49 protein-coding genes and 1 pseudogene are annotated in these 57,671 nt (G+C 72.1%); 7 read left to right on the plus strand and 43 right to left on the minus strand.

What is annotated here, in order from left to right:
* Positions 1-175 precede the first annotated feature (175 nt).
* From ACZ34W_RS27805 to ACZ34W_RS27845, 9 genes are all read right to left on the minus strand, one after another.
* A complete protein-coding gene (locus ACZ34W_RS27805) occupies positions 176-1,699 on the minus strand; it encodes a CoA-acylating methylmalonate-semialdehyde dehydrogenase (RefSeq protein WP_329489800.1) in 1,524 nt (507 codons plus the stop codon).
* Positions 1,700-1,909: 210 nt separating this feature from the next.
* Complete coding sequence (locus tag ACZ34W_RS27810; RefSeq protein ID WP_465607994.1) at positions 1,910-2,797, minus strand: hypothetical protein; 888 nt, start codon at positions 2,795-2,797, stop codon at positions 1,910-1,912.
* An 80-nt stretch (positions 2,798-2,877) separates the two neighbouring features.
* Complete coding sequence (locus tag ACZ34W_RS27815; protein ID WP_465607996.1) at positions 2,878-3,309, minus strand: hypothetical protein; 432 nt, start codon at positions 3,307-3,309, stop codon at positions 2,878-2,880.
* A 230-nt stretch (positions 3,310-3,539) separates the two neighbouring features.
* Positions 3,540-4,934 carry an NAD(P)/FAD-dependent oxidoreductase gene (locus ACZ34W_RS27820; protein ID WP_329489797.1) on the minus strand — a complete coding sequence of 465 codons (1,395 nt, stop codon included), beginning with the start codon at positions 4,932-4,934 and terminating at the stop codon, positions 3,540-3,542.
* An 80-nt stretch (positions 4,935-5,014) separates the two neighbouring features.
* A complete protein-coding gene (locus tag ACZ34W_RS27825; protein WP_329489796.1) occupies positions 5,015-5,818 on the minus strand; it encodes an ABC transporter permease in 804 nt (267 codons plus the stop codon).
* Positions 5,818-6,762 carry an ABC transporter permease gene (locus ACZ34W_RS27830; RefSeq protein WP_329489795.1) on the minus strand — a complete coding sequence of 315 codons (945 nt, stop codon included), beginning with the start codon at positions 6,760-6,762 and terminating at the stop codon, positions 5,818-5,820. Before ACZ34W_RS27830 ends, ACZ34W_RS27825 begins: the two co-directional genes overlap by 1 nt.
* Entirely contained in the window at positions 6,759-7,901 is a 1,143-nt protein-coding gene (locus tag ACZ34W_RS27835) for an ABC transporter ATP-binding protein (RefSeq protein ID WP_465607999.1), read from the minus strand. Before ACZ34W_RS27835 ends, ACZ34W_RS27830 begins: the two co-directional genes overlap by 4 nt.
* A 35-nt stretch (positions 7,902-7,936) precedes the next feature.
* Entirely contained in the window at positions 7,937-9,190 is a 1,254-nt protein-coding gene (locus tag ACZ34W_RS27840) for a polyamine ABC transporter substrate-binding protein (protein ID WP_465608001.1), read from the minus strand.
* A 62-nt stretch (positions 9,191-9,252) separates the two neighbouring features.
* On the minus strand, positions 9,253-10,767 hold the full coding sequence (locus ACZ34W_RS27845; RefSeq protein ID WP_329489792.1) for a gamma-aminobutyraldehyde dehydrogenase: 1,515 nt from the start codon (positions 10,765-10,767) through the stop codon (positions 9,253-9,255).
* 422 nt (positions 10,768-11,189) lie between these two features.
* Here ACZ34W_RS27845 and ACZ34W_RS27850 point away from each other — a divergent pair, with 422 nt between their 5' ends.
* The gene (locus tag ACZ34W_RS27850; protein WP_329489791.1) at positions 11,190-12,842 is read left to right on the plus strand and encodes a PucR family transcriptional regulator; all 1,653 of its coding nucleotides are present in this window, start codon (positions 11,190-11,192) and stop codon (positions 12,840-12,842) included.
* A 30-nt stretch (positions 12,843-12,872) separates the two neighbouring features.
* Here ACZ34W_RS27850 and ACZ34W_RS27855 read toward each other — a convergent pair whose 3' ends face one another.
* The 3 genes from ACZ34W_RS27855 to ACZ34W_RS27865 all read right to left on the minus strand — a co-directional run bounded on the left by ACZ34W_RS27855 (position 12,873) and on the right by ACZ34W_RS27865 (position 17,290).
* Positions 12,873-14,042 carry a polyamine ABC transporter substrate-binding protein gene (locus ACZ34W_RS27855; protein ID WP_329489790.1) on the minus strand — a complete coding sequence of 390 codons (1,170 nt, stop codon included), beginning with the start codon at positions 14,040-14,042 and terminating at the stop codon, positions 12,873-12,875.
* A 140-nt stretch (positions 14,043-14,182) separates the two neighbouring features.
* Complete coding sequence (locus ACZ34W_RS27860; protein ID WP_329489789.1) at positions 14,183-15,541, minus strand: aspartate aminotransferase family protein; 1,359 nt, start codon at positions 15,539-15,541, stop codon at positions 14,183-14,185.
* Positions 15,542-15,814: 273 nt separating this feature from the next.
* On the minus strand, positions 15,815-17,290 hold the full coding sequence (locus ACZ34W_RS27865) for a gamma-aminobutyraldehyde dehydrogenase (protein ID WP_352291673.1): 1,476 nt from the start codon (positions 17,288-17,290) through the stop codon (positions 15,815-15,817).
* 269 nt (positions 17,291-17,559) lie between these two features.
* Between ACZ34W_RS27865 and ACZ34W_RS27870 the strand changes: the two genes are divergently transcribed.
* The 4 genes from ACZ34W_RS27870 to ACZ34W_RS27885 all read left to right on the plus strand — a co-directional run bounded on the left by ACZ34W_RS27870 (position 17,560) and on the right by ACZ34W_RS27885 (position 21,601).
* Positions 17,560-18,033 carry an Lrp/AsnC family transcriptional regulator gene (locus ACZ34W_RS27870; RefSeq protein ID WP_030306695.1) on the plus strand — a complete coding sequence of 158 codons (474 nt, stop codon included), beginning with the start codon at positions 17,560-17,562 and terminating at the stop codon, positions 18,031-18,033.
* Entirely contained in the window at positions 18,030-19,424 is a 1,395-nt protein-coding gene (locus ACZ34W_RS27875) for an aspartate aminotransferase family protein (RefSeq protein ID WP_329489787.1), read from the plus strand. Before ACZ34W_RS27870 ends, ACZ34W_RS27875 begins: the two co-directional genes overlap by 4 nt.
* Before the next feature lie 212 nt (positions 19,425-19,636).
* A complete protein-coding gene (locus ACZ34W_RS27880) occupies positions 19,637-20,422 on the plus strand; it encodes an ABC transporter ATP-binding protein (RefSeq protein ID WP_465608006.1) in 786 nt (261 codons plus the stop codon).
* 27 nt (positions 20,423-20,449) lie between these two features.
* Entirely contained in the window at positions 20,450-21,601 is a 1,152-nt protein-coding gene (locus ACZ34W_RS27885; protein WP_352291669.1) for a hypothetical protein, read from the plus strand.
* Positions 21,602-21,646: 45 nt separating this feature from the next.
* Here the strand turns inward: ACZ34W_RS27885 and rlmN are convergent, their stop codons facing one another.
* From rlmN to rpsB, 6 genes are all read right to left on the minus strand, one after another.
* Positions 21,647-22,747 carry a dual-specificity RNA methyltransferase RlmN gene (rlmN, locus tag ACZ34W_RS27890; RefSeq protein WP_465608008.1) on the minus strand — a complete coding sequence of 367 codons (1,101 nt, stop codon included), beginning with the start codon at positions 22,745-22,747 and terminating at the stop codon, positions 21,647-21,649.
* A gap of 112 nt (positions 22,748-22,859) precedes the next feature.
* Positions 22,860-23,996, minus strand: a complete 1,137-nt coding sequence (locus ACZ34W_RS27895) for a phosphatidate cytidylyltransferase (protein WP_442906860.1) — start codon at positions 23,994-23,996, stop codon at positions 22,860-22,862.
* A gap of 191 nt (positions 23,997-24,187) precedes the next feature.
* The gene (frr, locus tag ACZ34W_RS27900; protein WP_329489782.1) at positions 24,188-24,745 is read right to left on the minus strand and encodes a ribosome recycling factor; all 558 of its coding nucleotides are present in this window, start codon (positions 24,743-24,745) and stop codon (positions 24,188-24,190) included.
* 127 nt (positions 24,746-24,872) lie between these two features.
* On the minus strand, positions 24,873-25,637 hold the full coding sequence (pyrH, locus tag ACZ34W_RS27905; protein ID WP_329489781.1) for a UMP kinase: 765 nt from the start codon (positions 25,635-25,637) through the stop codon (positions 24,873-24,875).
* Positions 25,638-25,899: 262 nt separating this feature from the next.
* Positions 25,900-26,739, minus strand: a complete 840-nt coding sequence (tsf, locus tag ACZ34W_RS27910) for a translation elongation factor Ts (RefSeq protein WP_465608011.1) — start codon at positions 26,737-26,739, stop codon at positions 25,900-25,902.
* A gap of 129 nt (positions 26,740-26,868) precedes the next feature.
* Positions 26,869-27,777, minus strand: a complete 909-nt coding sequence (rpsB, locus tag ACZ34W_RS27915; protein ID WP_465608013.1) for a 30S ribosomal protein S2 — start codon at positions 27,775-27,777, stop codon at positions 26,869-26,871.
* Between the two features lie 675 nt (positions 27,778-28,452).
* Here rpsB and ACZ34W_RS27920 point away from each other — a divergent pair.
* Complete coding sequence (locus ACZ34W_RS27920; protein WP_465608015.1) at positions 28,453-29,205, plus strand: M23 family metallopeptidase; 753 nt, start codon at positions 28,453-28,455, stop codon at positions 29,203-29,205.
* Positions 29,206-29,242: 37 nt separating this feature from the next.
* Here the strand turns inward: ACZ34W_RS27920 and ACZ34W_RS27925 are convergent, their stop codons facing one another.
* The 18 genes from ACZ34W_RS27925 to proS all read right to left on the minus strand — a co-directional run bounded on the left by ACZ34W_RS27925 (position 29,243) and on the right by proS (position 46,564).
* The gene (locus ACZ34W_RS27925) at positions 29,243-29,815 is read right to left on the minus strand and encodes a TetR/AcrR family transcriptional regulator (RefSeq protein ID WP_465608076.1); all 573 of its coding nucleotides are present in this window, start codon (positions 29,813-29,815) and stop codon (positions 29,243-29,245) included.
* Positions 29,816-29,987: 172 nt separating this feature from the next.
* Positions 29,988-30,878: an RNA polymerase sigma factor WhiG gene (gene whiG, locus ACZ34W_RS27930; RefSeq protein ID WP_465608078.1), complete on the minus strand. Its 891-nt coding sequence runs from the start codon at positions 30,876-30,878 to the stop codon at positions 29,988-29,990.
* Between the two features lie 478 nt (positions 30,879-31,356).
* Positions 31,357-32,526: a DNA-processing protein DprA gene (gene dprA, locus ACZ34W_RS27935; RefSeq protein WP_465608017.1), complete on the minus strand. Its 1,170-nt coding sequence runs from the start codon at positions 32,524-32,526 to the stop codon at positions 31,357-31,359.
* Positions 32,527-32,528: 2 nt separating this feature from the next.
* Positions 32,529-34,250: a YifB family Mg chelatase-like AAA ATPase gene (locus ACZ34W_RS27940; protein ID WP_465608019.1), complete on the minus strand. Its 1,722-nt coding sequence runs from the start codon at positions 34,248-34,250 to the stop codon at positions 32,529-32,531.
* 1 nt (position 34,251) lies between these two features.
* Complete coding sequence (locus ACZ34W_RS27945) at positions 34,252-34,686, minus strand: YraN family protein (protein ID WP_359807895.1); 435 nt, start codon at positions 34,684-34,686, stop codon at positions 34,252-34,254.
* 402 nt (positions 34,687-35,088) lie between these two features.
* Positions 35,089-35,415: a DUF2469 domain-containing protein gene (locus ACZ34W_RS27950; RefSeq protein ID WP_030056781.1), complete on the minus strand. Its 327-nt coding sequence runs from the start codon at positions 35,413-35,415 to the stop codon at positions 35,089-35,091.
* A 55-nt stretch (positions 35,416-35,470) separates the two neighbouring features.
* A complete protein-coding gene (locus tag ACZ34W_RS27955; protein WP_465608022.1) occupies positions 35,471-35,944 on the minus strand; it encodes an NUDIX hydrolase in 474 nt (157 codons plus the stop codon).
* Between the two features lie 199 nt (positions 35,945-36,143).
* On the minus strand, positions 36,144-36,899 hold the full coding sequence (gene lepB / locus ACZ34W_RS27960; RefSeq protein WP_465608024.1) for a signal peptidase I: 756 nt from the start codon (positions 36,897-36,899) through the stop codon (positions 36,144-36,146).
* A gap of 145 nt (positions 36,900-37,044) precedes the next feature.
* On the minus strand, positions 37,045-38,049 hold the full coding sequence (gene lepB, locus ACZ34W_RS27965; protein WP_465608026.1) for a signal peptidase I: 1,005 nt from the start codon (positions 38,047-38,049) through the stop codon (positions 37,045-37,047).
* 246 nt (positions 38,050-38,295) lie between these two features.
* Entirely contained in the window at positions 38,296-39,024 is a 729-nt protein-coding gene (gene lepB / locus ACZ34W_RS27970) for a signal peptidase I (RefSeq protein ID WP_465608028.1), read from the minus strand.
* 187 nt (positions 39,025-39,211) lie between these two features.
* Complete coding sequence (gene lepB, locus ACZ34W_RS27975; protein WP_465608029.1) at positions 39,212-40,048, minus strand: signal peptidase I; 837 nt, start codon at positions 40,046-40,048, stop codon at positions 39,212-39,214.
* A gap of 218 nt (positions 40,049-40,266) precedes the next feature.
* Positions 40,267-40,617, minus strand: a complete 351-nt coding sequence (gene rplS / locus ACZ34W_RS27980; protein ID WP_063347674.1) for a 50S ribosomal protein L19 — start codon at positions 40,615-40,617, stop codon at positions 40,267-40,269.
* Positions 40,618-40,771: 154 nt separating this feature from the next.
* Complete coding sequence (trmD, locus tag ACZ34W_RS27985) at positions 40,772-41,590, minus strand: tRNA (guanosine(37)-N1)-methyltransferase TrmD (RefSeq protein WP_465608080.1); 819 nt, start codon at positions 41,588-41,590, stop codon at positions 40,772-40,774.
* Positions 41,591-41,646: 56 nt separating this feature from the next.
* The gene (gene rimM, locus ACZ34W_RS27990) at positions 41,647-42,279 is read right to left on the minus strand and encodes a ribosome maturation factor RimM (protein ID WP_465608031.1); all 633 of its coding nucleotides are present in this window, start codon (positions 42,277-42,279) and stop codon (positions 41,647-41,649) included.
* Positions 42,280-42,513: 234 nt separating this feature from the next.
* Entirely contained in the window at positions 42,514-42,753 is a 240-nt protein-coding gene (locus tag ACZ34W_RS27995) for an RNA-binding protein (protein WP_030306741.1), read from the minus strand.
* Between the two features lie 2 nt (positions 42,754-42,755).
* Positions 42,756-43,184: a 30S ribosomal protein S16 gene (gene rpsP / locus ACZ34W_RS28000; RefSeq protein WP_329489770.1), complete on the minus strand. Its 429-nt coding sequence runs from the start codon at positions 43,182-43,184 to the stop codon at positions 42,756-42,758.
* A 614-nt stretch (positions 43,185-43,798) separates the two neighbouring features.
* Positions 43,799-44,377 (minus strand): hypothetical protein, encoded by a 579-nt coding sequence (locus ACZ34W_RS28005; RefSeq protein ID WP_329489769.1) that lies wholly within the window; start codon positions 44,375-44,377, stop codon positions 43,799-43,801.
* A gap of 774 nt (positions 44,378-45,151) precedes the next feature.
* A complete protein-coding gene (gene proS, locus ACZ34W_RS28010; RefSeq protein WP_329489768.1) occupies positions 45,152-46,564 on the minus strand; it encodes a proline--tRNA ligase in 1,413 nt (470 codons plus the stop codon).
* 276 nt (positions 46,565-46,840) lie between these two features.
* Here proS and ACZ34W_RS28015 point away from each other — a divergent pair, with 276 nt between their 5' ends.
* Complete coding sequence (locus tag ACZ34W_RS28015; protein WP_465608034.1) at positions 46,841-47,665, plus strand: class I SAM-dependent methyltransferase; 825 nt, start codon at positions 46,841-46,843, stop codon at positions 47,663-47,665.
* A gap of 232 nt (positions 47,666-47,897) precedes the next feature.
* Here ACZ34W_RS28015 and ACZ34W_RS28020 read toward each other — a convergent pair.
* From ACZ34W_RS28020 to nsdA, 7 genes and pseudogenes are all read right to left on the minus strand, one after another.
* Positions 47,898-48,911, minus strand: a pseudogene (locus tag ACZ34W_RS28020) (AAA family ATPase); the annotation flags it as partial.
* A 4-nt stretch (positions 48,912-48,915) separates the two neighbouring features.
* The gene (locus ACZ34W_RS28025) at positions 48,916-49,458 is read right to left on the minus strand and encodes a GNAT family N-acetyltransferase (RefSeq protein ID WP_329489765.1); all 543 of its coding nucleotides are present in this window, start codon (positions 49,456-49,458) and stop codon (positions 48,916-48,918) included.
* Positions 49,459-49,577: 119 nt separating this feature from the next.
* Complete coding sequence (ffh, locus tag ACZ34W_RS28030; protein ID WP_329492257.1) at positions 49,578-51,143, minus strand: signal recognition particle protein; 1,566 nt, start codon at positions 51,141-51,143, stop codon at positions 49,578-49,580.
* Between the two features lie 197 nt (positions 51,144-51,340).
* Positions 51,341-53,857 (minus strand): [protein-PII] uridylyltransferase, encoded by a 2,517-nt coding sequence (locus ACZ34W_RS28035; RefSeq protein ID WP_465608037.1) that lies wholly within the window; start codon positions 53,855-53,857, stop codon positions 51,341-51,343.
* A gap of 196 nt (positions 53,858-54,053) precedes the next feature.
* Positions 54,054-54,392: a P-II family nitrogen regulator gene (locus ACZ34W_RS28040; RefSeq protein WP_329489763.1), complete on the minus strand. Its 339-nt coding sequence runs from the start codon at positions 54,390-54,392 to the stop codon at positions 54,054-54,056.
* Positions 54,392-55,747, minus strand: a complete 1,356-nt coding sequence (locus ACZ34W_RS28045) for an ammonium transporter (protein ID WP_465608039.1) — start codon at positions 55,745-55,747, stop codon at positions 54,392-54,394. The genes ACZ34W_RS28040 and ACZ34W_RS28045 overlap by 1 nt, the downstream gene beginning before the upstream one ends.
* Positions 55,748-56,076: 329 nt before the next feature.
* A complete protein-coding gene (gene nsdA / locus ACZ34W_RS28050) occupies positions 56,077-57,531 on the minus strand; it encodes a transcriptional repressor NsdA (RefSeq protein ID WP_329489761.1) in 1,455 nt (484 codons plus the stop codon).
* Positions 57,532-57,671: the final 140 nt, after the last annotated feature.

The following is a 57,671-nucleotide window of genomic DNA, read 5'->3' on the forward strand; positions in this document are numbered from 1 at the left end:
CGGGAAGTGATGTTTCAAGGGATTGGCCGCTCCGGGACCGTCCGCGTAGACACGTGTCCGGTGCTCCCAGCCGAGCGACTAGAGAACACTACGCCGCCGGGCCGGGCGATGCAAACAGCCGTCGGCCGGACCCCGGGGAGAGGGGTCCGGCCGGCGGCGGCAGTGCGGCGGGGGCTCAGCTGTTGGTCGGGAACCCGAGGTTGATGCCGCCGTGCGAGGGGTCCAGCCAGCGCTGGGTGACGGCCTTGCCGCGGGTGAAGAACTGCACGCCGTCCGGGCCGTACGCGTGGGCGTCGCCGAAGAGCGAGGACTTCCAGCCGCCGAAGGAGTAGTAGGCGACCGGCACCGGGATCGGCACGTTGATGCCGACCATGCCGACCTCCACCTCGTACTGGAAGCGCCGGGCCGCGCCACCGTCGTTGGTGAAGATGGCGGTGCCGTTGCCGTAGGGGTTGGCGTTGATGAGCGCCACGCCCTCCTCGTAGGAGGAGACCCGCACGACCGACAGCACCGGGCCGAAGATCTCGTCGTTGTAGACGGACATGCCGGGCTTGACGTGGTCGAACAGGGTGGGGCCGAGCCAGAAGCCGTCCGAGGTCGGCGCGCCGTTGCGGTCCTCGGCGGTGATCGGGTGCTTGCGGCCGTCGACCGCGAGCTCGGCGCCGTCGGCGACACCGGACTCGACGTAGGAGGTGACCTTGTCCCGGTGCTGGCCGGTGACCAGCGGGCCCATCTCGGAGTCGCCGTTGCAGCCCGGGCCGACCTTCAGGTTGGCGATCCGCTGCTTGATCTTGTCGACCAGCTCGTCGCCGATCGGGTCGACGGCGACCAGCACCGAGATGGCCATGCAGCGCTCGCCGGCCGCACCGAAGCCGGCGTTGATGGCCGCGTCGGCGCTGAGGTCCAGGTCGGCGTCCGGCAGGACGAGCATGTGGTTCTTGGCGCCGCCGAGCGCCTGCACGCGCTTGCCGTAGCGGGTGCCGGTCTCGTAGACGTAGCGGGCGATCGGGGTGGAGCCGACGAAGCTGACCGACTTGATGTCGGGGTGCTCCAGTAGGCGGTCGACCGAGACCTTGTCACCGTGCACGACGTTGAACACGCCGTCCGGCAGCCCGGCCTCCTTCCACAGCTCGGCCAGGAAGTTGGCGGCGGACGGGTCCTTCTCGGACGGCTTCAGGACGACGGTGTTGCCGGCCGCGATCGCGATCGGGAAGAACCACATCGGCACCATCGCCGGGAAGTTGAACGGCGAGATGACGGCCACCGGGCCGAGCGGCTGGCGGATCGAGTAGACGTCGATGCCGGTGGACGCCTGCTCGGTGAAGCCGCCCTTGACGAGCTGCGGGATGCCGCAGGCGTACTCGACGACCTCCAGGCCGCGGGCGATCTCGCCGAGCGCGTCGGAGTGCACCTTGCCGTGCTCGGCGACGATGATCGCGGCCAGCTCGTCCCGGCGGGCGTTGAGCAGCTCGCGGAAGTTGAAGAGCACCGTGGTGCGCTTGGCGATCGAGGCGTTGCGCCACTCGACGAAGGCCGAGGCGGCGGCGGCCACCGCCTGGTCGACCTCGTCGATCCCGGCGAAGTCGACGTGACCCGAGACCTGGCCGGTGGCCGGGTCGAAGAGGTCACCGCGGCGGGGTGCGGCGCCGGCGGTGGCGACCGGCCGGCCACCGATCCAGTGAATGATGTGCTTGCTCATGGTCCGTCTGCCTCCGAAGTCCCGGGCGGCGTCCTGCCGCCGGTCCCTTGTGTGGCGCCGCCCGCGAGAGGGCCGGGCGACGGGATCACGGGGCTACCGCGCTCGTCACCCAGTCTGCTGGCCGTCATCGCCCGCCTCAACGAACAGGCTGACGGGGATCCGGGATTCAGCCTTACAGGTCGTCGGCCGTATCGGCCGGACGGGCGAAGCTCAGACCCCACCGGACCCCGTCGCCCCGTCCGCCTCCTCCCGGGCACCGGCCGACCGCGCGCCCGCCGCGTCCTCGACCGGTGCCGCCTCGCCGGTGTCCTCCACGAGCTCCCGGTCCTCTAGGGCCTCGACGTCCTCCAGGTACGGATCGTGCAATCCGTCCGCGGCCTCCTGGGTCTCCAGCAGGTCGAGGCGGAGGTCCTGCGACCACGCCAGCGCCCACCGCTTCAGCCCGGCCACCGCGCCGACCGCCGCTCCCCGGGCCCGGAACCGTCCGTCAGCGGCGTCGGCCAGCGTCTCCAACCGGTCGGCGAGGACGGCGGGCTGGAAGTTCGCGTCCAGCGCGGTGGCCAGTGCGAGCAGCTCCCCCTCCCGGTACCAGGCGGTCAGGGCGTGCACGTCGAGCAGGTCCCGGGGCAGGCCCCGGTCGGCGAGCAGCGCGGTGGCGAGTCCGGCCGCGTCCTCCAGGGCGACGACGGTCATCGTCAGCGGGGGCTCGCCGGCCGCCGGCGCGCCGAGGTCGAGGCGGACCGGGCGGTGGCCCAGTGGCTCCTTGCGCAGCTCCACCGTGTGCGACCGCCCACCGAGCGTCAGCCGGACGGACAGCTGTTCCAGGCGCGGGGTGCCCGGGCGCTCGGCCACCCCGCCGCCCGCCGCCCGGTAGGCGGCGGCCAGCTCGGCGGCGGCCTGCGGCAGATCGGTGCCGCCGTCGGCCACCAGGGTCAGCCCGTCCTGGGCGCAGGCCGGCACCCCGTGGGCGCGCAGCGCGTGCCCACCGGCGAGCGCGAGCCCGAGCCGGTCGCAGACGGGCCGGGCCGGCTCGGCGAGCCGCAACTGCGCCCGGCCGGGGCGGAGGAAGGGGTCGACGGCGTCCGGGGCGGTGGTCATCCTCCCAGTCTGGCGCGGCCGCCCGGGCCGTGCGCCGGGCCGCGTCCGGTCGGCGCCCCGGCTCCGGCGCCGCGGCGGCGTCACCAGTCGCTGAGCCGGGCGGCGGCCTCGTGCAGGGCGAGTTCCAGCACGACCGGGTCGTTGAGCCGTCCGGAGCCGTCGGGCGGGACGAGCCAGCGCACGCCGCGGTTGCGCCGTTCGGGGTGCGGTACGACGATCCAGGTGCCTTCGCCGGCGCACCGGACGCCCGTCCCGACCCAGCGCGCGGCCGTGCCGACGGGGACGAGGAAGCCGACGCTCTCGCCGGCGGAGTCGCCGAGGACCGGCCCGCAGGAGCGGGAGTCGAGGATGTCGATGACGGGACGGCCGAGCCGGCCGGGTACCGAGAGGACGTCCCAGCGCCGGCCGGCCGGCAGCAGCATCAGGCCCAGCCCGCTGCGTTCCCACTGTTCCCGGAAGGCTTCCGGGTCCGGTGCCGCCTGGGCGAGCCAGTGCAGTCCGGTGCTCTCCATGTCCTGTCCCCGTTTCTCAGCGCGCTGCTGATCGTGGCGCGGCGGGAAACCGAGACCCGCCGTCACCAACGAGAGGCGGACGGCGGGTCTCTCTTACACGGATAGCGCGATCACCTCGCCGAACGGATGGATCGGCTCGGATCAGCTCGGATCAGCTCGGCTCGGCGGATTCTCCGCGCCGATCACCGGATCAGCCGGTGATCGGCGCGGAAGGCCGTCGGGGCGGCCGCTCAGCTGTCGAAGCCCAGCCCCATCCGGTCGAGGGTGCGCAGCCAGAGGTTACGGTGCCCACCGGTCCGGTCGGCGCGCTCCAGCGAGCGGGTGGTGAGCTCGATGCCGGCCCAGCGCACCGGCTCGGGCGGGAACGGCAGCGGCTTGGAGCGGACCATCTCCAGCGAGGTGCGCTCGGTGCGCTCCCCGGCCAGCAGGTCGAGCATCACCTCGGCGCCGAACCGGGTGGCGCCCACCCCCAGCCCGGTATAACCGGCGGCGTAGGCGACCCGGCCGCGGTGGGCGGTGTCGAAGAACGCCGAGAACCGGCTGCAGGTGTCGATCGCGCCGCCCCAGGCGTGGGTGAAGCGCAGCCCCTCCAGCTGCGGGAAGCAGCGGAAGAAGTTGTGCGCCAGGGTTCGGAAGGTCTCCGGCCGCTGGTCGTACTCGTGCCGGACGTGTCCGCCGTAGTGGTAGACGGCGTCATAGCCGCCCCAGAGGATGCGGTTGTCGGCGGAGAGCCGGAAGTAGTGGAACTTGTTGGCGCTGTCGCCGAGCCCCTGCCGCCCCTTCCAGCCGATCGCGGCGAGCTGCTCGGCGCTGAGCGGCTCGGTCATCAGCGCGTAGTCGTACACCGGGACGACGAACGGGCGGACCCGCTTGACCAGCGACGGGAAGACGTTGGTGCCGAGCGCGACCCGGCGGGCGAAGACCCGTCCGTACGGTGTGCGGACGGCCATACCGCCGCCGTGCTCCCTGAGGTCCGTCGCCCGGGTGTGCTCGAAGATCCGCACGCCCTGGGAGAGGCAGGCGTCCTTGAGGCCCCAGGCGAGTTTGGCGGGGTGGACCATCGCCACGCCCTCCTTGTCCCAGAGCCCGCCGAGGAAGGTCGGCGAGTCGACCTCGGCCCGCAGCTCGTCGCGGTCGAGCACGGTGATGTCGAGTCCGTACTCGGCGACCGCCTCGGCGACCTCCTGCAGCTCGGCGAGCTGGTGGGGCTGGGTGGCGACGTCGATCTCGCCGGTGCGCTCCCACTCGGCGTCGATCCCGTAGCGCGCGATGGTCGCCTCGATGCCGTCCAGGTTGGCCGCGCCGAGGCGTTCGAGCTGGGCGAGTTCGGCGGGCCAGCGCTGCAGACCGTTGCCGAAACCGTGGGTCAGGCTGGCCGCGCAGAATCCGCCGTTGCGCCCGGACGCGGCCCACCCCACCTCGTTGCCCTCGACCAGGACGACGTCCAGGGAGGGGTCGCGCTCCTTGGCGACGAGGGCGGTCCAGAGGCCGGAGTATCCGCCGCCGACGACCAGCAGGTCGCAGGTGGTGTCGCCGACGAGGGCGGGCAGCGCCGCCGGCCGGCCCGGGTCCTCCAGCCAGAAGGGGGTGGGCCTGGCGTCACTGAGCGCGCGGGCGGAGTCCATGCATTATCAGCCACTTTCTGCACATCGATGATGGTTGTCGGCCGCTCCCGACGCTACGTCGGGGGCGCCGGCGGTGCCGGTCAGGCGGTGGCCTTCCGGCGGTTCCCGAGCCACTGGCCGGCGACGGTCAGCACCACCGCGGCGATGAACATCGCGGTGCCGATGACGTTCACCTGCACCGGGATGCCGCGCTGCGAGGCGCCCCAGACGAACATCGGGAAGGTGACCGTGGTCGGGCCCGAGTTGAACTGGGTGATGATGAAGTCGTCGAAGGAGAGCGCGAAGCTGAGCAGCGCGCCGGCGGCGATGCCGGGGGCGACCAGCGGCAGGGTGACCCGCAGGAAGGTCTGGGTCGGGGTCGCGTAGAGGTCCTGGGCGGCCTGTTCGAGCCTCGGGTCCATGCTCATCACCCGCGCCTTGACCGCCGTCACCACGAAGCTCAGGCAGAACATGATGTGCGCGATGAGGATCGTGGTGAAGCCGAACGGGATCCGCATGTTGAGGAAGAGCGTGCCGAGCGAGGCGGCCATCACCACCTCCGGCATGGCCATCGGCAGGAAGATCATCGCGGTGGTGGCGGAGCGGCCGCGGAAGCGGTAGCGGGCCAGCGCGAAGGCGACCATGGTGCCGAGCACGGTGGCGCCGACGGTCGCGAGCACCGCCACCTCCAGGCTCAGCGACAGCGACTGGCACATGTCGGCCACACCGCAGGGATCGGTCCAGGCGTCGGTGGAGAACTCGGACCACTCGTAGTTGAACTTGCCGACCGGCTTGTTGAACGAGAAGGCCAGGACCACCAGGTTGGGCAGCACCAGGTAGGCCAGGGCCAGAAGGCCGGCCAGCACCACCAGGTGGGCCCGGATCCACTTGATCACTCGGGACATCAGACCAGTTCCTCCGTCCCGGCCTTGCGCATGTAGACCGTCACCATCCCCAGGATCAGGGCCATCAGGATGAAGCTCAGCGCTGCCGCGGTGGGGTAGTCGAGCACGTTGAGGAACTGCTTCTGGATGCCGTTGCCGACCATCTGCTCGCTCGGCGAGCCCAGCAGCTGGGCGTTGATGTAGTCGCCGGAGGCCGGGATGAAGGTGAGCAGAGTGCCCGCGACCACGCCGGGCAGCGAGATCGGGAAGGTCACCTTGCGGAAGGTCGTGAACGGGCGGGCGTACAGGTCTCCGGCCGCCTCGTGCAGGCGCGGGTCGATCCGCTCCAGCGAGGTGTACAGCGGCAGGATCATGAACGGGAGGAAGTTGTAGGTCAGGCCGCACACCACCGCGAGCGGCGTGGCCAGCACCCGGTCGCCGGAGGTGAGGCCGACGGCGCTGGTGAGGTCCAGGACGTGCAGCGCGTTGAGCGCGCCGACCACCGGGCCGCCGTCCGAGAGGATCGTCTTCCAGGCCAGCGTGCGGATCAGGAAGCTGGTGAAGAACGGCGCGATCACCAGGATCAGGATGACGTTGCGCCAGCGCTTGCTCGCCTTGAAGGCGATCGTGTAGGCGAGCGGGTAGCCGATGGCCAGGCAGAACAGCGTGGCGGTGGCCGCGTAGCCGAACGAGCGGACGAAGTGCCAGCGGTACTCGACCAGGGCGTCCCAGTAGGTGGCGACGTGCCAGGTGACCTTGAAGCCGCTCTCCAGCGAGCCGGTCTGCAGCGAGGTGGAGGCCTGGTAGACCATCGGCACCGCGAAGAAGACGACCAGCCAGGCTATGCCCGGCAGCAGCAGCCAGTACGGGGTGAGCTTTCGCCTGGGCCGCGCGGCCGGTCCGGGCAGCGGGCTGCCGTCGGGGGGTACGGCCTGCGGCGGCGCCACGGCGGTGGTGGTGGTCATGCCGCCTCCTCCCCGGTGCCCGCGTCGATCGCCTGGGCGGCGTCCAGGGCGAAGGAGTGCGCCGGGTTCCAGTGCAGGACGACCGGCGCACCGGGGACGATCCGGGTGTCGCGCTCCATGTTCTGCTCGAAGACGGTCACCTCCTGGCCGCCGTCGGTGCGCACCAGGTACTGGGTGGAGACGCCGATGAAGCTGGAGTCGACCACGGTGCCGCCCAGCCGGTTGCGGCCGCCGGCGACCTCGGCGGAGGAGTGCTCGATGGTGATCTTCTCCGGCCGGACGCCGAGGTGGACCTTCCTCGCGTCGGCGGCGCACCGGGCCTTCGGCACGGAGAGCCGGGCGCCGGCGGCGCTGAGCAGGAGGTCGCCGCCCTGCTGCCCGGTCACGTCGGCGGGCAGCAGGTTGGACTGGCCGAGGAAGTTGGCCACGAAGGTGGTGGCGGGGTTCTCGTAGAGCTCGGCGGGGGCGCCGAGCTGCTCGACCCGGCCGCCGTTCATCACCGCGATGGTGTCGGCCATCGTCATGGCCTCCTCCTGGTCGTGGGTGACGTGGACGAAGGTGATGCCGACCTCGGTCTGGATCCGCTTGAGCTCCAGTTGCATCTGGCGGCGGAGCTTGAGGTCGAGGGCGCCGAGCGGTTCGTCGAGGAGGAGCACCTGGGGGTGGTTGATCAGGGCCCGGGCGACGGCGACGCGCTGCTGCTGGCCGCCGGAGAGCTGGTGCGGCTTGCGGCGGGCGTACTGGCCGAGCTCCACCAGCTCCAGCATGTCGTCGACCTGCTTCTTGACGTCCTTCTTGCCGCGCCGGCGCAGGCCGAAGGCGACGTTCTCGAAGATGTCGAGGTGCGGGAAGAGCGCGTAGCTCTGGAAGACGGTGTTCACCGGGCGCTTGTACGGGGGCAGGGCGGTGACGTCCTGGCCGCCGATCAGGACGTCACCGCTGGTGGGTTCCTCCAGCCCGGCGATCATGCGCAGGGTGGTGGTCTTGCCGCAGCCGGAGGCGCCGAGCAGGGCGAAGAAGGAGCCCTGCGGGACGGTCAGGTCGAGCGGGTGGACGGCGGTGAAGGCGCCGTAGGTCTTGCCGATGCCGGTGAGGCGGACGTCGCCACCGGTGGCCGCGGAGCGCAGCTGCTCTGTCATGGGTGGTGTCTCTCTGGTTCTCTGCCGTCAGGGGGTCAGGCGCCGATGAGCTTGGAGAACTTCTCCTCGAAGGAGCTCTCCTCGGCCTCGGTCAGGCTGCGGAACACGTGCGCCTTCGCCGCCATCTCGGGGGTGGGGACGACCAGCGGGTTGGCCGCGGTGTCCGGGGCGATGGCCGCGAGCTCCTTCTCCATCCCGGTGACGGCGGAGACGTAGCCGATGCCCGCGGCCAGCTGCGCCGCGATCTTGGGCTGATAGTAGAAGTCGATCAACTTCTCGGCGTTGGCCTTGTGCCGGGCCTTGGCCGGGACGAGCATGTTGTCGGTCCCGTAGACGAAGCCCTGCTCCGGGACGACGAACTCGATGTCCGGGTTGTCGGCGCGGAGTTGGATCAGGTCGCCGCCCCAGGCGACGCAGGCCGCGATGTCCCCGGAGGAGAGCTCCTGGCCGTAGTCGTTGCCGGTGAAGCGGCGGATCTGCTTGCTGTCCACCGCCTTCTGCAGCCGGGCGATCGCCGCGTCGTAGTCGTCGGCGGTGAACTTCGCCGGGTCCTTGCCCATGTCCAGCAGGGTCATCCCGACGCTGTCGCGCATCTCGGAGAGGAAGGTGACCCGGCCCTTGAGGTCCTGGTCCTCCAGCAGCTGGGCGACGCTGGTGACCTCCTTGCCCCTGGTCGCCTTCCGGTTGTACGCGATCACGACCTGGATGCCGGCCCACGGGTAGGAGTAGAGCCGGCCCGGGTCCCAGTCGGGGGCGCGGAAGCGGGAGTCCACGTTGGTGATCGCGGTGGTGACGTTGGCCGGGGTGAGCTTCTGCGCCCAGCCGAGCCGGATCAGCCGGGCGGCCATCCAGTCGGTGAGCACCATCAGGTCGCGGCCGGTGTCCTGGCCGGCCGCGAGCTGTGGCTTGACCTTGCCGAAGAACTCGACGTTGTCGTTGATGTCCTCGGCGTACTTGACCCTGATCCCGGTGGCCGCGGTGAAGGCCTCCAGCGAGCCGTGCTTCTCCTGGTCGTTCTCGTCGGTGTCGATGTACAGCGGCCAGTTGGAGAAGCTCACCTCCCGCTCGCCCTCCTTCAGGTCGGGGGCGGCGTTCGCGGTGGAGTCCCCGGTACCGGCGGTGCCCGCCGCCGGGATGCCGCAGGCGGCCAGCGTGCCCGCACCGGCGGTGAGGGCGGCGGCGCGCAGCAGGGTCCGCCTGCCGACGGCGGCCCGGCCACTGGTCAGACTGCGTTCCCAGGCCCTGCGGACCGGTTCGGGCAGACCGTCGGTGAGCTCGTTGAACACCATGGAACGGGCCTCCTGGGGGGAGAGGTCGGGTCGGGGCGGTGGGGGAACGCCCCTGGGAGGGGTTATCTGTCTCCGAAGACGGTGCGGTGCCAGTCCTTGCGGGCCACCGCCGTGGTGTCGAACATGACGTGCTTGACCTGCGTGTACTCGTCCAGCGAGTACTGCGACATGTCCTTGCCGTAGCCGGAGGACTTGTAGCCGCCGTGCGGCATCTCGCTGATGATCGGGATGTGGTCGTTGACCCAGACGCAGCCCGCCGCGATCTCCCGGGTGGCGCGCAGCGAACGGTGCACGTTGCTCGTCCACGCCGAGGCGGCCAGGCCGTACGGGGTGTCGTTGGCCAGCCGCAGCCCCTCGTCGTCGCCGTCGAAGGGCAGGACGACCAGGACGGGGCCGAAGATCTCGCCCTGGACGATCTCGCTGTCCTGCGCCGCGTCGGTGACGAGGGTCGGCAGGTAGTAGGCGCCGCGGGTGAGGTCGGTGCCGTCGTGGCCCTTCTCGGGGGCGTGTCCGCCGGTGACGACGGTGGCGCCGTACCCGCGGGCCCGCTCGACGAAGCCGGCCACCCGGTCGCGGTGGGTGTGGGAGACCAGCGGGCCGAGGTCGGTCCGCGGGTCCAGCGGGTCGCCGAGCCGGATCGTGCGGTAGAGGTCGGCGACGCCCGCCACGAAGGCGTCGTAGAGCGGCCGCTGCACGTACGCGCGGGTGGCGGCGGTGCAGTCCTGGCCACTGTTGATCAGCGAGGCGGCGACCGCTCCGTGCACGGCGGCGTCCAGGTCGGCGTCGTCGAAGACCACGAACGGGGCCTTGCCGCCCAGCTCCAGGTGGGTGCGCTTGACGGTCGCGGTGGCGAGTTCGGCGACCCGTCGGCCGACCGGGGTGGAGCCGGTGAAGGAGACCATCGCGACGTCCGGGTGCGCGACCAGGCGCTCGCCAGCGGTGCGCCCGGCGCCGGTGACCACGTTGACCACGCCGTCCGGGATGCCGGCCGCGGTGCAGGCCCGGGCGAACATCACCGAGGTCAGCGGGGTCAGCTCGGCCGGCTTGAGGACGATGGTGTTGCCCGCCGCGATCGCCGGGAGGATCTTCCAGGCGGCCATCTGGAGCGGGTAGTTCCACGGCGAGATCGAGCCGACCACGCCGATCGGCTCGCGCCGCACGTACGAGGTGTGGTCCCCCGAGTACTCGCCGGCCGCCTTGCCCTCCAGGTTGCGGGCGGCGCCCGCGAAGAAGGCGGCGTTGTCGATCGTGCCGGGGACGTCGAACTCGGTGGAGAGCTTGACCGGCTTGCCGGTCTGCGCGGACTCCACCCGGGCGAGGTCGGCGCCGGCCTCGGTGAGCACGGCGGCGAGCCTGGTCAGCGCCTCCGAGCGGGCGCCCGGGGTGGCGCCGGCCCACTCGGGTAGCGCGGCGCGGGCGGCGGCCACGGCGGCGTCGACCTGCTCGGTGGAGGCGAGGGAGATCTGCTCGACCACGCTGCCGTCCGCCGGGTTGACGACCTGGAAGGGCTCGCCGCTCCCCCGGCTCTGCCGGCCGGCGATGTACTGCGCGCCCGCGCCGAAGTCGGTCAGGTCCATCTGTTCCTCCAAGTGCCGGTGGTTCGACTGCCCGCAAGGCGAAAGACCGCCTGATCCGCCATGGTGCAGGTGCCGGCGGGCGGGGGACCGCACCGGCGTCGTACGACTGGTCGAGTCGCCGCGTCCTCGGTGCGGGGGAAACCGGCCCGGTCGGTCACCGGGATGCGCGATCCTGACAGCCGGGCGTGACCCCGGCAAGGGATTCCGGTGTTGCTTTCCGGTCACGCGACGGATTCCCGCGGTTGTGTCGTCTTTCGCCACAGCCGACCCGCTGACCATGCCCGGTGCCGCCGGGGCGTGACAAGGGTCACCCCGGAAAGCTAGCCGCGCAGGGCCTTACAGGGTGCAAGGGTTCCGGCAGGGCGACAGTTCGTCGCCGCGAGCGATGATTTACCTGACACTCTGAACCCTGGAGGCCCGCGATGCTCCCCACCGTCGCCCGTGTGCTCGACCTGGAGGTGATGCGGCGCGGCCTCCCCCAGGTCGTCGCCGGCACCGACCACCTGGAGCGCCCGGTCCGCTGGGTCCACGTCAGCGAACTGCCCGACGTCGCCGGGGTGCTCCAGGGCGGCGAGCTGGTGCTGACCACCGGCATCGCGCTGCCCGAGGACCGCGAGGGACTGGCCAGGTACGTGCGCGAGCTGGACGAGGTCGGCGTGGCCGGCCTGGTCATCGAGTTCGGCCGGCGCTACTTCGACTCACTGCCCCGCGCCCTGGTGCACGCCGCCGAGCAGCGCGGTCTCCCGCTGATCGCGCTCCGCCGCGAGCTGCGCTTCGTCGCCGTCACCGAGGCCGTGCACGCCCTGGTGGTGAACGCCCAGCTGGAGCAGCTGCGCACCTCGGAGGCGGTCCACCAGGTCTTCAACGAGCTGGTGGTGGAGGGCGCCGAGCCGGCCGAGGTGGTCCGTCAGGTGGCCCGGATGGCGGGCGGGCCGGTGGTGCTGGAGAACCTCGCCCACCAGGTGCTGGCGCACGACACCGCCGGCCGGCCCGAGACCGAACTGCTGGAGGACTGGGAACGCCGCTCGCGCGGGGTCCGCCCGCCCGGCCGTACCGGTCACGACCCGCGCAGCGGCTGGCTGGTCACCACGGTCGGCGCCCGCGGCCAGGACTGGGGCCGGCTCGTCCTGGTCGCCGACCCGGGGCCGCTGCCCGAGGGCACCGCGCACCCGCACACCATGCTGCTGGAGCGCGGCGCCTCCGCGCTCGCCCTCAACCGGCTGGTGGTGCGCGACCGCGAGAGCCTGGAGCGGCAGACCCACCGCACACTGCTCTCCGGCATCCTCACCCATGCCCTGACCGTCTCCGAGGTGGCGCTGCGCGCCCAGGCCCTCGGCGTGCCGCTGGAGGGCCGCCGGCTGGTCGGGGTGGTCCTGCGGCAGCGGCGCGGACCCATCCCGGCCGCCCTGGAGGCCCAGGCCAGGCTGCGCGACTTCACCGAGCTGGCGGCCACCGCGATCCGGAGTTGCCGGCTCTCCGCGCTCGTCGGCGCGCTGGACGACGAGGGCGTCGGCGTGCTGATCGCCCTCGCCGCCCAGCAGGACGAGCACGCCGCGCTCGACGCCTTCGCCGCGGCGCTGCGCCGGCTGACGGCGGAGGCCGACCGGGAGGCCGCCCCCGCGCCGGCGCCGGTGGTCGCCGCCGGCTCCTCGGTCGGCTCGGTGCGCGACGCCCGGCGCACCCTGCTGGAGGCCACCCAGGTCGCCGACGCCGCACTGCACGACGCCCCCGGCGGCCGGGCGGCCGCGTACTACCGGCTGCCCGACGTCCGGCTCCGCGGCCTGCTGCACCTGCTGCGCGACGACGCCCGGCTGCAGACCTACGTCGAGCGCGAGCTGGGCCCGCTGCTCGCCTACGACGCCGAGCACAACGCCCAGTTGGTGCAGATGCTGCGGATCTACCTGGAGCAGGGCCGGAACAAGTCGGCGGCGGCCGACGCCGCGCACCTGTCCCGGCCGTCCTTCTACGACCGGCTGCACAAGGTCGAACGGATCCTCGGCGTCGACCTCGACCAGGTGGAGTCCTGCCTCTCGCTGCACGTCGCGCTGCTCGGGCTGGACGCGGTGCGCCGCTGAGCCGCGGCCCCCTCGGCCGGCCCCCTGCGGCTAGACCCCGGTGATGCGGCCCCAGACCTTGTGCAGGCCTGGACGCTCGGCCGAGGTGACGTCGCGCATGGTGTGCAGCCGTGCCCGCATCTCGTCGGTCGGGAACAGCAGCGGGTGCTCCGCCAGCTCGGCCTTCTCCTTGTCCCCGCTGTCCGCCAGCACCTCGCGGGCGGCCGGCACCGGGCAGATGTACTGCACGGCGGCGGCCAGCTCGGCGGCCACCTCGGGTCGGTAGTAGTGGTCGATGAGCAGCTCGGCGTTGGTCTTGTGGTCGGCCCGGTTGGGTATCAGCAGGCTCTCCGCCCAGAGCTCGCCGCCCTCCTCGGGCACCACGAAGGCGATGTCCGGGTTCTCGGCGGTGAGCTGGACGGCGTCACCGGAGTAGGCCTGGCAGGCCAGCGCGGCCCCCGAGGCCAGGTCGCTGGTGTAGTCGTTGCCCGTGAAGCGGCGGATGTGCCGGCCGTCGACCATCTTCTGGACCAGGTCCATCGCCCGGTGCGCGTCGTCCTCGGTGAAGGCCCCGATGTCGGCGCCGTACCCGAGCATCAGCAGGCCGAGCGCCTCGTCCAGCCCGGCGAACAGGGTGACCCGGCCCTTGAGGTCGGGGGCCCAGAGGTCGGCGGTCGACCTGATTTCGCGGCCCAGCTCCTTGCGGTTGTAGGCGATGCCGGTGATCCCGGACTGCCACGGCACGCTGCGCCGGCGCCCGGGGTCGAAGGCCGGGTTCGCCAGCTGCGGATCCAGCTGGGCGGTGACGTTGGGCAGGTTGGCGCGGTCCATCGCCTGTACCCAGCCGAGCGAGACGTACCGCCCGGCCATCCAGTCGCTGACCACCATGAGGTCCCGGCCGGGGTCGCTGCCCTGGGTGAGGACCGGGCCGATCTTCCCGAAGAACTCGTCGTTGTCGTTGATGTCCTCGGTGTAGGTGACCTTGATCCCGGTCCGCTCGGTGAAGGCGTCCAGGGTCGGCCGGTTGCCGTCGTCGTCGACGTCGATGTACTGCGTCCAGTTGGAGAACGCCAGCCGCTTCTCGCTCCCCGAGCGGTCGGGCGCGGAGCGGTGGTCCTCGGCCACGTAGGCGGACGGGATGCCGCAGCCGGTCAGGGCGCCGGCGCCGATCAGCCCGGCGGTGCCGAGCACGCCGCGGCGGGTGAGGGTGGTGCGGGACAAGGTGGGCCTCCGGGGCGTGGGACGGCCCCGGGCGCACGCGGGCACCCGGGGCCGTCCTGTCGGGTCTGGTACGTCGTCGGGCCACGTGCACGCCGGACTGTGTGCTGGTCGGACTGCCTGCTGGTCGGACGGTCCGCCGATCAGACGGTGTGCTCGTCGGTCAGCGACAACACCTCGTCGAGCACGGCGAGACCGGCCTTGGCCTCCTCCTCCGTGACGGTGCACGGCGGGACGACGTGGAAGCGGTTCATGTTGACGAACGGCCAGAGCCCGCGCTTCTTGCAGGCGGCGGCCAGCTCGGCCATCGGCGCGTTGGCGGGGCCGGCCGCGTTGTACGGCACCAGCGGCTCGCGGGTGGCGCGGTCCTTGACCAGGTCCAGCGCCCAGAACACGCCGAGGCCGCGGACCTCGCCGATCGAGGGGTGCCGCTCGGCCAGCTCGCGCAGACCGGGGCCGATCACGTCCTCGCCGATCCGTGCGGCGTTCTCGACGATGCCCTCCTCCGCCATCGTGTTGATGGTGGCGACGGCCGAGGCGCAGGCCAGCGGGTGGCCCGAGTAGGTGAGACCGCCGGGGAACGGCCGCTCGGCGAAGGTCGCGGCGATCTCCGCGCTGATCGCCACCCCGCCGAGCGGGACGTACCCGGAGTTGACGCCCTTGGCGAAGGTCAGCAGGTCCGGGGTGACGCCCCAGTGGTCGGCGGCGAACCAGGCGCCGGTGCGGCCGAAGCCGGCCATCACCTCGTCCAGGATGAGGACGATGCCGTAGCGGTCGCAGATCTCGCGCACCCCGGCCAGGTAGCCCGGCGGCGGGATCAGGATGCCGGCGGTGCCGACCACGGTCTCCAGGATGATCGCCGCGACCGTGCCCGGGCCCTCGAACGCGATCACCTGCTCCAGGTGCTCCAGCGCGCGCTCGCACTCCTGCGCCTCGTTCTCGGCGTGGAAGTTGGAGCGGTAGGCGTACGGGCCCCAGAAGTGCACGACACCGGAGACGCCGGTCTCGTTGGCCCAGCGGCGCGGGTCGCCGGTGAGGGCGATCGCGTTGGCGGTGGCGCCGTGGTACGAGCGGTAGGTCGCCATGACCTTCTGCCGCCCGGTGTGCAGCCGGGCCAGCCGGATGGCGTTCTCGTTGGCCTCGGCGCCGCCGTTGGTGAAGAAGATCTTGTCGAGGTCCCCGGGGGTGCGCTCGGCGATCAGCCGGGCGGCCTCGCTGCGCGACTCGACGGCGAAGCCGGGGGCGATGGTGCAGAGCTTCGCGGCCTGCTCCTGGATCGCGGCGACCACCTTCGGGTGCTGGTGCCCGATGTTGGTGTTCACCAGCTGCGAGGAGAAGTCGAGGTAGCGATTGCCGTCGTAGTCCCAGAAGTACGAGCCCTCGGCGCCGGCCACCGCGAGGGGGTCGATCAGCGCCTGGGCGGACCACGAGTGGAAGACGTGCGCGCGGTCGGCGGCCTTGACGGCCTGGCCGGCAGCTGAGTCAGCGGTGGGGATGCTCATGCGGCAAGGCTAGGGAGTCGCGGTGCCGAAGTGCAGGTTCATCCTGTCAGGCGGTCACCCGAACGGCCGACAGGATGGCAAGGCGAAGGGCCCGGGTCGTTCCCGACCCGGGCCCTTCGCCAGACCTGTGACCGCGACTGGATCACAGCGAACCGACTGGATCGCCGTCATACCCCGCCCGACGGTCACGACCTGCTAGATCGCAGTCATACCCCGCCCGACGGTCACGACCTGCTAGATCGCAGTCATACCCCGCCCGACGGTCACGACCTGCTAGATCGCAGTCATGACGTGCTTCACCCGGGTGTAGTCCTCGAACCCGTAGGAGGAGAGGTCCTTGCCGTAGCCCGACTTCTTGAAGCCGCCGTGCGGCATCTCGGCGACCAGCGGGATGTGGGTGTTGATCCAGACGCAGCCGAAGTCCAGGCGGCGAGACATCCGCATGGCGCGGGCGTGGTCCTTGGTCCAGACCGAGGAGGCCAGCGCGTACTCGACGCCGTTGGCGTAGCCGACCGCCTGGTCCTCGTCGGAGAACTTCTGCACGGTGATGACCGGGCCGAAGACCTCGTTCTGGATGATCTCGTCGTCCTGGTTCAGCCCGGAGACGACGGTCGGGGCGTAGAAGTAGCCCTTGTCGCCGACCCGGTGGCCGCCGGCCTCGACCTTGGCGTGCGTCGGCAGGCGGTCGATGAAACCGGTGACCTGCTTCAGCTGGTTGGCGTTGTTCAGCGGGCCGTACAGCACGTCCTCGTCGTCCACGCCACCGGTCTTGGTCTCGGCCGCGGCCTTGGCCAGCGCCTCGACGAAGGCGTCGTGGATCGACTCGTGCACCAGCACGCGGGTGGCGGCCGTACAGTCCTGGCCGGCGTTGAAGAAGCCCGCGACCGAGATGCCCTCGACGGCCTCGGCGATGTCCGCGTCCTCGAAGACCACGACCGGGGCCTTGCCGCCCAGCTCCAGGTGGACGCGCTTGACGTCCTTGGCCGCCGACTCGGCGACCGAGATGCCGGCGCGCACCGAGCCGGTGATGGAAGCCATCGCCGGGGTGGGGTGCTCGACCATGGCCTGGCCGGTCTCGCGGTCGCCGCAGATCACGTTGAAGACGCCGGCCGGCAGCTCCATGTCCTTGAGGATGCCGCCGATGATCTCGGCCAGCAGCACGGTGGAGGCCGGGGTGGTGTCCGAGGGCTTCAGCACCACGGTGTTGCCCGCGGCGATGGCCGGGGCGAACTTCCAGACGGCCATCATCATCGGGTAGTTCCACGGCGCGACCTGGGCGCAGACGCCGACCGGCTCGCGGCGGACGATCGAGGTCATCCCGTCCATGTACTCGCCCGCGGCCTTGCCCTCCAGCAGGCGGGCGGCGCCGGCGAAGAAGCGGATCTGGTCCACCATCGGGCCGATCTCCTCGGAGAGGGTCAGCGCGCGGGGCTTGCCGGTGTTGCGGACCTCGGCGTCCACGATCTCGTCGGCACGGGACTCGACCGCGTCGGCGATCTTGAGGAGCAGCTTCTGGCGGGTGCTCGGGGTGGCGTCGCGCCAGACCGGGAAAGCGGCGTCGGCGGAGGCCATCGCAGCGTCGACATCGGCGGCGCCGGACAGCGGGGACGTCGCGTAGACCTCGCCGGTGGTGGGGTCCACGATGTCGAGCGTGCGGCCGTCCGCCGCATCGACGAACTCACCGTTGATGTAGTTGCGCAGCGTGCGAAGGTCGCTCACGGGTCTCTCCTCGGTCTGGGCCTGCGGCATTGCAGATTCCGGCGCCATGGTACGTCGGCGGATCCGCCGGGCGAAGGGCGCCGAGTGGCCGCGCCGGGCGCGGCGCGGTCCACTGTTCGGGGGGACGCGCGCTGCGCTGCGAAGCCGCGCGCGTACCGGACCAGGGTAGCCGTACGACAGCCGGTATCGACAGGACAACTTCGACACGGCAGTGAAATCCGTACATGATTTCCAAGATCACGACGAAATCAGCAGATCCCGCGCTTGCGAACAGAGGGCCGATCAGGCACAGTGGCGGCGTGGCCAACCGCGACCGGAACGCCAGCGTTCCCCTCGACGCCGCCTCCAAGGCGATCATCGAGCAGCTCCAGGAGGACGGGCGCCGCCCGTACGCCGCCATCGGCAAGGCCGTCGGCCTGTCCGAGGCAGCCGTACGGCAACGCGTCCAGAAGCTGCTCGACCAAGGCGTGATGCAGATCGTCGCCGTCACGGACCCGCTCACCGTCGGCTTCACCCGCCAGGCGATGGTCGGGATCCGGGTCGAGGGCGACATCGAGCCCGTCGCCGACGCGTTGGCCGCCCTCGACGAGGTCGACTACGTCGTCTGCACCGCAGGCTCGTTCGATCTCCTGGCCGAGCTGGTCTGCGAGGACGACGAGCACCTGCTCGAAATGATCAACAAGCGCATCCGCGCGCTTCCCGGCGTGCGGAGCACCGAGAGCTTCGTTTACCTGAAGCTCCGGAAACAGACCTACACCTGGGGCACCCGATGACAGCCGACCCGGCGCAGAAGGACCTTTCCAAGACCGCCTACGACCACCTGTGGATGCACTTCACCCGCATGTCGTCGTACGAGAACTCCCCCGTGCCGACGATCGCCAGGGGCGAGGGCACCTACATCTGGGACGACAAGGGCCGGAAGTACATCGACGGCCTCTCCGGCCTGTTCGTGGTGCAGGCCGGCCACGGCCGCGTCGAGCTCGCCGAGGCCGCTGCCAAGCAGGCCAAGGAGCTCGCCTTCTTCCCGGTGTGGAGCTACGCCCACCCGAAGGCCGTCGAGCTGGCCGAGCGCCTGGCCAACTACGCCCCGGGCGACCTGAACAAGGTGTTCTTCTCCACCGGTGGCGGCGAGGCCGTCGAGACCGCGTGGAAGCTGGCCAAGCAGTACTTCAAGCTGACCGGCAAGCCCACCAAGTACAAGGTCATCTCGCGTGCGGTCGCCTACCACGGCACCCCGCAGGGCGCCCTGTCGATCACCGGCCTGCCGGGCCTGAAGGCCCCGTTCGAGCCGCTGGTGCCGGGCACCCACAAGGCCCCGAACACCAACATCTACCGTGCCCCGGCCTTCCTCGAAGGCCCGGACGGCACCGTCGACCCCGAGGCCTACGGCCGCTGGTGCGCCGACGAGATCGAGGTGGCGATCCTCAACGAGGGCGCCGAGACCGTCGCCGCCGTCTTCGTCGAGCCGGTGCAGAACGCCGGTGGCTGCTTCCCGCCGCCGCCCGGGTACTTCCAGCGCCTGCGCGAGATCTGCGACCGCCACGACGTGCTGCTGGTCTCGGACGAGGTCATCTGCGCCTTCGGCCGCCTGGGCACCATGTTCGGCGCCGACAAGTTCGGCTACCAGCCCGACATGATCACCTGCGCCAAGGGCATGACCTCGGGCTACTCCCCGATCGGCGCCACGATCATCTCGGACCGCCTGGCCGAGCCGTTCTACAAGGGTGACAACACCTTCCTGCACGGCTACACCTTCGGTGGCCACCCGGTCTCCTCCGCGGTGGCGCTCGCCAACCTCGACATCTTCGAGCGCGAGGGCCTGAACCAGCACGTGCTGGACAACGAGGCGAACTTCCTCGGCACCCTGAACAAGCTGCGCGACCTGCCGATCGTCGGCGACGTCCGCGGCAACGGGTACTTCTACGGCATCGAGCTCGTGAAGGACAAGGTCACCAAGGAGTCGTTCAACGACGACGAGGTCGAGCGCGTGCTCTACGGCTTCCTGTCGAAGGCGCTCTTCGACAACGGCCTGTACTGCCGCGCCGACGACCGTGGCGACCCGGTCGTCCAGCTGGCCCCGCCGCTGATCTCCGACCAGTCGACCTTCGACGAGATCGAGCAGATCCTGCGGACCAGCCTCACCGACGCGTGGGCCAAGATCTGACGACCTGATCTTCCTTCCCCACCCTCCGCCGCAGGGCGGTCCCGCTCCCCGCGGGACCGCCCTGCGGCGTTTCCCGGACGATCTCTCGGACCAAACACGCCTGTTTCCGGGTGATTTGCCCCTGATGGGCCAGTGCGCCGCCACCGCGCCGGGCCCCGGTCGTTCTAATCTGACGACTGTCATATCCCTGCGGCCACCCAGGATGGAACCTCATGTCAGCGGCCCCGCCTGACAACGACGTGCTGTGGGCCCGGGGGATCGTCAAGTCCCATCACGGCACCCCCGCCCTGCGCGGCATCTCGCTCGGCGTCCGGGACGGCGAGGTGCTGGCGGTCACCGGCCCGCGCGGCTCCGGCAAGAGCACCCTGCTCGGCTGCCTCTCCGCCCTCCTCCCGGTCGACGAGGGGGAGGTCTGGTTCAACAGCGCCCCCGTCCACACCCTCGGCCGGGCCGGCCGCGAACGGCTGCGCCGCGACCGCTTCGGCTTCGTCGGCTCCGAGCCGCACCTGGTGCCCGAGCTGACCGCCCGGGAGAACGTCGCCCTGCCCCTGCTGCTGGCCGGCGCCGGCAACAAGGCCGCGTACACCGCCGCCACCGAGTGGTTGGAGCGGCTCGACATCGGCGACATCGCCCGGCTGCGGCCCGACCGGCTGATCCAGAGCCAGCGCCAGCGGATCGCCGTCGCCCGCGCGCTCGCCCCGCTGCCCCCGGTCGTCTTCGCCGACGACCCGACCGCGCAGCTGCACCGCGAGGCCGCCGACCAGGTCCTGCGGATACTGACCAGCGCGGCCCGCTCGCACCAGCTCACCCTCGTCCTGGCCACCCACGACCCCGAGCTCGTCCGGTACGCGGACCGCGCCGTCGCACTCGTCGACGGACGGCTGGCCGCCCCCGCCGCCCCCGTCCCGCGCGGCACCCCCGGACCGGCCGGAATCGCCGGAACCGCCGCCGCGCCGGGAGCCACCGGAGCGTCCGCCGTGTCGGCCACGCGCCGATGACGCCGCCCCGCCGCTGAAAGAGTCGACGTGTTCTATCTCCGCCTGGCCCGGGGCTACCGGGTGCCCGACCTCGGCCGCTGGCTGCTCACCGCGCTGGCCGGCGCGGTCGTCGCCGCGTTCCTGCTGCGCGCCCTCGGCCGGGCGATGAGCGACCCGGCGGGCGGCGCCGACGCCGTCGCCCGGCTGCTCTGGTGCCTGCCCCCGCTCGCCGCGGTGGCCTGGTTCGCCGCCGTGGCCGCCCGCGCAGTACCGGCCCGGCGCCCCGAACGGATCACCGGCCTCACCGCGGCCGGCGCCGGCTCCGCCCGGATCCGGACCCTGATCGCCGGCGAGATCGCGCTCGCCTGCACCCTCGGCTCCGCGCTGACCCTGCTGCTCTTCCTGGTCCTGCGCAACGACATCGCCGGGCCCTCGCTCGCCCCCGAGGTCGGCATGGGCCTTCCGCTGCCGGCCGCCGCGCCCGTCACGCTGATCGCCCTGGTCCCGCTCACCGCGGGGATCGCGGCGGCCGCCGCGGTGCCGATCGCCGAGACCCTGCCCGGCAGGCGGCAGCCCGTACCGACCGGCTTCGGCCCCCTGCGGATCGCCCTGCCGGTCGGACTGGCCGTGATCGGCCTCGCCCTGGAACTCATCGCGCTGCGTCCCGGCGCCGCCGCCGACGGCCGCCCGATCCACCTGCCGGCCGGGCTCGGCTCCACCAGCACCGCCGCGCTGGGCGGCTGGGCGGCGAGCGCCGTCGGGCTCGCCCTGCTCACCGGCCCGCTGCTGTCCTGGACCGGAACGCTGCTCGCCGTCGGCCGGCCGACCCCGCTGCGGCTGCTCGCCGGACGGGGGCTGACCGCGCAGGCCCGCCGGCTCGGCCCGCCGCTGGCCGTGCTCACCCTGGCGGTCGCGGTGGTGCTCACCACCATCCGCTACTGGATCGGGGTGCCCGGCAGCGCCGACACCCTGCCCGCCGTCGAGGCCTGTCTGGTGCTGGGCTGCGCGGTGGCCGCCGTGGTGTCCCGGCTGGCCGAGCTCCGCACCGCCCGCCGGGACGTCGCCGACGCCTTGCTGCGGATCGGCACCCCGCCCCGGTTGCTGTTCGGTGCGGTGGCCCTGCGGACCCTCGCGGTCGGCACCGTGCTGCTGGTCACCGGCGGGCTGACCGCCGCGCTGGCGGCCGCCGGTCTGCGCTGAACCGGCGCCCGCCGCCGGCGGGCCCGGCGGGGCCGGCCCGGTGTCTCAGCCCGCCGCGGCGAGCTGGCCGCAGGCGCCGTCGATCTCCTGGCCGCGGGTGTCACGGACGGTGGTGGGCACGCCGTGCGCCTGCAGCCGCCGGACGAACTCGCGCTCGTCCTCGGGCCGGGAGGCCGTCCACTTGGAACCCGGCGTCGGGTTCAGCGGGATCAGGTTGACGTGCACCCGGTGGTTCTTGATCAGCCGGCCGAGCAGGTCCGCCCGCCACGCCTGGTCGTTGATGTCCTTGATCAGCGCGTACTCGATGGAGATCCGGCGACCGGACTTCTCCGCGTAGTTCCACGCCGCGTCCAGCACCTCGGCGACCTTCCACCGGGTGTTGACCGGCACCAGCTCGTCACGCAGCTCGTCGTCCGGGGCGTGCAGCGACAGCGCGAGGCGGCAGGAGAGGCCCTCGTCCGCGAGGCGGTTCATCGCCGGCACCAGGCCCACGGTGGAAACGGTGATGCCGCGCTGGGAGAGGCCGAAGCCGTCCGGCGCAGGGTCGGTGAGCCGGCGGATCGAGGCCAGCACGCGGTTGTAGTTCGCCAGCGGCTCGCCCATGCCCATGAAGACCACGTTGGAGAGGCGGGCCTCACCGCCCGGGATCTCGCCCTCCTTGAGCGCGCGCATCCCTGCCGCGATCTGCTCGACGATCTCGGCGGTGGAGAGGTTGCGCGTCAGCCCGGCCTGGCCGGTCGCGCAGAACGGGCAGTTCATGCCGCAGCCCGCCTGCGAGCTGATGCACATGGTGACCCGGTCCGGGTAGCGCATCAGCACCGACTCGACGAGCGTGCCGTCGAACAGCTTCCAGAGCGTCTTGCGGGTGTTGTCGTCGTCGCACGACACGTGCCGGACCACCGACATCAGCTCGGGCAGCAGGCACTCGGTGAGCTTCTCCCGGCTGGCGGCGGGGATGTCCGTCCAGCTCGCCGGGTCGTTCGACATCCGGCCGAAGTAGTGGTTCGAGAGCTGCTTGGCGCGGAACGGCTGCTCGCCCAGCTCGGCGACGGCCTCCTTGCGCTCGACGGGGCTCAGGTCGGCGAGGTGTCGCGGGGGCTTGGCGCCACGCGGCGCGACAAAGGTGAGTTCTCCGGGCTTAGGCATGGTTCATCCAGTGTCGCAGACGTTCGGACCTCGCCAGACGGCCGAGGGGCTCCGGACGCCAGGCGTCCGGAGCCCCTCGACGGCTCCCACCGTTCGGATCCGCCCGGCCGGCTCAGCTGCCGACGAAGGCCGCCAGCAGCAGCCAGACCACCGGGGCGGTCGGCAGGAGCGAGTCCAGCCGGTCCATGATGCCGCCGTGGCCGGGCAGCAGCGAGCCCATGTCCTTGATGCCGAGGTCACGCTTGATCATCGACTCGCCCAGGTCCCCCAGGGTCGCCACGACCGCCGCGCAGCCGCCCAGGATCAGGCCCTGCCACCAGCTGCCGCCGTCGATGATCAGCTCCATCAGCAGCGCGCCCGCCAGCATCGACAGGCCGATGCCGCCGGCCAGGCCCTCGCGGGTCTTGCCCGGGCTGATCGTCGGGGCGAGCTTGTTCTTGCCGAACTTGTAGCCCACCGCGTAGGCGCCGGTATCGCTGCAGACGGTGACGATCAGGAACAGCACGATCCGCTGCGGGCCGTCGTCCGCCGCCAGCATCATCGCCACGAAGGTGGCCAGGAACGGCACGTAGAACGCGGTGAAGATGCCCGCCGTTATGTCCCGCAGGTAGTTCTCCGGCGGCTCGGCCATCCGCCAGACCATCACCGCCAGGCCGGTCAGCGCCAGCGAGGCCGCCGCCCACTGGACGCCGGCCCAGTACCCGGTGGCGATCATCGCGATGCCGCCCGCGACCAGCGGGACCAGCGGCGCCTTGATCTGCTTGCGCTCGGCCAGCCGGCTGGTCAGCTCCCAGATCCCGACCGACACGGCCGCCATCACCACGAACAGGAACAGCGCCTTCACCACGAACAGCGAGGCGATGATCACCGCGCCGAGGCCGACGCCCACGCCTATCGCGGCCTGGAGGTTGCGACCGCCGCGCTGCTTGCGGGGCTGCGGCTGCGGAGCGGGCTGGGCCACGGGTGTCTCCTGCCCTGGGTGGGACAACGGCACAGGGTGGGGCTGACCGGCCGCCGGGTGGCTCTGCGGCGGCGCGGAGTACGCCGGGACGCCCGGGTACGGCGGGCCGCCGCGGCCGGGAGCCGGGGCGGTCTCGTCGGTGATCGCGCGCAGCACGACCGTCTCCGCCGCGCCCGGCACCGCGGTCCGGGGCTGCTCGTCCCGGAACAGCGGTCCGCTCAGCCGACCGGCCTCCCGGGTCGGCCCCTCGGCGGGGTCGGGCCCTGGGTCGGCCGGTACGGGGGGCATGACCTGAGTCTCCTCCGCGTCACCGCCCCAGTACACCGGAGGCTGCTGCGAGTGACCCGTTCGGTGGCCGGGGTCACCCGCAGCGCCCGGTGCGCCCGGCTGCGGCGCGTGCGCCGGCCGGTACGGGGGGTGCGGCTGGTGCTGCTGATCGGATGGGCCCCAGTAGCCAGGGGCGTCAGGGGCGTCGTTCATCAGACTTCGAGCAGCTCGGCTTCCTTGTGCTTCAGCAGCTCGTCGACGGCGGCCACGTACTTGGCCGTGGTGTCGTCGAGCTCCTTCTCGGCGCGACGGCCGTCGTCCTCGCCGATCTCGCCGTCCTTGACCAGCTTGTCGATGCCGTCCTTGGCCTTGCGGCGCACGGAACGGATCGAGACCTTCGCGTCCTCGCCCTTGCCGCGGGCGACCTTGATGTAGTCGCGGCGACGCTCCTCGGTGAGCTCGGGGAGCACCACCCGGATGATGGACCCGTCGTTGGACGGGTTGACGCCGAGGTCGGAGTCGCGGATCGCCTGCTCGATGGCCTTCAGCGCGGTCTTGTCGAACGGCGAGACGATGGCCATCCGCGGCTCCGGCACGGAGAACGAGGCCAGCTGGTTGATCGGCGTCACGGCGCCGTAGTACTCGGCCACGATCTTGGCGAACATCGCCGGGTGCGCACGGCCGGTCCGGATGGCGGCGAAGTCGTTCTTGGCGACCTCGACGGCCTTCTCCATCTTCTCCTCGGCCTCGAGGAGGGTCTCTTCGATCACTGTGTACTCCCTGTCCGGTTCATCTGCTGTTGTCCCGACCGGTGTCGGTGTCGAAGCCGGTCGCGGTGTGGCGGCCGCCGAACGCGGTGCCGGCGTAGCGACGCCGTCCCGTACGGCTGATTGCTGCTCAGGCCCGGACAGAATCCTGGCTGATGAGTGTGCCGATCTTCTCACTCTTCACCGCACGCGCGATATTGCCCTCCGCCAGCAGCTCGAAGACGAGCATCGGGAGGTTGTTGTCCTTGCACAGCGTGATCGCGGTGAGGTCGGCGACCTTGAGGTCGCGCGCGATGACCTCGGAGTACTCCAGCGCGTCGAACTTGACCGCGTCCGGGTTGGTCCGGGGGTCGGAGTCGTAGACGCCGTCCACGCCGTTCTTGCCCATCAGCAGCACGTCCGCGTGGATCTCCAGCGCACGCTGGACGGCCGTGGTGTCGGTGGAGAAGTAGGGCATGCCCATACCGGCGCCGAAGATCACCACACGGCCCTTCTCCAGGTGCCGGACGGCGCGCAGCGGCAGGTACGGCTCGGCGACCTGGCCCATGGTGATCGCGGTCTGGACCCGGGTCTCGATGCCCTCCTTGACCAGGAAGTCCTGCAGCGCCAGGCAGTTCATCACGGTGCCGAGCATGCCCATGTAGTCGGAGCGGGCCCGGTCCATGCCGCGCACCTGGAGTTCGGCGCCGCGGAAGAAGTTGCCACCACCGATGACCACCGCGACCTCGGTACCGGCGCGGACGACCGTGGCGATCTCACGGGCGATCGCGTGCACGACGTCCGGGTCGACGCCGAGCCCGCCGCCACCGGCGAAAGCCTCACCGGACAGCTTCAGCAGCACCCGGCGGGGCGAGCCGGCCTGGGGGTCCTGCGCGGTCTCCTGCGTCTCCTGCATGGACTTCTCCTTCTACACCTACTGGTTCACAGGCGCGGGTGTGCGGATCCCCGACCTGCGCGTACACGCGAGGAGGCCACTGCCGCGGGAACCGGTACGGTGTCCTGCACGGCAATGGCCTCCTCGTCGTTCATGGTGCCGACGCGGCCCGCCCATAGACGGATGACGCTGGGTGAGCCCGTTCGGCGCGTCCCTCCCGCCCTGGTCAGCGGGCGGGGGCGGTTCCCAGCCTAAACGTGCCGGGAGTCCGGTGGAACGTGGCTCAGGCGCCGACGCGGAAGCGGGCGAAGCGCTTGAGGGCGACGCCGTTCTCCTCGAGGACCTTGGCGACGGTCTTCTTGTTGTCCTTCGCGAAGGCCTGCTCCAGGACGGAGAACTCCTTCACGAAGCCGGTGACGCGACCCTCGACGATCTTCGGCAGGGCGGCCTCGGGCTTGCCCTCCTCGCGCGCGGTGGCCTCGGCGACGCGACGCTCGTTCTCGATGTCCTCGGCCGGGATGTCCTCGCGGGAGAGGTACTTCGGCGCGAAGGCGGCGATGTGCTGCGCGACGTCCTTGGCGACCTCGGCGTTCTCCTTGTCCAGCTCGACCAGGACGCCGACGGCCGGCGGGAGGTCGGGGCTGGTCTTGTGGAGGTAGACCGCGACGAAGCCGTCACCCGCGAACTGGGCGAAGCGTCGGAAGACGATCTTCTCGCCCAGGGTGGCGTTGGCCTCGTCCACGAACTGCTGGACGGTCTTGCCGGGCTCGATCTCGGAAGCCAGCGCGGCCTCCAGGTCGGCCGGAGCGGACGCGGCGACGTGGGCGGCGATCGCGTCGGCGACCTGCACGAAGTTGTCACCCTTGGCGACGAAGTCGGTCTCGCAGTTGATCTCGACCAGAACGCCGGACTTCTTGTCCTCGGCGATCAGCGCGGCGACGGCGCCGTTGGAGGCGTCACGGCCCTCGCGCTTGGCGACGCCCTTCTGGCCCTTGATGCGCAGCAGCTCGACGGCCTTGTCGACGTTGCCCTCGGCCTCGTCCAGAGCCTTCTTGCAGTCCATCATGCCGGCGCCGGTGAGCTCACGGAGCTTCTTGACGTCCGCGGCGGTGAAGTTCGCCATGGTGTGAATCTCTTCTCGCGTCTCGCGTGTCTGCGTGGGGTTGTGCCGGGACCGCTGGTTCGGTCCCGGCACGGGAGAGAGGGGCACTTACCGGTGTCGTACCGGCGAGTGCCCCTCACCCTTGGTACGTCAGGCCTGCTCGGCCGGAGCCTCGTCGGCGGCCGCAGCCTCGGCGGCGGGGGCCTCGACCTCGGCAGCAGCCTCGGCGGCGGGGGCCTCGGTGGCGGCGTCGGCGTCGGCGGCCGGAGCCTCCTCAGCCTTCTTCTCGCCCTCGATGAGGTCCTTCTCCCAGTCGGCCAGCGGCTGGTCGGCGCCCGGCTCGGCCTTCGCGTCGCCCTTGGCGACACCCGCGCGGGACTTGAGGCCCTCGGCGACGGCGTCGGCGATCACACGGGTCAGCAGGGTGACGGAGCGGATCGCGTCGTCGTTGCCCGGGATCTTGTAGTCGACCTCGTCGGGGTCACAGTTGGTGTCGAGGATCGCGACGACCGGGATGTTGAGCTTCCGGGCCTCGCCGACAGCGATGTGCTCCTTCTTGGTGTCCACGATCCAGACGGCGCTGGGAACGCGCTGCATGTCGCGGATACCGCCGAGGGTCTTCTCGAGCTTGGTGTGCTCGCGCTCCAGAACCAGGAGCTCCTTCTTGGTGAGGCCGGAGCCGGCCACATCCGTGAAGTCGATCTCGCCGAGCTCCTTCATCCGCTGAAGGCGCTTGTAGACGGTCTGGAAGTTGGTCAGCATGCCGCCGAGCCAGCGCTGGTTCACGTAGGGCATGCCCACGCGGGTGGCCTGCTCGGCGATGGCCTCCTGGGCCTGCTTCTTCGTGCCGACGAAGAGGACGCTGCCGCCGTGGGCAACGGTCTCCTTGATGAACTCGAAGGCGCGGTCGATGTAGTTCAGCGACTGCAGGAGGTCGATGATGTAGATGCCGTTGCGCTCCGTGATGATGAAGCGCTTCATCTTCGGGTTCCAGCGGCGGGTCTGGTGACCGAAGTGGACGCCGCTCTCCAGCAGCTCCCGCATCGTGACGACGGCCATAGCCGTACTCCTAAGGTGTTGCGCCCGGCTCCGCGCAGTCGACGTGGTGGGTCGCGCGGTGGCGCTCCCCGCTCGGCGTCTGCGTACGGCCGGGTCAGGCTCGGTTTTGTCCGTGACAGTCAGGTGACAGCCACGCCTGACGCCCCGAACGTGCCGAGCCGCTTCGGCCCGAGTGGTCCGGAGACCCTTCGGGCTCGGCGGACCGAGCGGCACTCGCACCTGGCGGGGGCGGCGGCTGAGCCGCATCCGTCCACCGGTGGCGGGGCGTGCGAAGTCGACCCGGCGGACCGGGTCGCGTGTGAAGTGTACGGGAAGCGCCGAGCCGCGGGCGACTCCACAGGGACGGGAGGTCGGTGGGGAGGCGGGCGGGGAAGTGGGTGGGAGGGCGGACGGGACCGCGCCGGTACGGCCGGTGGGGCGGTGGACGGGGGCAGGACGACGGGGGCGGTGGGACGGCCTGGCCCGGGCTGGGGTAGGGAGGCCGGGGGTGGGGGCGAGGGGCCGCGTGCAGGGGTGGATGCGGGGGCGTGGGGCGTGCTCGGAGGAGCTCGCGCCGGGGGTGCACTCGGGGCGCGTCACCCGTGGGAGGGATGGCGGCTGTCCACAGGGCCCGGTTGTCCACAGGAATCGGGGTGGGGCTGGTCGGGCTCGCGTACCCCGGAGAACCTCGGCGGCATGACAACCGCCCTGGAAGCCACCGCTCCGTTCGTTCCGCCCGTCTCCCCCGCCGCGCCGTCCGGCGCCGCTTCGTCCACCACCGCGTCGTCCGGCGCCCTCGGCGGGGTCGGGGGCTTGTCGTCGCCCCCGCCACTCGGGCCGGGGCCCGGACCCAACCGCCGGCTGCTGCTCGCGCTTGTGACGGTGACGACCCTGCTGCTGACCGTTCTGCCGGGGCCGGTGGGCCATGCCGCCGAGGCGGCGGGGCACGGCTCGCGCGACTCCGTCGATGCCGGTGCCAGTGCCAGTGCCAGTTCCGGGGGCGGTGCGGGTTCCGGGAGCGGACGGGTGTGGCCGGTGGGCGGCCCGGGTGGGCTGGTCAGGCGCTTCGAGGCACCGGCCACACCATGGGCCGCCGGACACCGGGGCGTCGATCTCGCCGCCACGGGTGGTGCGGACATCCGGTCGGCCGCCCCCGGGGTGGTCTCCTTCTCCGGCCTGGTGGCGGGCCGACCGGTGGTCACCGTCACCCACCCGGCCTCAGGATCTCCGCCGCTGCGGACCACCTACCTGCCGGTCACCGGGAGCCTCGCCACCGGCACCACCGTCACGGCCGGCGAAGTGATCGGGCAGCTCACCCCCGGTGCCGTCCACTGCGCCGGCCACGACTGCCTGCACTGGGGGCTGCTGCGCGACGACCGGTACCTCGATCCCCTGGCCATCTTCGGAGCCGGTGCGGCCCGACTGCTCCCGCTCGGACGGGAGCGCTGAGACCGGTGCTCGGACGGGAGCGCCGGGCCCGGCTCGGTCAGCTCCCGCCCAGGCCGTGCAGGGCGAGCGCGACCGCGGCGTCCGCGATCACTTCCTGACTCAGGGCCGGTCCACCGGTAGGACGCTGCTCGGCCTGCCGAACGGCGGCCTCCACGATTCCCTGGAGCAGCCCGGCAGCCAGCCGCGGCTGCTCGTGACCGAGGTCCTGGAGGGCCTGGACCACCAGGCCGACGAGCTTGCCGTGGGCCGCCCGGATCCGCTCGCGCGCCGCTTCGTCCAGCTCCAGCGCCGAGATCGCCACCACCGCCCGGTGCCGAGGGTCCCCGGCCAGCGCGAGCTGACCTCGGACGTAGGCCTCGATCCGGGCCGCCGCGGTGTCGCAGCTCTCCATCCCGGCCTCGATCTCGGCCGCCCAGAGCGGGAAGTCGACCTCGCAGAGCAGCTCGACCACAGCGGCGCGGGAACGGAAGTACTCGTAGACCGAGGAGCGCGCCAGACCGGTGCGCGCCGCGAGCGCGGGGAAGGTCAGGGCATCCATTCCCCCCTCGGTGAGCAGGCTGCGGGCAGCATCGAGGAGGGCTGCCCGCTGCAGCTGTCGGTGCTCGGCCAAAGTGGCCGCTCGGATCTTCGGCACTGTCCCACTGTACGGAGCCCTACACCCCGCCGATACGGCGCCGCGCATGACGGGGTGCGCGGAGGGGATCCGGCGGCAGGGCAGAAGCACCCCGTAGGCGGCCCGCCAGGGGTCGGTGCTGCTGAACGATCGGGTGCCGAAGGGGCCGCTACCGGATGTCCGACAGCTTGGCTCGCAACTGCAGCACCGACTTGGTGTGGATCTGGCTGACCCGACTCTCCGTCACCCCCAGCACCTGGCCGATCTCCGCGAGGGTGAGGCCCTCGTAGTAGTAGAGCGTCACGACGGTCTTCTCCCGCTCGGGCAGGGTGTTGATCGCCTGTGCCAGCAGTCTGCGCAGCTCCCGGTCCTCGGCCACCTCCACGGGGTTGTCCGCGCCGCGGTCCTCCAGGGTGTCGCCCAGGCTCGGCCGGTCCCCGCCCTCGCCCACCGGGTGGAGCAGTTCGTCCAGCGCCACCACGTTGGCGAGGGAGAGCTGGCTGAAGATGGCGTGCAGGTCCTCGATCGCGATGCCCATCTCGGCCGCGACCTCGGGCTCGTGCGGTGTGCGGCGCAGCCGGGCCTCCAGGGTCGCGTACGTCCGCTCGACCGCCTTCGCCTTCTGCCGCACCGAACGCGGGATCCAGTCCAGGGCCCGGAGCTCGTCGATGATCGCGCCGCGGATCCGGCTGATCGCGTAGGTCTCGAACTTGATGGCCCGATCGATGTCGAACTTCTCGATCGCGTCGATCAGCCCGAAGACACCCGAGGAGACGAAGTCCGCCTGCTCGACGTTGGAGGGCAGACCGACCCCGACGCGGCCCGCCACGTATTTGACGAGCGGTGAGTAGTGCAGGATCAGCTGCTCCCGCAATCGCTGGTCGCCCGTCTCCTTGTAGGAGCGCCAGAGCGCTTCCAGCGCCGTGCGGTCGGAGCCGACGCCCGACTCCCGCCGTGGTGCCGGCGTCCCGACGGGAGCGGGCACCTCCGCGGGGGTGGACGTCTCCGCGCGTACGGGCGCGGCGTCCTGGCCCTGGGCCGGGCCGGGGACGGCGGCCACCTCGGGGGCGGTAGCCACTTCGGACGTACCGGCCGCTTCGGAAGCGTCCGGCGGACCGGGCTCGTCCGGCCGACCGGCGTACGCGCCGGTGTGCGCCGGTCGGCCACCCTGCCGGGCAAGGGCCCCCATCGCACCCGTCGCCTTGGGCGGGAACTCGGTCACGGGGCGCCGCTCGGTCCGCGGCCCTCCCGAGGACCGGGCGCCACCGGTCACTCTGTGTCCGGGAATGTGTGTGGGCATGCGTTGGTCTGCGCCGTTCTGCCGAGTCATGTGCTGATAGGGAAGGCATGGCGAGCGTAGCGTGACCGACTCACTGCAATGTGCTACCGCCACTCGGTCGTCCCCCGATCCGGTGGCGTTCGTGTCGCCGGGACCCGGCAGCGGGGGTGAACGCCTTGACCGGCGATTCACCGCCCCACCTCCCGCCGACGGCGGCGCACCCGGCCGCCTCCCGATTCGTCCTGATCCGCCCGATCGGTCACCGGCCACGCACCAGTCGCCAGTGGGCACCGTGCCGTTCCACGAAGCCGAGCGACCCCAACTCGTAGAGCCGGTGGAGCACTTCGTCCGGCGGGAGACCCGACTGCCGGGCCAGGCGCTCCACCGGCGCACCATCCGCCGTCGCCGGCACCGCCTCCAGGACCCTCGCCACGACCGGCTCCAGGAGGTCCCTCGGCAGCACCGGCCCGCCGCGTTGGGGCGCGAGGTCGTCACCGATCGCGCCGATCAGCTCGGCGACCTCCGCCGCGTCGGTGACCAGCGTGGCGCCGCCGCGAATCAGGGCGTGCACTCCGGCCGAGAGCTCCGACGTCACCGGGCCGGCGACACCCATCGTGTGCCGGTTGAGGTCCCGGGCGCGTCTGGCCGTACTCAGCGCCCCGCTGCGCAACGCCGCCTCGACCACCACCGTCCCTCGGGTGAGGGCCGCGATCACGCGATTGCGCAGCACGAACCGGAACCGGTTCGGGTGCTCCCCCGGCGGAAGCTCGCTCAGCAGCAGTCCCTGGGAGGCGATCCGTCGGATCAACTGGGCGTTGCCCCTCGGGTAGGCCACATCGACCCCGCAGGCGAGGACTCCGATGCTCATCCCCCCGACGGCCAGCGCACCCCGGTGGGCGGCCGCGTCGATCCCGTACGCCGCGCCGGAGGCCACCACCCACCCGCGTTCGGCCAGTTGCGCCGACAGCTCCCCCGCGACGTGCGCTCCGTAGGCCGTGCAGGCCCGCGCGCCGACGACCGCGACCGAGCGGAGGGCGAGCAGTCGCAGGGAACCCGTCCCGGACAACCAGAGCCCGAGCGGTCTGCCGGCTCCCAGGTCGTCGAGTTGGCTCGGCCATTCCGTGTCGCCCGGAATGATGAAGCGCCCACCGGCCGTACGCACTCGCTCCAGGTCCGCGACGGGGTCGACGTCGACCAGCCTGGCCCGGTAGGCGGCGAGCCGCTCCGCGTCCGGGCCCGGATGGTCGGGGACGGTGCCGTCCCGGATCGCCCGGACGACATCGGCGGCGTCGAGCTGGGTGAGCCACCGGCCCAGGACGGCGTCGCCCGGTTCGCTGAGCCTGCTCAGCGCTGCCCTGGCGAGACGCTCGGGCTCGGCCTCCCGCCCCGCTTCGGAGGGGTGCTGAGGGTGGTTCATCGTCTGGTTCATGCTCAGGTCTCCTTGTCGCTCGGCCGCTGATCGGGTGACGCGGCAGGTGGACCGGCACGGAGCAGCCGGTCGCCCTTCGGCCCGGCCGGCGGCAGCGGCTCGCCGCCGAGCCGGCCGAAGGAGCGCTCGGTCAAGGGCAGCCCCTGCTCCACACCGATGCGGAGCACCAGGGCCGTCCGTACGTCCCGCTGGTCCGGCCGGTCGCGCCCGGCGAGATCGGCGACCGTCCAGGCGACCCTGAGCACCCGGTCCAGGCCGCGGGCGGTCAGCAGACCGCGCTCCAGCTGTCGGGCGGCATCGTTCAGCGCGTTGGGGCCGAGCTGCCATCGGGTTCGCAGCTCATGGCCGGGCACTTCGGCATTGGTCCGCCACGGTGTGTGCGCCAGCCGCGCCGCCGCGCGCTCCCGCGCGGCAAGCACCCGGGCCGCCACGGTCGCGGTGCTCTCCGCCGTGGTGTCCCGCTCCATCAGCTCGACCCTGGTCACCGGAGCGACCTGGACTTGGAGGTCGACCCGGTCGAGCAGCGGTCCGGACAGCCGCCCCTGGTACCGGCTGACCATCGCCGGAGTGCACTCGCACCCCTCGCCCCGCCGCGAGTACCGCCCGCAGGGACAGGGATTCGCGGCCAGGCAGAGCAGGAACCTGGCCGGCAGCCTGAGCGATCCGGCCGATCGGGCGATCACCACCTCCCCCGATTCGAGCGGCTGGCGCAGCGCGTCGAGCACCCTGACCGGGAACTCCGGCGCCTCGTCCAGGAACAGCACACCCCGGTGGGCCAGCGAGACCGCGCCCGGTCGGGGCAGGCCACTGCCGCCGCCGACGATGGCCGGCATGGTGGTGGAGTGGTGCGGTGCGCAGTACGGCGCGCAGTCGATCAGTGGCCGACCGGCCGGGAGCAGGCCGGCCACCGAGTGCACGGCGGTGACCTCCAGGGCCTCCTTCTGGGTGAGTGGCGGCAGCAGCGCCGGGAGCCGCTCCGCCAACATGGTCTTGCCCGCGCCCGGTGGACCTTTCAAGTACAGGTGGTGACCACCGGCGGCGGCGATCTCCAGGGCGCGTCGGGCCTCGTACTGGCCGGCGACGTCCGCCAGGTCCAGCCGGGCGGCCCGGTCGTCGGGCAGTCCGCGCACCCCTGCGGTGGGGAGCATCAGCCCGGCCATCAGGGGATCCGGGCGGCCGCTGATCGGGTCGGGCGGCTCCTCCGGCTCGGGTGCGCCGGTCAGGACGGCGACGAGCTGCCGCAGGCTGCGCACGCCGATGACGGTCACGCCCGGGACCAGGGAGGCCTCGGCGGCAGTCTGTTCGGCCACCACGACCCGCTGGTAACCGGCGTCGGCGGCGGCGAGCACCGACGGCAGGATGCCGCGTACCGGGCGCACCCGCCCGTCGAGCCCCAGCTCGCCGATGATCAGCAGTTCGGCGATGGAGGACGGATCCAAGCGCTCGGCGGCGGCGAGGACGGCGCAGGCCACCGCGAGGTCGAAGCCGCTGCCACTCTTCGGTACCGAGGCGGGGCTGAGTCCGACGGTGAGCTTTCGCTGCGGCCAGACCTCGCCGCTGTTCACCAGGGCCGCGCGCACCCGGTCGCGGGCCTCGGAGAGGGCTTTGTCGGGCAGACCGACCAGGGTGAAGGCGGCGACTCCGGGCTCCAGATCGGCCTGGACCTCGACGATCACACCGTCGACGCCGACCAGCGCGACGGAACAGGTACGGGCGAAGGCCATCTCAGACCACCCCCCTCAGGTGGTCCACCGAGGCGGCGCCCCGGGCCCGGTTGATGACGGCCACGAGGTCGATCCGGACGCCGCCGGGCGGCACGGGCGGCCACTGCGGGTCCGCCGGCGCGGGGCTGTACCCGGGGCCGGCCAACCTGGCGAAGTGGCCGGGCCAGCGCTCCGCCACCCAGCGCTCCGCCAATCGCTGGAGTCGGGCGGCCTTGGCTCGGTCGATGGCCTCGCTCGGCTGCTGGAATCCCCGCTCGGAGCGGGTCTTTACCTCACAGACGGCCAGGGTGTCGCCGTCGAGGGCGACGATGTCCAGCTCGCCCTCGACGCAGCGCCAGTTGCGGTCCAGGATCCTGAGGCCGCTCTCGGCGAGCCGCCGGGCGGCGACCCGCTCCCCGTAACGGCCCAGCCCGTTGTTCGTGCCGCGCCCCGACAGGGCCTTCCCCGGACCGCCCCGCTCAGGACCGGCCTTCTCGAGAACGGCTTGCTCAGGACCGGCCTTCTCCGGGTCGGCCTGCTCAGTGCGCGGCGGAGCTGGCCCGTTTCCGAGCCCGGACAGCTCCGCCTGGTACTCCTCCGGTGCCCTCGCCGCCCTGCGCCGGGCCTGCCCACTCGGTCGGGCCTTGGGCGTCTCACTCTGCTTACGCGTAGTGCGCTTGGTGTCCTGCACGGTGACCACCTCCGACGCGGAGGTTTCCGTGCGGCCCGGGACAGGGCCAGAGGGTTGCTATTTCCTGTGGATAACCCGGGCCTGTGGATAACTTCTGTCACTCGCAGGAGTGAGAATCCCGGGAAAGTCGAAATTCCCCTGGACACCGCGGGACCGAGCGGTCCAACGTCAGTTCCCGAACCCGGACTCGTCCGAGGGCAGCTCCAGATCGCTCTTCGCGAGCTCCTCGATGTTCACGTCCTTGAAGGTCAGCACCCGGACCTTACGGACGAACCGGGCCGGCCGGTACATGTCCCAGACCCACGCATCCGCCATCGACACCTCGAAGAAGACCTCGCCCTGGACCGAGTGCACCTGCAGCTCGTAGTCGTTGGTGAGGTAGAAGCGTCGCTCGGTCTCAATCACGTACTTGAACAGGCCGACGACGTCCCGGTACTCCCGGTAGAGCTTGAGCTCCATCTCGGTCTCGTACTTCTCGAGATCTTCGGCACTCATCCAGGCGTCCCCTCAACTTGTCACGTCCACCCATTGTGGACCACCGCACTCACCCTCAGAGCCTTACCGGCGTGACTGGCGGCCCCTCGGCCAGCAGTCGCCCCACGAAGTCCGCCAGCCCGATCGGATAGATCGTTTCGGCGGTCTCCCCCAGCTCCTCGACCGTCCACCAGCGTGCCGCGAGCAGTTCGGCGTGCTCGTCCCTGCCCATCCTCGAATGATCGAGCACCGTCTCCACGGTCCGGGCCAGGTGGAACCACTGCTCCTGCTCGTAGCGCTGCTCCCGAAAGGAGTACGAAACCGTGTCGTACGCAACCACGGGCCCCAGGTCCACGCCCCGCAGCCCCGTCTCCTCGGCGAGCTCGCGCACCGCGGCCTCGCGAATGCTCTCCCCCGGTTCCAGGCCTCCTCCGGGGGTGAACCACCAGGTGACGTCCGGCATCACCGGATCCGAGCCCCGGAAGAGAAGCAGGCGGTCCTGCCCGTCCAACAGCAGGATCCGTGAAGCCTTGCGGTGCTTGGCCGTCATCGCCGCCCTCCCCCCTCCCCTCGTTCGCCGGGCCGATCCCCTCGATCCTGCCACCCGGCAGGACCTGCCGGGGCGATGTTCGGCAGAGCGCTCGGGCCACGGTCACCGGCGGTCGCGCGGCCGTCGGCGCCGACTCGAACTGAGGCTGCGCCGCCGATCGGGGCGGCGGCGCCCGCCGGAGCGGCGGCCGTGGCACCCGTCAAGCGTCGCGGCGGCGTCCCAGCCGGCGGGCCGCACCGGCCGCCCCGCTCACCCCACAGGTCACGACGATCATCGCCGCGCCTACAACGGTGGCGTAGAAGGCCGGCTCCAACGGTCCCGGCTCGCCGGCCTTCGGCCCACCGAGCACGTCGAAGGCGGTGGTGCGGGCGAACAGACCCGTCCGGCCGAAGGGCAGGACGGTGGCCTCCACCCGGGCCTCCACCTCGGTGGCGGGGATCGTGCCGCCGTCGACCTCCAGGTGGAGGCGGGAGTCGAGCGACCCCTGTCGGTTGTCTCCCAGCAGAAAGAGCCGGCCAGGAGGCACGTCCACGCTGAACGCGCTCCCCTGCGGGCCCTGCGTCTCCAGGTACGGCTCTTCCACCGGCTTGCCGTTGACGGTCAGCCGTTGGTCGTCCCCGGTGGTCGCCACGGTGTCCCCGCCGACCGCGACCACGCGCTTGACCATGAGTTCACCGCCCCACGCCTGGTCGCGGAAGACCACGACGTCACCCCGGCCGACGTCCTTGCCGTCGATCTGCCGGGCGACGACGGTGTCCCCGACCTTGAGCGTCGGGGTCATCGAGCCGGTCGGAATGCCGTACGGCCGGTAGTCCAGCGCCATGACCACGAAGCCGCCGACCAGCAGGACCAGACCGAGCCCGATCAGCACGCCCTGCAGCACCGCGGCCGGCCTGGGCCGGGACCGTCCGGGCGCGGGCGGGCGGTCCGCCGTCGGTGTCGCGACACTGCTCATCGAAACCATCCACCCCTGCCTGACCCGGGACCGCTCATGGCACGCCGGGGCCACAGGCGGAAAACCCGGCGGGCCGTGGCACGTCCGAGCAGATTACTCGTCGGTACCACGGCCCGCGCAAGACCCGGGGGCGACCCGGTGGTGGTCAGGACCGCTTCGCGCGCTCCGACCGGCCCTTCAGCCGGCGCACCAGCGGAAGCAGGCCGACCGCGCCGACCGCGCCGGCCACGGGCGGAACGAACGGCACGGCCGCCGCCAGACCCTTCTGGTCGAAGGTGTCCGGCACCGGCAGTGTCGACCAGTGGTTGATCGGCCAGGCCACCACGAAGGCCCGTCCGATGACCTCGTCCACCGGAACGGTGCCGCCACCCGGCTGGTCCATGTGGAAGCGGGAGTCCAGCGAGTCCGCTCGGTGGTCACCCATCACCCAGATGCGGCCGTCCGGCACCTTCACCGGGCCGAAGGGCTTCGTCCCGCAGGGGGTGTTACCGGGGAACACATAAGGCTCGTTGAGAGCGATCCCGTTGACCTTGACCGGCCCCTCGCCCTCGCACTCGACGGTGTCCCCACCGACCGCGATGACCCGCTTGATCAGGTCCTTCTCGTTCTCGGAGGGCATCAGGCCGACGAAGCTGAGCACGTCCTGCACCCCCCGTACGAAGGAGTTGTCGCTCTGCTTGGTGGGCTCGTCCGCCAGCCAGCCGCCCGGGTCGTGGAACACCACGACCTCGCCCCGCTCGGGCTCGGCTCCGAACCACGGGGTCAGCTTGTCCACCAGGACGCGGTCGCCGACCTGAAGCGTGTTCTGCATCGACTCCGACGGAATGGAGAACGCCTGGACGAAGAAAGTCTTGATCACCAGCGCCAGGACCAGCGCGATGCCGATCAGAATCGGCAGTTCCTTCCAGAACGAGCGCTGCTTGTGCTCCTTGCCGCCGGCCTTCTCCTCCGACCCGCCGTCAGAGCTCATGTCGTCGTCCCGGGCGTCGGAACCGTCGCCCTCACCACTGCCCTGCTCGTCCGCGGACTGAACCGCCGCGTCCTCCGCGGAACTCGAAGACACTGCGGACTCCGTCGACCGTTCCGCCCGATGACCGGAGCCCTCGGGCTCTCCGGCGCCTGAGCGGGCGCCGATCACCAAATCCCCCACAACGTCTCCTCCCAGCTGTGCGGACGCCTGCGCGTCCGCGCTCACAGTGCCGCACAGCGGGCACTACCTCCACCATCGACCGTGCCCCGGCCTCAGGGCCGCCCTCTTGGGGGACACCTGACACCGGCACAGCCTCCGGACGCGGCCGTTGTCGCGTACCGGCCGCACCAGCACTTCTCTATCACTCCCAGGCATCCGGCTCGCGCTCCCACGCACGCCGGCCGGCCCTCCACCGGTCAGCCGGACCTACTCCCGAGGCCGCCCAGGCCTTCGGCCGATGAGCGGAAGGATGCCCAACACACCCATAACGAGCGGAGGTTCCTTCGGAAGCGGCCCAACATCCATCGCTTCCGGCCCAGTTCCACGGACGTCCGCGGACCGGGCATCAAGTTGATGGACCCGGCCGACCGGCCAGGCCACCACGAACGCCTGACCGACCACACCACTCAGTGGGATGGTGCCCTGCCCCGGATTACCCATGTGAAAACGGGAATCGGCCGACACGTCCCGATGATCGCCCATCACCCAGAGCCGCCCCTGCGGCACCTTCACCTTGAACGGCTGGCGGGACGGCGGGTTGCCCGGCGACAGGTACGGCTCGTCCACCGCCGTGCCGTTGACGCTGAGGCGGCCCTGCTCGTCGCAGCACTCCACGGTGTCCCCGCCGACACCGATCACCCGCTTGATCAGATCCTGCTCGCTGTCGGACGGCAGCAGCCCGACGAAAGTGAGGACCTGCTTCGCCCCGCGAAGCACCGGCCCATCCGTGGACGGCTTGTGGTCGGCCTCCAGCCAACCGCCCGGATCCTTGAACACCACGACGTCGCCGCGCCCCGGCTCGGCACCGAACCAGGGGGTGAGCTTGTCCACCAGCACCCGGTCGCCGATCTGGATGGTCTGCTCCATCGAACCGGAGGGGATGACGAACACCTGCACCATGAAGGTCTTCATCACCAGGGCCACCAGCAGTGCCACCAGGACGATCAGCGGGATCTCGTGCAGGAGCGAGCGCTTGCGGCGGCGGGCGGCCCGGCGGGCGGTACGCCGACGGTCGGCCCGCCCGCGGATGGGCGTCGCTGCCTCCGGACCGGACGTCCCCGGTCCGTGTGCTCCCGCCGGATCGCCCGGTACCGCGTCGGAGGGTCGGTCCGCCAGGCGGCCCCTACCTCTGGTCCCCATGGCCACCGGTCCCCCCTACCGCGGCGAACGCCGCCGACCGGTCCAGGCCGGTCCAGTGGCCGACCGGGTAGACCACCCACTCCGCCCGTCCGATCACCTTGCCCTCGGGCACGAACCCGCCACCGGGCTCACCCAGGTGGTCCCGCGAGTCACGGGAGGCATCGCGGTGGTCCCCCATGACCCACAGCTTTCCGGCCGGCACCACCACATCGAAGGCCACCTTCGACGGCTCGTCCCCCGGTGCGAGGTAGGAGGACTCGTCGACCGGTACGCCGTTGACTGTGATCCGCGCGCCCGGCCCGGTACTGGTCACCCGGTCCCCGCCGACGCCGATGACGCGCTTGACGTAGACCGAGTCGTCGGCCGGCGCAAGTCCGAGATCCCGGACGAGCGAGCGCAGTGCGTTCCCGAACCCGGTCGGCTCGGCCGACCCACGCAGGAAGGAGCCCCTCCCGTCGAAGACCACGACGTCACCGCGCTGCGGATGCCCTCCGAAGGAGTAGGCCAGTTGGTTCGCGATCAGGCGGTCGCCCGGGCGAAGGCTGTTCTCCATCGACCCGGACGGCACCGCGAACGGCCGCGCCACGAAGGCGTTCACCAGGAGCAGGGACAGCAGGCAGATACCCACCAGCAGAAGGAGGTCACGCGAGCGCGAACGGGGCACCACCCCGGGCTCGTCCACCGAAACGTCGGCCGCAGCGCCCGCCGAGTCCTCCACCGAGTCCTCCACCGAGCCGTCGGCCGAGGTCCGCTCGGAGTCCGGGACCGCCTCCCGGGGCGCCTGGGCCTCGGGGACGCGCCGGGTGCCCGGCTCGAGCACCGGCTCCACCATCGGCGCCGTGGCGGGCACCGGCGCCGTGGCGGGCGCGGTCGTGGAAACGGCCGCGGACCGCGACGGCGAGTCCGCACCGGTGGGTGCGGGACAGCCGTCGCGGTCCGCGGATGGTTCGTGCGTGCTCATCGGGGGGTGAGCTTACCGTGCGGCAGCCGCGCCCCCTAGAGCGCTCCGATCCCCCGGGAGTACCGGGGGACGGTGGATCAGCGGTCGCGCTTCTCCTTGATCTTCGCGGCCTTGCCGCGGAGGTCACGCAGGTAGTACAGCTTGGCGCGGCGAACCGCACCGCGGGTCACGACCTCGATCTTCTCGACGACCGGGGTGTGCACCGGGAAGGTGCGCTCCACGCCGACGTTGAAGCTGACCTTGCGAACGGTGAAGGTCTCGCCGACACCGGCGCCGTGGCGGCGGATGACGACGCCCTGGAAGACCTGGACACGAGAGCGGTTGCCCTCGATGACCCGGACGTGGACCTTCAGGGTGTCACCGGCGCGGAAGGCCGGAATGTCGCTACGCAGCGAGGCCGCGTCGACAGCAGCGAGCTTGTTGCTCATGTTGCTCTCCATCGCAGGCGCCACGGGCCGCCCACGGAAGTTCGTCACAATGGGGTTCGCTGCGGGCCGCATCGGTTGGCGATGTTCCCCCCGTGGCGAGGGCACCGGACCACGTGACTCCTACGTGAGGAGACCAGCGACAGACAGCAGCGACCTATTCTTCCACACCATCGACCACAGACCGAAATCGACCGAGCTGCTCGTCCCAGGCCAGGCCGAGGATGCTCAGCGCCTCACGGTCCTTCTTGTCGAAGCCGCCGTACTGCCAGCGCTCGACCAGATCGGGGCGGTTCGCCAGGGTCCGGGCGAAGGCCTGCTCGCGCCGCCAGCGGGCGATCCGGCCGTGGTTGCCGCTGAGCAGGACGTCCGGCACGGTCCGGCCGCGCCACTCGGCGGGCTTGGTGTAGACCGGGCCCTCCAGCAGGTCGGCCATGGCGCCGGGCGCGAAGGAGTCGTCCCGGTGGGACTCGGCGTTGCCGAGCACCCCGGGCAGCAGCCGGGCGATCGCCTCGACCATCACCAGCACGGCGACCTCGCCGCCGGCCAGGACGTAGTCGCCGATCGACACCTCGATCACCGGCATCCGGGCGGCCGCCTCCTCGATCACCCGCCGGTCGATGCCCTCGTACCGGGCCGGAGTGAAGGTGAGCCACGGGCGTCCGGCGAGCTCCTGGGCCAGTTCCTGGGTGAAGGGGCGCCCGCTCGGGGTGGGCACCACCAGCGTGGGCACCTCCCCGTCGGGGCCCGCGCTCAGCACGCCGTCCAGCGCCTCGCCCCACGGCTCGGGCTTCATCACCATGCCCGGTCCGCCGCCGTACGGGCTGTCGTCCACCGTGCGGTGGATGTCGTGCGTCCAGCCGCGCAGGTCGTGGACGTGCACATCCAGCTGACCGCGGGCGCGGGCCTTGCCGACCAGGGAGATGTTCAGCGGCTCCAGGTACTCGGGGAAGATCGTTACGACGTCGATCCGCATCCCGTCCTGGACGCCCCGCACCGCGGGCAGCTCCTGCGGCGACAGTTCCTCGGCGGTCACTCCGACTCCTCCGGATCCACCGACTCGTCCGACCCGTCCGACCTGTCTGACCCCTCCGACCCCTCCGACCCGTCCGACGCATCCGCGTCGTCCGACTCGCCCCGCACGACCTCGGCCTGCTCCGGGTCGATCAGGCCGCCCGGCGGGTCGATAACGACGCGCTGGTTCTCCAGGTCGATGGTCGGCACGATGCGGGTGACGAAGGGCACCAGCACCTCCGTCCCGTCGGGCTTCTCCACCGTGAGCAGGTCCTGGTACGGGAGGTGGACGACCTCGGTGAGCTCACCGACCGGGGTGCCGTCGAGCAGGACGACGTCCAGACCGATCAGCTGGTGATCGTAGTACTCCTCCGGGTCCTCGGGGCTCTCCTCCGGGTCGACCTCGGCGATCAGGACGGTGCCGCGCAGGGCCTCTGCGTCGTTGCGGTCCTTGACGCCGGCGAAGCGCAGCAGCAGCCGGCCGCTGTGCACCTTGCCGGACTCGACGGTCAGCGGTCCGGCCGACGCGGGGTCGGTGAGGAGGACGGCACCGGGACCGAGCCGGAGTTCCGGCTCATCGGTGCGGACCTCGACGCTGACATCCCCCTTGATGCCGTGGGCGCGGCCGATCTTACCGACGACGAGCTGCACGGTGATCGTTCTCCTGGGTGCTGGGTGCTGAGTGCTGGGTGCTGGCGCTGGGCACTGGGTGTGGGTGCTGGTACGGGGTACCAACGGTGTGGTCGCCGTGACGGGTCCCGGCGCTGGAGCACAGGGCCGCGGAGGCGGGGGCACGGCGAGAAGGCGGTCGGGAACAGAGAAGGCCGGCCGGGACGACATGCGTCCCGACCGGCCTCAAGCCTGACGGCTGAACGAGCAGCAGCGTCAGCGAATGCTGTCCACGTCGACCAGGTCGACACGGACGTTGCGACCGCCGAGGGCGCCGACAACGGTGCGCAGTGCACGCGCCGTGCGGCCGCCCCGGCCGATCACCTTGCCGAGGTCATCGGGGTGCACACGCACCTCGATGGTGTTCCCCCGACGCAGGTTGCGCGAACGCACCTGCACCTCGTCGGGGTGCTCGACGATGCCCTTCACCAGGTGGTCGAGGGCGTCCTCGATCACGATCAGGCCTCGACGGCGGCGTCGGCGTCAGCCTCGGCCTTGTCCGACTTCTTGGCCTTCGGGGTGATGGCAACACCGGTGGTGGCGTCCTCGAAGCCGGCGACGGCCTTCGCGAACAGGTGCGAGAAGTCCTCGACCTTGGGCTCGGCAACCAGCAGCGGAGCCGGGGCCGGCAGGCCCTTGAACTTCTGCCAGTCGCCGGTCAGCTTGAGGATGGCGAGAACCGGCTCGGTCGGCTGGGCGCCGACGGACAGCCAGTACTGGGCGCGCTCGCCGTCGACCTCGATCTTCGAGGGGTTGTAGGTCGGCTGGTAGATGCCGATCTCCTCGATCGCGCGGCCGTCACGCTTGGTGCGCGAGTCGGCGACGACGATGCGGTAGTGCGGGGAGCGAATCTTGCCGAGACGCTTGAGCTTGATCTTGACTGCCACGGGAGTGGATTCTCCTGGTGTTGACGTGGGTGAGCGGCCGCACCGTCGCGTGGGGTTGCGAGGCTGGCCGTTCAAGGGACACGCCAGCCGTAGGAGAGAGGGGTCCTGCTCGGCTGCCGAGTACTCAGCTGTCCATTCTGCCATACCAGCGCGAACCGCCTCGCCGCCGCCCGCTCGGCCCGACCGCCACCGACCACGGCCCGAAGCCGCCCGGTCAACGCCCGGTCACGCTTAGAAGCGCTCGACCGGCACTGGCCCGGCAATCGACCGGCACTGGCCCGGTAACCGACCGGCACTCGCCCGGCAACCGACCGGCAACCGACCGGCACAGCCACTCCCCGGAGCCGCCCGACCGACACCCGGCCACGGCCACGGCTCACCACCGCCCCTCACCGGCCCACCACTCGGACCGCCACACCACCCGGCCGGCGCGGTCCACCCGTGGCCGACCGCCGAAACAGGTCGACCGGGAGCCCCCGCTCCCGGTCAGCCCAACACATCACAGCCGCCGGTCAGGGCCGCCGATCGGTCGCCCCGATCGGCCCTGCCGGCCGAGGCCGTCGATCGCTCCGGCCGGACGCACTGCCCGCACAGTCGCCGGCCGGCTCCCCACGCTACGCGATCTTGAACGGCTGCTGGCAGGCACCGCAGACGATGGACGCCTGCGCGAGGACCGACGGCACGACGCGGACATTGCGCCCGCACCCGCAGACCGCCTTGACCCGGACGCCGCCCCCGGAGGAGCCGTGCCGGGCCGCCGGGCCGCGGAAGGCGCGCGAGACGCCGTCCCCGGCCACCGCCTCCTGGTGAGCGCCGAGGGCCCGATCCAGCCGCTCGATGGTCTCGGCGTACCGCTCCTGCGTCTCCTTGAGCATGGTCACCTGGGAGAAGCCGCTGCTCGCATGCGGCTCGACCGGGTGCGCCAGGCCCAGCTCGGAAGCCAGGAGCAGGAAGCGCCGGTTGTGGTAGCGGCCGGCCCGCGAGGTGTCCCGGATGTCCCGGGCCGCGGCCAGACCGTGGGCAGCCTCGTGGAGGAGCCGCTCGAAACCGAGCCGCGTGCCACAGGCCGAGGAGGACTCGCCGATCAACGCCTCGGGCGAGGCGAGGTCGGGGAGGTCCTGATGGAAGGCCTGGATGTCACTCCAGGCGGCGGCCAGTTCGGCCGCGAGAACGAGGGGCTGTGTCGTGCTCACGCTAGACCAACGACGGAGTGCGAGCCGATGTTCCGCGTGTTCCCGATCTCCTGGAATTCCCAGGAAACTCTCAGGAATGTACGAGCGCGCGCGAAATGCGCGTTCCGGATCTGACGCAAGACCAACCCCCTGCCGGTTTGGGCCCGTCGTAGCTCGGCGGACCTCGTCATTTCCGTCCGGGGGGCGGGCTGTCGCACCCAGGACGTACGGCCCGTGGTCCTGTCGAGTTGACAGGGCCACGGGCCGTACACCGTACCGCTATTCCGTTAATACCGGCAGTTGACCGGCCAGTAGGGATGTCGACTGGTGAGACGGCCACCGGACGGTTACCGCCGGAATTCCCGACGGCGGTTGTCGACCGGATGTCCGACGGATGTCTCACGGTTGTCGGGCAGCTGCCGGATCATTGCCGTCAGCTGCCAGAAATCGCCAGTGCCTGTCGGTTTCCAACATCGACGACCAACGTCAGCCATCGCCTCGCCCGGGGCGTCCCGAGACCGCACCAGGCCCGTCCCGCGGGCCCGCCGGTCAACCGGCCCGAGGTCCGCCGGTGCGCCCACGTCCGAGCGGCCCAGCGGCCCGAGCACCACCAGAAACCCCAGCAGCCCCAACAGCCCAACCGACCCGAACGGACCCGAACGCCCCCGCAGACGCGGATCCGTCGGCGCACCGCTGTAGGTGCGCCGGCGGATCCGCGCGCCGTTCAGTGGGCGGCGCGAGCCGTTCGGTGGACGTGGCCGGTCAGCGGCCGGTCAGTCGCCGCTCAGCAGCCGATCAGTAGGCGCGGGCCACGATCGCGATGTTGCCGTCCTGGTCGTCCGTCTGCGGCACCGAGCCGTCGGCGGCCACGATGCAGCGCACCGAGACACCCTGCTCGGCCAGCTTGGCCTCGCCCTCCGGGCCCAGCTCGGCCCAGGAGATCCGGCCCCAGCCGGTGGCGGCGGCCTCGACGGCCTCGTCCAGGTTGGTCACGTCGACCGTGCGGGATTCGCGGCGCTCGCGGGACTGGCGCAGCAGCAGCGCCTGGTCCTCCTCCAGGACACCCGGGAGCAGCTCGGCCAGCGCGTCGATCGAGACCGGCTCCTTGCCGCCGGGGATGCGGCGGGCCAGCATCGCGGTGCCGTTCTCCAGGTCGCGCGGGCCGACCTCGATGCGCAGCGGCACGCCCTTGAGCTCCCAGTCCACGGCGCGGCGGCCGAACGGGGTGTCGGTGCGGTCGTCGACGACCACGCGGATGCCGACGGCCTCCAGCCGGGCGCCGATCTCGCGCACCTTGGCGATGACCGCGTCGTCACCCTTGATGGCGAGGACGACGGCCTGGACGGCGGCCAGGCGCGGGGGCACCCGCAGGCCGTTGTCGTCGCCGTGGGACATGATCAGGCCGCCGACCATACGGGTCGAGACGCCCCAGGAGGTCTGCCAGACGTACTCGCGCTCGGCGCCCTGGAGCTGGTAGGTGGTGTTGAACGCCTTGGCGAAGTTCTGGCCCAGCTCGTGGCTGGTGCCCATCTGCAGCGCCTTGCCGTCGCCCATCATGCCTTCGAGGGTGAGGGTGTTGATCGCGCCGGCGAAGCGCTCCTTGGCGGTCTTGCGGCCGAGCACGACGTCGATGCCGAGCACGTTGGTCATGAAGTCGCCGTAGACCTGGGTGTGGATCATCGAGGCGTACTCGCGGGCGTCCTCGTACGTGGCGTGGGCGGTGTGGCCCTCCTGCCAGAGGAACTCGGTGGTCCGCAGGAAGACCCGCGGACGCAGCTCCCAGCGGACCACGTTGGCCCACTGGTTGATCAGCAGGGGCAGGTCGCGGTGGCTCTGCACCCACTTCGAGAAGTACTCGTTGATGATGGTCTCGGAGGTCGGCCGGACGACGACCGGCTCGTCCAGTTGCTTGCCGCCGCCGTGGGTGACCACGGCGAGCTCGGGGGCGAAGCCCTCGACGTGCTCCGCTTCCTTGGTCAGGTAGGACTGCGGGATGAACATCGGGAAGTAGGCGTTCTGCGCGCCTGCCTTCTTGATGCGGGCGTCCATCTCCTGCTGCATCCGCTCCCACAGGCCGTAGCCGTACGGTCGGATGACCATGGTGCCGCGCACCGGACCGTTGTCGGCCAGCTCGGCCTTGTTGATGAGGTCCTGGTACCAGCGCGGGAAGTCGTCCGCCTGGGGGGTGAGAACGGGTGCCTTTGCCATGGGGCGAATGGTACGGGGACAAGGGGCCTGACTTCGAATCCGTTCCACGGAACCGGTTCGCGCGCAAGCCGTCCCCTTCCCGCCCGGGCCGGGACGGTGCCCGGGCCGCCCGGCGGCCGAAGGGCGCCCCGGTTCCGCCAGGGGGCGCACGACCGCGACACGCGCGCACCACCCTGCACCCCTCTGGACGCCGCGCCCGAGCCGCTGTTCGCTGGAGTGGGGCGGGACTTTGGGGGAGCCGTAGCAGGACACCGAAGGACCGGATGGGAGGCCGCGATGGCTTCAGCTCGAACGACCGGCACGACCGTACGACCCACAGGCGCACATCCGCACGACCGGCGGGCCGCGGGGGCGTGGCCCGCGCGGGCGCGCGACTGGGCGGAGATCCAGGAACGGATGCTGGTACCGCTCTACGAGGCGGTCTACGCCCGGCTGGAGGTCGGCCCGGCGAGCAGCGTGCTCGGCCTGGGCTGCCGCTCCGGCCTGGCGCTGCTGCTGGCCGCCGGGCGGGGTGCCCAGGTCGCCGGTCTGGAGCCGCACGACGAGCTGCGCGAGCTGGCGCGGGACCGTCAGCTGAAGGTGGGCGCGGGTGCCCGGCCACCGGCCGAGGTCCCCCGCTCGGCCTATTCGCTGGTCACGGTTTTCGAGCAGCTGCCGGGGGCCGCCGATCCGCAGCGCGTGGTGACCGACGCGGCCCGGCTGACGCTGCGCGGCGGGCACGTGGTGCTGGCCGCCTGGGGCCCGCCGGAGCGCTGCGAGAGCGCGGCCGTCCTGGACGTGGCCCGGCGGATGGCCGGGCGCACCACCGCACGCGACCCGTTCGGGCTGAGCACGCCCGGCGCCCTGGAGGACCTGCTCGGGCCGGCCCGCCTGCGCCCGGCCGGCAGCGGCCGGGTGAGCTGCCCGTTCGCCTATCCGGACCTGGACAGCGCGGTGCGCGGACTGCTCTCCACCGGCCTCTACGACGCGGCGGCGGAGTTCTCCGGGCTGTCGCTGGTGGCGAAGGAGCTGGAGGAGGCGCTGCAGCCGTACCTGCGGCCGGACGGCTCGGTCCGGATGGAGAACGTGTTCCGGTACCTGATCGCCGACCAGCCGCGGTAGCCCGACCGACCCCGGCGCGACCGGCCCCGGCCCGACCGGCCCCGGAGCGACCGGCGAGCGACCGCGTGGCCCACAGCGTGACAGAACCGCACCACGGCACCACCGAGCCGCCGAACAGCGAACAGCCGAACAGCCGAGCCGCACCACCGGACAGCCCAGCCGCCGCACCGCCCCACCACCGGAGCCGGACCGGGGCGCCCGCAGCCATCGCGGACGCCCCCGGTCGGCCGGCTCACGCCTGGTCGAGCGCCTTCCGGGGCACCCCGGCGGCCCGGTACGCCGCCTCCTCGTCCAGCGTCTCGGCCTCCAGCAGCGCGGCCGCCAGCGCGTCCAGCCTGGCCCGCTGCTCGGTCAGCAGCCGCACCGCCTCCTCGTAGCACTCGGCGACGATCCGCCGGGCCTCCTCGTCGACCGCGTCCAGCGTGGTCGGCGCCGCGGAGAGCCCGTACGCGCCCTGCGGGTCGGAGGGGACGGCGGTGAGCCGGCCGACCCGCTCGCTCATCCCCCAGCGGCCGGCCATCCCCCGGGCGATGTTGGTGACCTGCTCCAGGTCGCTCTCCGCACCGGTGGTGATCACCCCGGAGACCACCTGCTCGGCGGCCGTCCCACCGAGCGCGCCGATGATCCGGCCGCGCAGGTAGGGCTCGGTGTACGAGTAGCGGTCGGTCTCGGGGGTGGACAGGGTGACGCCGAGGGCGCGGCCGCGCGGCACGATGGTGATCTTGCGGACCGGGTCGGCGCCGGGCTGGAGCATGCCGAGCAGGGCGTGGCCGCTCTCGTGGTACGCCGTGCGCTCCCGCTCGGCCTGCGGCATGACCAGCGGCCGGACGGCGCCCAGCTGGACCTTCTCCAGCGCGTCCGAGAGGTCCCGCTCCCCCACCGCGTCCTGCTTGCGCTTGACGGCCAGCAGGGCGGCCTCGTTGACCAGGTTCGCCAGCTCGGCGCCGGTCATGCCGGGGGTGACCTTGGCCAGCTGGTGGAGATCGGTGTCCCCGGCCAGCGGGACGGCCCGGGTGTGGATCCGCAGGATGGCCGCGCGGCCGTCGCGGTCCGGCGGGCTGACGGTGATCCGCCGGTCGAAGCGGCCGGGGCGCAGCAGGGCCGGGTCGAGGACGTCCGCCCGGTTGGTGGCGGCGATGACGATGACGCCCTCGGAGCCGGTGAAGCCGTCCATCTCGGTGAGGATCTGGTTGAGCGTCTGCTCGCGCTCGTCGTGGCCGCCCATGCCGCTCACCCCGCCCCGCGCCGCGCTACTCCCCCGCGCCGGGCCACTCCTCGGCGGTCAGCGCGAACCGCTCGTGGTCCCGCCAGGCGCCGCTCAGGAACAGCATCCGGGGCGTGTACCCCTCGTGCCGGAAGCCGAGCCGCTTGGCCAGCCCGATCGAACGCGCGTTGTCCGGCTGCACGTTGATCTCCAACCGGTGCAGGCCGAGACCGCCGGCCGTCTGCGGGGCGAAGCAGCGGTCCAGCACCAGCCGCATGCCCTCGCTCATCCGGCCGGTCCCGGCGAACGGCACGTACGAGTCGTAGCCGAGCGCGCCGTTGCAGAACCGGCCCATCACGATGTTGGCGACGTTCACCTTGCCGACCAGCCCACCGGTGGCCTGATCGACGATCAGGAAGGTGCGCAGACCGGCGCCCTGGCGCTCCAGGAGATCGGGGAGCCCGTTCGGCTCGACCGGGTTCCACCGCCCGATGTGCTCGGCGGACCGGCGGACGGCCTCGGCGTACGGAACCTCGTCGTCGGCCCGTGGGGCCCTGATCGTCACTCTCACCCCACCATCATCGGACATGTGAACGGCCCGCCACCCGGATACCCCGGGTGGCGGGCCGTTCGAACGCCGACGGCGGCCCCGGACGGTGCCGGGGGCGGGCGGCGCCGCGGGAACCGCGGCAGGACCTGCAACAGGACCTACAGCAGGTCCTTGAACTCCTTGGGCAGCTCGAAGTCGGACGGGCCCTTGCCCGCGCCGAGGCCGAAGGCGCCGCCCTGGGCCGGCGGCTGGCCGGCGCCCGGGCCGAGCGCGCGGCGCTCGGCGGCCGCGGCCTCCTCCTGCGCGCGCTTCAGCGGGTTGCCGCTCTTGCGCTTGCCCTTGGCGGCCGGGGCCTTCTTGGCGGACTTCTTCGAGCCGCCGCCCATGCCCGGGATCCCCGGCATACCGGGGATGCCCTTGCCGGAGGCCATCGCCGACATCATCTTGCGGGCCTCGAAGAACCGCTCGACCAGGTTGTTGACCTCGCCGACCTGGACGCCCGAACCCTTGGCGATGCGCAGCCGGCGCGAGCCGTTGATGAGCTTGGGGTCGGTCCGCTCGGCCGGGGTCATCGACTTGATGATCGCGCCGACGCGGTCGACGTCCTTGTCGTCGATGTTGTTGATCTGGTCGCGGATCTGGCCCATGCCGGGCAGCATGCCCAGCAGCTTGGAGATCGAGCCCATCTTCCGGACCTGCTCCAGCTGGTCCAGGAAGTCGTCGAGCGTGAAGTCCTTGCCGCCGCCCTGCAGCTTGGAGGCGATCTTCTCGGCCTCGGCCTGCGAGAAGGTCTGCTCGGCCTTCTCGATCAGCGAGAGCATGTCGCCCATGCCGAGGATGCGCGAGGCCATCCGGTCCGGGTGGAAGGCGTCGAAGTCGTCGACCTTCTCGCCGTTGGAGGCGAACATGATCTGCCGGCCGGTGACGTGGGCGACCGACAGGGCGGCGCCACCGCGGGCGTCGCCGTCGAGCTTGGACAGCACCACACCGGTGAAGTCGACACCGTCGAGGAAGGCCTGCGCGGTGGTGACCGCGTCCTGGCCGATCATCGCGTCGACGACGAACAGGACCTCGTCCGGGTTCACCGCGGCCCGGATGTCGGCGGCCTGCTGCATCAGCTCGGCGTCGATGCCCAGACGGCCGGCGGTGTCGACGACGACGACGTCGTACTGCTTCTGCTTGGCGTACTCGATCGAGTCGCGGGCGACCTGCACCGGGTCGCCGACGCCGTTGCCCGGCTGCGGGCCGTAGAAGGCCACGCCCGCGCGCTCCGCGACCACCTGGAGCTGGTTGACGGCGTTGGGGCGCTGGAGGTCGCAGGCGACCAGCAGCGGGGTGTGCTTCTGCTGCTTCAGCCAGTGGCCGAGCTTGCCGGCGAGGGTGGTCTTACCGGCGCCCTGGAGGCCGGCGAGCATGATCACCGTGGGGCCGCTCTTGGCGAACCTCACCCGGCGGGTCTCGCCGCCGAGGATCGCGATGAGCTCCTCGTTGACGATCTTGATGATCTGCTGGGCGGGGTTCAGCGCGCCGGAGACCTCGGCGCCGAGGGCCCGCTCCTTGACCTGCTTGATGAAGGCCCGCACGACCGGCAGCGCGACGTCCGCCTCCAGCAGCGCGATGCGGATCTCGCGGGTGGTGGCGTCGATGTCCGCCTCGCTGAGGCGGCCCTTGCCCCGGAGGTTCTTGAACGTCGCTGCGAGGCGATCGGAAAGGGTGTCGAACACGTCGTCGCGGGTCCTCTGCGGCATCGGGATCAGTACGGTCGTCGCCCCCAAGGGTATCCGGCCGCCCTGGCAACGGTCTCCACCCCCGGACGAACCGGCCCGGGGGCGCCCGGAGCGGGCGGCTCCGACGGCCGCCCGCAGGCCCCGCGGCCGCCCGCGAGGACGGCGACGGGGCCCCGGCGGGCGTCGGGGCCCGGTCAGCCCAGCGCCGCCCGGACGGCCTGCGCCACCTCCCCGGCCCGCCGGCCGGAGAGCGGCCGGCCCGCCTGGTCGGTCAGGTAGAAGGAGTCCACGGCCTCCGCCCCGAGCGTGCTGACGTGCGCCGTCCGGACCCGGACGCCGGCGCCGTCCAGGGCCCGGCCGATCCGGTGCAGCAGGCCGGGGGCGTCATGGGCGCGCACCTCCAGCACCGTCGCCGTCGCCGAGGCCACCTCGGGGGCCACGGCGACCACCGGTGGCGGGGTGGGGATGCCGCGCCGGCGCGGGGCGGCCGCGTCGCGCTCGGCGAGCCGCCGCGGGACGTCCAGCGAGCCGTCCAGCGCCCGGCGCAGGTCGGCCCGGAGCCGGGCCGCCTCGGGCAACTCGCCGAACTCGGCGGCCACCGTCCAGGACAGCAGCAGCACCGGGCCGGCGCCGATCGGGTCCAGCTCGCGCAGGCCCGCCGAGCGGACGGTCAGCCGGTGCAGGGCCAGCACCCCGGCGACCGTGCCGAGCAGACCCGGCCGGTCGGGCACGGCGAGGGTCAGCCGCACGCCCATCGGCTCGGTGCCCGGCTGGTCGTCCCCGTCGGCCTGGGCCAGCAGCGAGAGCGCCGGACCGCCCGTCCGGGCGGCCTCGACGGCGAGCCGCTCCTGTTCGGCGGTCGGCGCCGCCTCCCCGGCGTGGGAGCCCCACCGGCCCGGGTCGGGCGACGGGTACGCGCCGGCCAGCCGGTCGGCGGCCCGGGCCGCCAGGCCCTCCACCAGCGAGGCCCGCCAGCGGCTCCAGGCGGCCGGGCCGGTGGCGGTCGCGTCGGCCTCGGTCAGCGCGTGCAGCAGCTCCAGCTGCGGCAGGGTGGCGACCACCTTGGTGATCGCCTCCACGGTGGCGGGGTCGTCCGGATCCCGCCGCGTCGCGGTCTCCACCAGCGTCAGGTGGTGGCGGACCAGCACGGCGAGGGTCTCCACGGACTCGTGGTCGAAGCCCATCCGGGCGGCCACGTCGCGGACGATCACCTCGCCCGCCTCGCTGTGGTCGCCGGGCCAGCCCTTGCCGATGTCGTGCAGCAGCGCCGCGACCAGCAGGAGGTCCGGCCGGGCCACCCGGCGGGTCATCGCGGCGGCCCGCACGGCCGTCTCCACCAGGTGCCGGTCGACCGTCCAGCGGTGCACCGCGTTGCGCTGCGGACGGCAGCGCACGCGCTCCCAGTCCGGCAGCAGCCGGGTGATCAGCCCCTCCGCCTCCAGCGCCTCCCAGACCGGCAGGCAGGCCTCCCCGGCGCCGAGCAGGGTGACCAGTTGCTCGCGCGCCTCGTCCGGCCAGGGCACCGGCAGCGGGCGGCACTCGGCGGCCAGCCGGCGGACCGTCGCGTAGGAGATGGTGAGCCCGTTCTGCGCCGCCGCGGCCGCCGCGCGCAGCGGCAGCACCGGGTCGGCGGCCGGGCGGGCCCCCTGGGCGAGCACCGCCTCGCCGTCCTGCTCGACGACGCCCTCGGCGAGCGGCCGGCGCTGGACCGCGCCGCGGGCCACCGCGCCGCCGCCCCGACCGGTGCCGGTGAACGGGAAGGAGAGCCGGGAGGAGCGCCGGCCCCGGGTGGTCCTGGCGGCCAGCACCCGGTCCACCGCCCGCCAGGTGACGTCACTCGCGTAGGCGATGGTCCGCGCGGCCTCGTACACCTGGCGCAGCAGGGTGTCGGCGTCCAGTACGCCGAGCCGTTCGGCGACCTGGTCCTGGTCCTGGAGGCTGAGCCGCTCGGTGGCCCGGCCGGTGACCAGGTGCAGCGCGTCCCGCACGTCCGCCAGCCGCAGGGCGGCGGCGTCCAGGCCGTCGCGCGGGGCGTCGGCCAGCCAGGTGGCGGCGATCGCGTTGAGCGCGACCACGTCGCGCAGGCCGCCGCGGGCCTCCTTGAGGTCCGGCTCCAGCAGGAAGGAGAGCTCGCCGTGGCGCTCGGCCCGCTCGCGGCCGAGTTCGCGCAGCTCGGGCAGGCGGTTCGGGGCGCCGGCGCGCCAGTCGGCGAGCACGGCGGAGCGCAGCCCGGCGGTGAGCTCCCGGTCGCCGGCGATGTGCCGGGCGTCGAGCAGGCCGAGCTGGGCCTTGAGGTCGTCGGCGGCGACGGTCCGGGCCTCGGCGAGGGTGCGGACGGAGTGGTCGAGCGAGGCGCCGGCGTCCCAGACCGGGTACCAGATGCGTTCGGGCAGTTCCGGGTCGAGCGGACCGTCGTGCAGCAGCAGGACGTCGAGGTCGCTGCGCGGGGAGAGTTCGCCGCGCCCGTAGCCGCCGACCGCGACCAGGGCGACGCCGGCCGGGGCACCGGCCGCCGCCAGCAGTCCGGCCAGCCACTCGTCGGTGAGCGCGGCCAGCGCGGTGCGGCGGGCGGTGCCGACGAGGCCGGGCGTGTCCAGCAGTCGGGCCCGGGCGGTGCCGTGGTCGGGCGGTCCGTCGTCCCCGGACGGGCGCACGGGGGGAGTCGCGGGCCCGGCGGCGGGCCGGGAGGGCGGGTCGGGCTGCGTGGTCATCGGGGGTCCCCGTCCGTCGTCGTCCGGTCTGAGCGCGCGCTGGTCGAGCGGGCGGCGCCCGGGTCGCGCGAGGAACGCCGATTCGCGCGAGGAGCGCTGATACGCCGTCAGCGGACCCGCGACCACGGGGTGGTCACGGGCCCGCCGGCGGGATCGTGCTGAATGCTAGGCCCTGTCCTGGAGGAAGGGGTCCTGGTCAGAGGGCGTCGGGGCCGCGCTCACCGGTCCGGACCCGCACGGCGGTCTCGACCGGGACGCTCCAGACCTTGCCGTCGCCGATCTTGCCGGTCCGGGCGGCCTTCACCAGGACGTCGATCAGCTGGTCGGCGTCGTCGTCCTCGACCAGGACCTCGATTCTGACCTTGGGTACCAGGTCCACGGTGTACTCCGCGCCCCGGTAGACCTCGGTGTGACCTCGCTGGCGGCCGTAACCGCTCGCTTCGGTGACGGTCAGCCCGTGCACCCCGAAGGCCTGCAGGGCGGCCTTCACGTCGTCCAGGCGGTGCGGCTTGATGACTGCGGTGATGAGCTTCATCAGGCGTCGACCCCGGTCTTCTCGGTGTTCTTCCCGGCGGCCCTGGCGGCGGCCCCGGAGGTGGACTCGGTGACCACCGCGGCGGCCATCCTGGCCGGACCGGCCCCCAGCGCGCTGAAGTCGTAGGCGGACTCGGCGTGCTCGGCCTGGTCGATGCCGGCCACCTCGACCTCCTCGGCGACCCGGAACCCGACCGTGCTGTCGATCGCCTTGGCCAGCAGCCAGGAGACGACGAAGGAGTAGGCGGCGACCACGGCCACGCCCATCGCCTGCTTGCCGAGCTGCTCCAGGCCACCGCCGTAGAACAGGCCCTTGGCGGTCTGGCCGACGGTGCCGGTGGCGAAGAGGCCGACCAGCAGCGAGCCGATGGCACCGCCGACCGCGTGCACGCCGACCACGTCGAGCGAGTCGTCGAAGCCGAAGCGGTACTTGAGGCTGATCGCCGCGGCGCAGACGGCGCCGGCGATCAGGCCGATCGCGACCGCGCCGAGCGGGCTGACCGAACCGCACGCGGGGGTGATGGCGACCAGACCGGCCACCGCGCCGGAGGCGGCGCCCAGCGTGGTGAACGCGCCGTGCCGCAGCTTCTCGTAGATCAGCCAGCCGAGCAGCGCGGCCGCCGTGGCCACCTGGGTGTTGACGAAGGCCATCGCGGCGACGCCGTTGGCGGCCAGCGCCGAGCCCGCGTTGAAGCCGAACCAGCCGAACCAGAGCAGCCCGGAGCCGAGCATGACCAGCGGCAGGCTGTGGGGGCGCATCGGGTCCTTCCGGAAGCCGACCCGCTTGCCCAGCACCAGGCAGAGCGCCAGGCCCGCGACGCCCGCGTTGATGTGCACGGCGGTGCCGCCGGCGAAGTCGATCACGCCGTTGCGGTCACCGAGCCAGCCGCCGTTGCCGCCGTCGAAGAAGAAGACCCAGTGCGCGACCGGGAAGTAGACGATGGTCACCCAGAGGGCGATGAACAGGCCCCAGGCGGTGAACTTGGCGCGGTCCGCGACGGCCCCGCTGATCAGGGCCGGGGTGATGATCGCGAACATCAACTGGAAGGCGGAGAACGCGGTGACCGGGATGGTCCCGGTCAGGTCGTTCAGCCCCACCCCGCGCATCCCGAGGAAGTCCAGGTTGCCGATCAGCCCGGCGCCGGCGTCGGGGCCGAAGCTGAGCGAGTACCCGTAGAGGACCCAGAGCACGCTGACGATGCCCAGCGAGAGGAAGCTCATCGCCAGCATGTTGAGTGTGCTCTTGGCCCTGACCATGCCCCCGTAGAAGAAGGCCAGCCCGGGGGTCATCACCATGACCAGGGCCGCGCAAATGAGCACGAAGGCGGTATCGCCTGCGCTGAAGCCGTCCGGCATCGGCGTCTCCTCATGTATGGAAGCCGCTCCACACCCGGGATACCTGTCCCGTGCCACCCGGGGTGTCGGCGATGGGAGGAGCGTGCCGAAGCGGGGTTTCGACCGATGCGACCCGGTGTTTCGCGACCGTGACGACGGCGACGCGCGGGTTACGCCTACGTGAACCACGGCCGCGCCGCCGGGCCCGGTGGGTTACCGTGCCGCCCCGCGGCACGCGCGGTGCCGGACACACCACCGACCGTGGCGGCGGCGGCCGTCACGGTCGGTGGGGGCTGGGGAGGCCGAGGGGCCGGGGGGCTGGGAAGGCTGGGGGCGGACGCCGGTGCGGGTCAGACCACCGACACGTACTCCGGGATGTCCTGGACCACCCGCTCCTTGAGCCGGCTGATCGCGTCCACCCCGCCGTACCGGGCGGCGGCGGCCTCGGTGGTCTTGCGGACCCTGGAGTTGAGCCGCTCGGAGCGCACCTTGGTGGCGATCTCCACCGCCTGCTCGGCCATCACCACGGCCTGCTCGGGCTCACGCTGCAGCAGGTGCACGCTGGCCATGCCGATCAGGTTGAAGGCGTAGGAGCGGACGTGGTCGCCGTCCTGGCGGAAGAGGTCGACCGCCCGCTCCATGACCGGGGCGGACATCGAGGCGTACAGCTCGGCCCGGTCCGAGTGGTAGGCGAGGTCGCGGAAGGAGTGCGCGTTCTCGGCGTTCAGCTCGGCCGGCGAGAAGAACTTCAGCCAGTCCGGGTCGCCGTCGCCCTCGCGGATGTCGGTGAAGGTGTCCTCGGCCAGCCGGACCGCCCGGGCACAGCGGTTCACCTCGCCGATGGTGGCGTAGGCGCGCGCCTCCATCGCGTACAGCAGGGCCTGCTGGCGCGGGGTGGCGGTGTCCCGGCTGCCGTACTGGGCCAGGTGGATCAGCTCCAGGGCGTCCTCGCCGCGGTTGAGGTGGATCATCTGGCGGCTCATGTCGGTGAGGATCAGCGCGCCGAACGGGCGGTCGCCGGCCTCCTTGGCGGCGTGCAGGGCCAGCACGTAGTACTTCTGCGCGCTGGGGTGCATCCCGACGTCGTAGGACATCCAGCCGGCCAGGTGGGCCAGCTCGGCGGTGAGCCGGAACAGCCGCCGGGTGGTCTGCTCGGGGTAGGTCTCCTGGAGCAGGTCGGTGACCTCGTGCAGCTGGCCGACGACGGCCTTGCGGCGCAGCCCGCCGCCGTTCTGCGCGTCCCACTGCCGGAACATGACGGTGGTCTGCTCCAGCAGTTCCAGCTCGGGCTCGGAGAGCCGGCCGGTGAACGGCTCGCCGCCGTTGGCGGCGGTCAGGATCGGGGTGGGCGCGCCGTTCGGGCCGGGGGCGAGCCAGCGCTGCATCGGCTCGATCAGCGCGGCGCCGGCCGTCATGGCGAGCGAGGTGCCCAGGAAGCCCCGCCGGTTCAGCATCAGGTCGCTGCGCGAGTAGTCGCTGATCAGCTGGACGGTCTGCGGGGCGCTCCACGGCAGGTCGACGCCGCCGCCGACGGTGGAGACCGGGATGGCGGCCCGCAGCCCGAGGTCCTCGATGGAGACCACGGAGCCGAAGCGTTCGGAGAAGAGCTCCGACATGATCTTCGGGATGGGCTCGCGGGGCTGCTCCCCGTCGAGCCAGCGCCGCACCCGCGAGGTGTCGGTGGACACGTGGTGGGCGCCGATCTGGCGGGCCCGGCGGTTGACCTGGCGGGCCAGTTCGCCCTTGGACCAGCCGCTGCGGGCGAACCACGTGGTCAGCTTCTCATTGGGTTGCTTCTCTGCCATGGGAACGTCCCCATCCCGCCCGGCCCCTGCGGGGCCCCGATCGTGACCGCCCGACGGTTGCGGGCTCTTGCCAGACGTGCTGCTTCTCTTCCGTACCCGAGGTGCTGTCGAGACCGCTGGTCGGACCACTCGTCGCACTG

Source organism: Kitasatospora sp. NPDC022856 (assembly GCF_055561235.1).

Bases quoted from the DNA above. Each gene is read 5' to 3' on its own strand.
- ACZ34W_RS27805 (WP_329489800.1), bottom strand. From the start codon at position 1,699: ATGAGCAAGCACATCATTCACTGGATCGGTGGCCGGCCGGTCGCCACC.
- ACZ34W_RS27810 (WP_465607994.1), bottom strand. From the start codon at position 2,797: ATGACCACCGCCCCGGACGCCGTCGACCCCTTCCTCCGCCCCGGCCGG.
- ACZ34W_RS27815 (WP_465607996.1), bottom strand. From the start codon at position 3,309: ATGGAGAGCACCGGACTGCACTGGCTCGCCCAGGCGGCACCGGACCCG.
- ACZ34W_RS27820 (WP_329489797.1), bottom strand. From the start codon at position 4,934: ATGGACTCCGCCCGCGCGCTCAGTGACGCCAGGCCCACCCCCTTCTGG.
- ACZ34W_RS27825 (WP_329489796.1), bottom strand. From the start codon at position 5,818: ATGTCCCGAGTGATCAAGTGGATCCGGGCCCACCTGGTGGTGCTGGCC.
- ACZ34W_RS27830 (WP_329489795.1), bottom strand. From the start codon at position 6,762: ATGACCACCACCACCGCCGTGGCGCCGCCGCAGGCCGTACCCCCCGAC.
- ACZ34W_RS27835 (WP_465607999.1), bottom strand. From the start codon at position 7,901: ATGACAGAGCAGCTGCGCTCCGCGGCCACCGGTGGCGACGTCCGCCTC.
- ACZ34W_RS27840 (WP_465608001.1), bottom strand. From the start codon at position 9,190: ATGGTGTTCAACGAGCTCACCGACGGTCTGCCCGAACCGGTCCGCAGG.
- ACZ34W_RS27845 (WP_329489792.1), bottom strand. From the start codon at position 10,767: ATGGACCTGACCGACTTCGGCGCGGGCGCGCAGTACATCGCCGGCCGG.
- ACZ34W_RS27850 (WP_329489791.1), top strand. From the start codon at position 11,190: ATGCTCCCCACCGTCGCCCGTGTGCTCGACCTGGAGGTGATGCGGCGC.
- ACZ34W_RS27860 (WP_329489789.1), bottom strand. From the start codon at position 15,541: ATGAGCATCCCCACCGCTGACTCAGCTGCCGGCCAGGCCGTCAAGGCC.
- ACZ34W_RS27865 (WP_352291673.1), bottom strand. From the start codon at position 17,290: ATGCCGCAGGCCCAGACCGAGGAGAGACCCGTGAGCGACCTTCGCACG.
- ACZ34W_RS27875 (WP_329489787.1), top strand. From the start codon at position 18,030: ATGACAGCCGACCCGGCGCAGAAGGACCTTTCCAAGACCGCCTACGAC.
- ACZ34W_RS27880 (WP_465608006.1), top strand. From the start codon at position 19,637: ATGTCAGCGGCCCCGCCTGACAACGACGTGCTGTGGGCCCGGGGGATC.
- rlmN (WP_465608008.1), bottom strand. From the start codon at position 22,747: ATGCCTAAGCCCGGAGAACTCACCTTTGTCGCGCCGCGTGGCGCCAAG.
- ACZ34W_RS27895 (WP_442906860.1), bottom strand. From the start codon at position 23,996: ATGCCCCCCGTACCGGCCGACCCAGGGCCCGACCCCGCCGAGGGGCCG.
- pyrH (WP_329489781.1), bottom strand. From the start codon at position 25,637: ATGCAGGAGACGCAGGAGACCGCGCAGGACCCCCAGGCCGGCTCGCCC.
- tsf (WP_465608011.1), bottom strand. From the start codon at position 26,739: ATGGCGAACTTCACCGCCGCGGACGTCAAGAAGCTCCGTGAGCTCACC.
- rpsB (WP_465608013.1), bottom strand. From the start codon at position 27,777: ATGGCCGTCGTCACGATGCGGGAGCTGCTGGAGAGCGGCGTCCACTTC.
- ACZ34W_RS27920 (WP_465608015.1), top strand. From the start codon at position 28,453: ATGACAACCGCCCTGGAAGCCACCGCTCCGTTCGTTCCGCCCGTCTCC.
- dprA (WP_465608017.1), bottom strand. From the start codon at position 32,526: ATGAACCAGACGATGAACCACCCTCAGCACCCCTCCGAAGCGGGGCGG.
- ACZ34W_RS27940 (WP_465608019.1), bottom strand. From the start codon at position 34,250: ATGGCCTTCGCCCGTACCTGTTCCGTCGCGCTGGTCGGCGTCGACGGT.
- ACZ34W_RS27950 (WP_030056781.1), bottom strand. From the start codon at position 35,415: ATGAGTGCCGAAGATCTCGAGAAGTACGAGACCGAGATGGAGCTCAAG.
- ACZ34W_RS27955 (WP_465608022.1), bottom strand. From the start codon at position 35,944: ATGACGGCCAAGCACCGCAAGGCTTCACGGATCCTGCTGTTGGACGGG.
- lepB (WP_465608024.1), bottom strand. From the start codon at position 36,899: ATGAGCAGTGTCGCGACACCGACGGCGGACCGCCCGCCCGCGCCCGGA.
- rplS (WP_063347674.1), bottom strand. From the start codon at position 40,617: ATGAGCAACAAGCTCGCTGCTGTCGACGCGGCCTCGCTGCGTAGCGAC.
- trmD (WP_465608080.1), bottom strand. From the start codon at position 41,590: ATGCGGATCGACGTCGTAACGATCTTCCCCGAGTACCTGGAGCCGCTG.
- proS (WP_329489768.1), bottom strand. From the start codon at position 46,564: ATGGCAAAGGCACCCGTTCTCACCCCCCAGGCGGACGACTTCCCGCGC.
- ACZ34W_RS28015 (WP_465608034.1), top strand. From the start codon at position 46,841: ATGGCTTCAGCTCGAACGACCGGCACGACCGTACGACCCACAGGCGCA.
- ACZ34W_RS28025 (WP_329489765.1), bottom strand. From the start codon at position 49,458: ATGTCCGATGATGGTGGGGTGAGAGTGACGATCAGGGCCCCACGGGCC.
- ACZ34W_RS28035 (WP_465608037.1), bottom strand. From the start codon at position 53,857: ATGACCACGCAGCCCGACCCGCCCTCCCGGCCCGCCGCCGGGCCCGCG.
- ACZ34W_RS28040 (WP_329489763.1), bottom strand. From the start codon at position 54,392: ATGAAGCTCATCACCGCAGTCATCAAGCCGCACCGCCTGGACGACGTG.
- ACZ34W_RS28045 (WP_465608039.1), bottom strand. From the start codon at position 55,747: ATGCCGGACGGCTTCAGCGCAGGCGATACCGCCTTCGTGCTCATTTGC.
- nsdA (WP_329489761.1), bottom strand. From the start codon at position 57,531: ATGGCAGAGAAGCAACCCAATGAGAAGCTGACCACGTGGTTCGCCCGC.